The sequence below is a fragment of the Escherichia sp. MOD1-EC4550 genome (assembly GCF_963876935.1).
In the GTDB taxonomy this organism is placed as follows: Bacteria; Pseudomonadota; Gammaproteobacteria; order Enterobacterales; family Enterobacteriaceae; genus Escherichia; species Escherichia coli_F.
On record NZ_CAWNSE010000053.1, the window covers coordinates 57,672 to 115,342 of the forward strand.

The window sequence follows — 57,671 nt, forward strand, 5'->3', positions numbered from 1 at the left end:
TGGGTTAGCCGGGCCAAGGCCCTGAGTACGGATGCGGCTGGCGTCCACGCCCTGGGTGATCAACGCGCTGGCAACGGAATCCGCACGCTGCTGGGAGAGACGCATGTTCAGGTCGTGACCACCCGTGCTGTCGGTATAACCAATCACGTTAACCGCCGTTTTCGGATACTCTTTCAGCACCATTGCCACGCCGGTTAGGGTGTTAGCGCCTGCCGGTTTCAGGGTCGCGCTGCTGCTGTCGAAGGTTACATTGTTCGGCATATTGAGGATAATGTTATCCCCGCTGCGGGTTACGCTAACACCAGTGCCGCGCATTTTGTCACGTAGCTTCGCTTCCTGCACATCCATGTAATAACCAACGCCGCCGCCCAGAGCTGCACCCGCTGCTGCGCCAATCAGCGCGCCTTTACCGCGATCTTTCTTCGAAGAAGAGAGCGCACCAATACCCGCGCCAACGAGAGAGCCCAGACCTGCACCGATAGCAGATTTACCTGCTTCGCGTTCACCTGTGTAAGGGTTAGTGGTGCAGCCAGATACCGCCAGAGCGCCACTCACTACGGCGGCAATAAGATAAACACGTTTCTTCATTGTTAATCCTTAATAACCTTTTTATTCTTTGCCACGGGTTCCGTGGCGGGAGATTATGCCGCGTGAACATGAAGATTATTCCTGGGAATACTCGGAAATTTGTAAGTAATATTTAACTGCTCAATACATCTAATCTTTCAGGAGCCTTCGGTTTGGCCAACTCATCCTCACGTTATTCTGTTCTTACTGCCGCTCACTGGGGGCCCATGCTGGTTGAAACCGACGGCGAAACCGTGTTTAGCTCGCGTGGCGCGTTAGTCACAGAAATGAAAAACTCCTTGCAGAGTGCGGTTCGCGACCAGGTTCACAGCAAAACACGGGTACGATTTCCAATGGTGCGCAAGGGCTTTCTCGCGTCACCGGAAAACCCGCAAGGCATTCGTGGGCAGGATGAATTTGTTCGCGTGAGTTGGGATGAGGCGCTGGAGCTTATTCACCAACAACATAAACGTATTCGTGAGGCTTATGGTCCGGCGTCGATTTTTGCGGGTTCCTACGGCTGGCGTTCAAACGGCGTACTGCATAAGGCCTCGACATTATTGCAACGCTATATGGCACTGGCAGGCGGTTATACCGGGCATCTGGGGGATTATTCGACCGGCGCGGCACAGGCGATCATGCCGTATGTCGTGGGGGGCAGCGAAGTTTATCAACAGCAAACCAGTTGGCCGTTGGTATTGGAACATAGCGATGTCGTGGTGCTATGGAGTGCTAACCCACTCAATACGCTGAAAATTGCGTGGAATGCATCCGATGAGCAGGGGCTTTCTTACTTTTCCGCACTGCGTGACAGCGGGAAAAAGCTGATCTGCATTGATCCAATGCGATCGGAAACCGTCGATTTCTTTGGCGATAAAATGGAGTGGGTGGCACCGCACATGGGCACCGATGTTGCGCTGATGCTGGGGATCGCCCATACGCTGGTGGAAAATGGCTGGCACGACGAAGCGTTTCTGGCGCGTTGCACCACAGGTTATGACGTCTTCGCCTCTTATTTGCTGGGCGAGAGTGACGGAATAGCGAAAAATGCCGAATGGGCGGCAGAGATTTGTGGGATTAACGCAGAGAAAATCCGCGAACTGGCGGCTATTTTTCATCAAAATACCACCATGCTGATGGCTGGCTGGGGAATGCAGCGCCAGCAGTTTGGTGAGCAAAAACACTGGATGATCGTCACCCTGGCAGCAATGTTAGGGCAAATCGGCACGCCTGGCGGGGGCTTTGGTCTTTCTTACCATTTTGCCAATGGTGGTAACCCTACGCGCCGCGCTGCGGTGCTTTCATCTATGCAGGGTAGCTTGCCAGGTGGCACCGATGCGGTAGATAAAATCCCCGTAGCCCGTATTGTTGAAGCTCTGGAAAACCCTGGCGGTGCATACCAACACAATGGCATGAACCGTCACTTCCCGGATATTCGTTTTATCTGGTGGGCGGGCGGCGCCAACTTTACTCATCATCAGGATACCAATCGTCTGATTCGTGCCTGGCAAAAACCGGAGCTGGTGGTGATCTCCGAATGCTTCTGGACGGCAGCGGCGAAACACGCCGATATCGTCCTCCCTGCAACCACCTCGTTTGAGCGTAATGACCTCACCATGACCGGCGATTACAGTAATCAGCATCTGGTGCCGATGAAGCAAGTGGTGCCTCCACGTTATGAAGCGCGTAATGATTTTGATGTCTTTGCCGAGTTGAGTGAACGTTGGGAGAAGGGCTGCTGTGCGCGGTTTACGGAAGGAAAAAGTGAGCTGCAATGGCTGGAAACGTTTTATAACGTTGCACGGCAGCGCGGGGCAAGCCAGCAGGTTGAATTGCCGCCATTTGCTGAGTTCTGGGAAGCCAACCAGTTAATTGAGATGCCGGAAAACCCGGACAGCGAGCGGTTTATTCGCTTCGCCGATTTTCGCCGCGATCCGCAGGCGCATCCATTAAAAACCGCCAGCGGCAAGATTGAAATCTTCTCGCAGCGTATTGCCGATTACGCTTATCCGGATTGCCCTGGGCATCCAATGTGGCTGGAGCCGGACGAATGGCAGGGCAATGCCGAACCGGAACAGTTGCAGGTACTTTCTGCTCATCCGGCACATCGTCTGCACAGCCAGCTGAATTACAGTTCTCTGCGCGAATTGTACGCGGTGGCAAATCGTGAGCCTGTCACCATTCATCCTGACGATGCCCAGGCGCGCGGCATACAAGATGGCGATATTGTTCGGTTGTGGAACGCACGCGGGCAAATTCTTGCCGGAGCGGTCATTAGCGAGGGAATTAAACCTGGCGTGATTTGCATTCATGAAGGGGCATGGCCGGATCTGGATTTAACCGCTGACGGTATTTGTAAAAACGGCGCGGTGAACGTTCTGACCAAAGATCTCCCCAGCTCGCGGCTGGGGAATGGCTGTGCGGGTAATACGGCGCTGGCATGGCTGGAAAAATACAACGGTCCGGAACTGACACTTACAGCGTTTGAACCACCGGCCAGCTCATAATCCAGGTGGGTAGTTGGGTTTCATCCTGCCATGCGCAGTCGACAATGTGAAAACCCTGCGCATGGTAAAAATCTATCGCCGGTTGATTTTTTTGATAAACCTCCAGCATCAGATGGGGATGGCGCTGCTGCACATACTGCATTAGCGCCTTACCAATACCGCGTCTGACGGCCTTCGGTGCGACAAACATTGCAGCCAGAAATCGGTCTTCCATAATGCTGACAAAACCGAGAAGCTTACCGTCTTCTTCCCAGACCCAGTTTTGCGCGTTGGCAAGATAGGCATCCCGCACCAGCGGAATGCAATCACGCCAGTAATTCGCTTTTATAAAGGGATGCCCCCAGGTTGTACTTTCCAGCCACAGTTCGAGGATCGCGGGGAGTTCTGAACGTTGCGCTTCCCGAATCATGGTTTATTTCCCGGATAGCAACAGCAGCCAACCACATGATCATTCACCAGCCCACATGCCTGCATAAAGGAGTAACAGATTGTGGTACCAACAAACTTAAAGCCACGCTTTTTCAGGGCTTTAGATAGAGCGTCGGAGGCGGGCGTAGATGTAGGGATTTCGCTCAACGTTGTGGCTTGTGTCACCTGTGGTTGATGATTGACAAAGGACCAAACAAAGTCGGCAAACGGTTCGCCGTTCTGTTCCATTTGCAGGTACGCCCGCGCATTACCAATAATTGCCTGAATTTTCCCGCGATGGCGGATAATCCCGGCGTCCTGTACCAGTCTTTCGACATCCTCTTCCTGCATTGCAGCCACCTTCACCGGATCGAACTGATGAAAGCAGGCGCGATAGTTTTCGCGTTTTTTGAGGACGGTGATCCACGATAACCCTGCTTGTTGCCCTTCAAGGCAGATCATTTCGAACAGTTTTTTACTGTCAGTTTCAGGCACGCCCCACTCATTATCATGGTAGGCAATATAAAGCGGGTCCTGACTCACCCAGCCGCAACGTTCCATACTTTCCCTCGCTATGTACCCGATCGTAAAAATTTCAGCCGCTTTTCTTGACGCATCGGTGAAAAAGTCAATATTTAATACAGGGCTACTATGCCCGATATCCTTCATACAATGACAATAATATTGCCGAATTCGGCTCTTCTCTGGAGTCGTGTTAATGATCATAAAAAAAAGCGGTGGTCGCTGGCAGTTAAGCCTGCTGGCGAGCGTGGTAATCAGTGCCTTTTTTCTCAACACAGCTTACGCCTGGCAACAAGAATATATCGTTGATACGCAACCCGGACATTCTACAGAGCGCTACACCTGGGATAGCGATCATCAACCTGATTACAACGATATTCTGTCGCAACGTATTCAAAGTAGCCAAAGGGCGCTGGGACTGGAAGTCAATCTGGCGGAAGAAACCCCTGTGGATGTGACCAGCAGTATGAGTATGGGCTGGAATTTTCCTTTATATGAACAGGTTACAACCGGCCCGGTCGCGGCATTACATTACGATGGTACAACCACCTCGATGTATAACGAGTTTGGCGACAGTACTACTACACTGACTGATCCGTTATGGCATGCCAGCGTGAGTACCTTAGGCTGGCGTGTTGACTCCCGGCTTGGCGATCTCCGACCCTGGGCGCAAATCAGCTATAACCAGCAATTTGGCGAGAATATCTGGAAGGCGCAATCAGGCTTAAGCCGGATGACGGCGACAAACCAGAACGGCAACTGGCTGGATGTCACGGTAGGTGCTGATATGTTGCTCAATCAAAATATTGCCGCCTACGCTGCGTTATCTCAGGCAGAAAATACCACGAACAATAATGACTATCTGTATACGATGGGGGTTAGCGCCAGATTTTAACGTTATAGATACAATTGAAACCCATAAATAACAACTAATGTGGCGATAGTGGGGACTAACTTACTAAATAATAAATTTGGTGAATAATTGTCGAGTCATTCATTCCTGAACTAATGCATTTCATTCCGTTCTGATGGCATTTCATGCCGTTTTTCCCCAGGCATAAAGTGCACTTCGTTATGGTTGTCGGCAGAGATTTTTCCTTTTTATTACTGCAGGAATACTGCCATGACACCTTCAAATTATCAGCGTACTCGCTGGCTGACACTCATCGGTACTATCATTACCCAGTTTGCCCTGGGGTCGGTTTATACCTGGAGTCTGTTTAACGGCGCGCTTTCTGCCAAGCTGGGGGCTCCGGTAAGCCAGGTTGCTTTCTCTTTCGGCTTGTTAAGTCTGGGGCTGGCAATTTCGTCTTCTGTTGCGGGCAAATTGCAAGAACGTTTTGGTGTTAAACGCGTCACTATGGCTTCCGGCATTTTGCTGGGATTAGGTTTCTTCCTGACAGCACATTCCAACAACCTGATGATGCTGTGGTTAAGCGCCGGTGTGTTGGTTGGTCTGGCGGATGGTGCGGGTTACCTGTTGACGCTCTCTAACTGCGTGAAGTGGTTCCCGGAGCGTAAGGGACTCATCTCTGCTTTCGCTATTGGTTCTTATGGACTTGGTAGTCTGGGTTTCAAATTTATCGATACGCAACTGTTGGAAACGGTCGGTCTGGAAAAAACCTTTGTTATTTGGGGCGCGATTGTACTGGTGATGATTGTCTTTGGCGCAACGTTAATGAAAGATGCGCCGAAACAGGAAGTGAAAACCAGCAATGGTGTGGTGGAGAAGGATTACACGCTGGCAGAGTCGATGCGTAAACCGCAGTACTGGATGTTAGCAGTTATGTTCCTGACTGCCTGCATGAGTGGCCTGTATGTGATTGGCGTGGCGAAAGATATCGCTCAAAGTCTGGCGCATCTTGATGCAATTTCCGCAGCCAATGCTGTGACGGTTATTTCCATCGCCAACCTTTCTGGTCGTCTGGTGCTGGGCATTCTGTCTGACAAAATCGCCCGTATCCGTGTTATCACCATTGGTCAGGTCATTTCGCTGGTGGGCATGGCGGCCCTGCTGTTTGCCCCATTGAATGCAGTGACGTTCTTTGCAGCGATTGCCTGCGTGGCATTTAACTTCGGCGGCACTATCACGGTGTTCCCGTCACTGGTCAGTGAGTTCTTCGGCCTAAATAATCTGGCAAAAAACTACGGTGTGATTTACCTCGGTTTCGGTATCGGCAGCATTTGTGGTTCGATTATCGCTTCACTGTTTGGCGGATTCTATGTGACTTTCTACGTGATTTTCGCCCTGCTGATTCTGTCACTGGCGCTTTCTACGACGATTCGCCAGCCAGAGCAGAAAATGTTGCGTGAGGCGCATGGCTCCCTTTAATGACCTGCCGCGAGCTACTGGGCTTTAGCCTTAGTGTGAATCAAACGCTTCAACGCAATGTATAAACAATGACGCGTAAAATTTGGGCCAGTGAACTGGCCCTTTTTACTGCTTTTTGTAACGCTAAAGTCTCTTTTCAAACTTGCATTTTTGTAAATTTGTGCTTCATGCACACTCTTTCCCCACACTTTTTCCCTTTGCTGTGGTCTACTTATTCGCGCGTGTAGATTTTACTTATCTGACTACCTCCGCACTTTTCCCCTGCCGGGCCTGAAAAGCCACTAAGCAGGGTGTTATCACCTGTTTGTCCAGGGTTTGTTTGCATGAGATACATCAAATCGATTACACAGCAGAAGCTGAGCTTTTTGCTTGCAATCTATATTGGCCTTTTTATGAATGGCGCGGTTTTTTACCGCCGCTTCGGCAGCTATGCGCACGATTTTACCGTCTGGAAAGGCGTTTCTGCTGTTGTTGAACTGGTCGCTACCGTACTGGTGACCTTCTTTTTACTGCGTCTGCTTTCGCTGTTTGGCCGCCGCAGCTGGCGAATTCTGGCATCGCTGGTGGTGCTCTTTTCTGCAGGTGCCAGCTATTACATGACTTTCCTTAATGTGGTCATTGGTTATGGCATCATCGCATCCGTCATGACCACCGATATCGATCTGTCAAAAGAAGTTGTTGGTCTGAACTTTATTCTCTGGTTAATCGCCGTAAGCGCATTACCTCTTATCCTTATCTGGAATAACCGCTGTCGCTACACCTTGCTCCGACAACTGCGAACCCCAGGGCAACGTATTCGGAGTCTGGCGGTCGTCGTACTGGCAGGTATTATGGTTTGGGCACCGATTCGTTTGCTGGATATCCAGCAGAAGAAAGTGGAGAGGGCGACAGGTGTTGATTTGCCGAGTTATGGTGGCGTTGTCGCGAACTCTTATCTGCCATCAAACTGGCTTTCGGCGTTAGGTCTTTATGCCTGGGCGCGGGTCGATGAATCTTCCGATAACAATTCTCTCCTTAACCCTGCGAAGAAGTTTACGTACCAGGCTCCACAAAACGTTGATGATACATATGTCGTTTTCATTATTGGTGAAACCACGCGCTGGGATCATATGGGCATTTTCGGCTATGAACGCAATACCACACCGAAACTGGCTCAGGAGAAAAATCTGGCGGCGTTTCGTGGCTATTCTTGTGACACGGCGACCAAACTTTCTCTGCGTTGCATGTTTGTGCGTCAGGGTGGAGCAGAAGATAATCCGCAGCGCACATTAAAAGAACAGAACATTTTCGCGGTATTGAAGCAGTTAGGATTCAGTTCTGATCTCTACGCTATGCAAAGCGAAATGTGGTTCTACAGCAACACGATGGCAGACAACATTGCTTATCGTGAGCAGATTGGTGCGGAACCGCGTAACCGCGGCAAGCCGGTAGATGATATGTTGCTGGTAGACGAAATGCAGCAATCGCTGGGGCGCAACCCGGATGGTAAGCATCTGATCATTCTGCATACCAAGGGGTCGCACTTTAACTACACCCAGCGTTACCCGCGCAGCTTTGCGCAGTGGAAGCCAGAATGTATTGGTGTTGATAGCGGCTGTACCAAAGCGCAGATGATCAACTCCTACGACAACTCGGTGACCTATGTGGATCACTTTATTTCCAGCGTGATTGATCAGGTTCGCGATAAGAAAGCGATTGTGTTCTACGCAGCTGACCACGGTGAGTCAATTAACGAACGCGAGCACCTGCACGGCACACCGCGTGAACTGGCACCGCCGGAGCAGTTCCGCGTACCGATGATGGTCTGGATGTCGGATAAATATCTGGAAAATCCAGCCAACGCGCAGGCATTTGCGCAGTTGAAAAAAGAAGCTGATATGAAAGTGCCACGCCGTCACGTAGAGCTGTACGACACCATCATGGGTTGTCTTGGCTATACTTCACCGGACGGTGGTATTAACGAAAACAACAACTGGTGTCACATCCCGCAGGCGAAAGAGGTCGTGGCTAACTAAGAGGCCTGCTGACTTTCTCGCCGATCAAAAGGCATTTTGCTATTAAGGGATTGACGAGGGCGTATCTGCGCAGTAAGATGCGCCCCGCATTCGGTGATTGGCGCAGCCTGGTAGCGCACTTCGTTCGGGACGAAGGGGTCGGAGGTTCGAATCCTCTATCACCGACCAAATTCGAAAAGCCTGCTCAGCGAGCAGGCTTTTTTGCATTTGAAGCCCATGAGGATGAGAACCTCCGGGGGCGGGGAGGTTCGACTCGAGCGAAGCGAGAGAACGTTGCGCCAGCAACGGCCCGCAGGGCGAGCCACGAAGTGGCGAGTAATCCTCTATCACCGACCAATTTAGAAAAACCAGCCTACGGGCTGGTTTTTTGCTTTCTGCGGCCTGAAGAGGATGAGAACTTCCGGGGGCAGGGAGGTTCGACTCCAGCAAAGCGAGAGAACGTTGTGGCAGCAACGGCCCGCAGTGGCGAGTAATCCTCTGGCACCGACCAAAACGGCCCCGCATTCATTGTCGGATACAGCGTACCTGTCTTATCCGATCTAAACGGCAACACACCACATATTTCCCTGCCAAATTTGCGCCCCACATCTCACTATCCATTAACGGATTTGTGACAGAATCCATTGTCTTTTTTTATATTTGCTTAAATCTTTTTTTGCGTTACTTATGGCTGGCGCTGGCATTTTCCGCTGTGCGTTTTAGCGTTCATGGTATTAATCGCTCAGATATCCATCTTTTCCTCAGATTTTTTTCATTAAATGCATAAAACTTAATCACCAAATGTTGCTAAATATTAAGCTGATTGTTCTGGTTATGTTGGCGTAGCACAAATTTCTCTGCTGCAAATAGCTGTTTGAAGTTTTTTTAATCTTTGTTTGTGGATTCTCACCGTTGGTGTAAATCCCGGTTGGCTGTATTGACGTTTTCACATTCTGTTGACAGATTGTAGGTCACGAGGGGCATTTTATGGAGGATCCGCACTGTTACACTGATGTTAATTAGTACGGCATCCCCACCTCATAACGTTGACCCGACCGGGTAAAAAACAAAAAAGGTCAGGCAGCGACAACCCACTGCAAAGGGTTAAAACAACAAACATCACAATTGGAGCAGAATAATGCGTATTTCCTTGAAAAAGTCAGGGATGCTGAAGCTTGGTCTCAGCCTGGTGGCTATGACCGTCGCAGCAAGTGTTCAGGCTAAAACTCTGGTTTATTGCTCAGAAGGATCTCCGGAAGGGTTTAACCCGCAGCTGTTTACCTCCGGCACCACCTATGACGCCTCTTCCGTACCGCTTTATAACCGCCTGGTTGAATTTAAAATCGGCACCACTGAAGTGATTCCGGGCCTCGCTGAAAAGTGGGAAGTCAGCGAAGACGGTAAAACCTATACCTTCCATCTGCGTAAAGGTGTGAAGTGGCATAACAACAAAGAATTCAAACCGACGCGCGAACTGAATGCCGATGACGTGGTGTTCTCGTTCGATCGTCAGAAAAACGCGCAAAACCCGTACCATAAAGTTTCAGGCGGCAGCTACGAATACTTCGAAGGTATGGGCTTGCCGGAGCTGATCAGCGAAGTGAAAAAGGTGGACGACAACACCGTTCAGTTTGTGCTGACTCGCCCGGAAGCGCCGTTCCTTGCTGACCTTGCAATGGACTTCGCCTCTATTCTGTCAAAAGAATATGCTGACGCGATGATGAAAGCCGGTACGCCGGAAAAACTGGACCTCAACCCAATCGGCACCGGCCCGTTCCAGTTACAGCAATATCAAAAAGATTCCCGTATTCGCTACAAAGCGTTTGATGGCTACTGGGGCACCAAACCACAGATCGATACGCTGGTCTTCTCTATTACCCCTGACGCTTCCGTGCGTTACGCTAAATTGCAGAAAAATGAATGCCAGGTGATGCCGTACCCGAACCCGGCAGATATCGCCCGCATGAAGCAGGATAAATCCATCAACCTGATGGAAATGCCGGGGCTGAACGTCGGCTATCTCTCGTATAACGTGCAGAAAAAACCACTGGATGACGTGAAAGTTCGCCAGGCACTGACCTATGCGGTGAACAAAGACGCGATTATCAAAGCAGTGTATCAGGGCGCTGGCGTATCAGCGAAAAACCTGATCCCGCCAACCATGTGGGGCTATAACGATGATGTTCAGGACTACACCTACGATCCTGAAAAAGCGAAAGCCTTGCTGAAAGAAGCGGGTCTGGAAAAAGGCTTCTCTATCGACCTGTGGGCAATGCCGGTACAACGTCCGTATAACCCGAACGCTCGTCGCATGGCAGAGATGATTCAGGCAGACTGGGCGAAAGTCGGCGTACAAGCGAAAATCGTTACCTACGAATGGGGTGAGTACCTCAAGCGTGCAAAAGATGGCGAGCACCAGACGGTAATGATGGGCTGGACTGGCGATAACGGGGATCCGGATAACTTCTTCGCTACCCTGTTTAGCTGCGCTGCCTCTGAACAAGGCTCCAACTACTCAAAATGGTGCTACAAACCGTTTGAAGATCTGATTCAACCGGCGCGTGCTACCGACGACCACAACAAGCGTGTTGAATTGTACAAACAAGCACAGGTCGTGATGCACGATCAGGCTCCGGCACTGATCATCGCTCACTCCACCGTGTTTGAACCGGTACGCAAAGAAGTTAAAGGCTATGTGGTTGATCCATTAGGCAAACATCACTTCGAAAACGTCTCTATCGAATAATTAAAAGCCATACAAGGTTGATGGCAAACGCAAAACTGCCGGATGCGCTCCGCTTATCAGGCCTACGAGAGTTCTGCAATGTATTGAGTTTGCACGATTTTGTAGGTCGGATAAGGCGTTCACGCCGCATCCGGCATGACAAAAGCGTACTTTGTCAACAATCTGCATACCCGGTGGTGCTGTGCCTTTAAGTGCAGCGCCATCCGGCAGCAATACTTAATTCCTTGTCCTATAAGGGCGGGAATTGATTTGTGAGCAATACAGACTCGCAGTTCCAGGCTGCGGGTCACTACAGAGAATCCGGGTTATGTTGCAGTTTATTCTCCGACGTTTGGGACTCGTCATCCCCACGTTTATCGGTATTACCCTTCTCACATTTGCCTTTGTCCACATGATCCCGGGCGATCCGGTGATGATCATGGCGGGTGAACGTGGGATCTCCCCAGAGCGTCACGCACAATTGCTGGCAGAACTCGGCTTGGATAAACCGATGTGGCAGCAGTATCTCAATTACATTTGGGGTGTAATGCACGGTGATTTAGGCATTTCGATGAAAAGCCGCATCCCGGTTTGGGAAGAGTTCGTGCCGCGCTTCCAGGCCACGCTGGAACTTGGCGTCTGTGCGATGATTTTTGCTACCGCGGTCGGTATTCCGGTTGGTGTGCTGGCTGCGGTTAAACGTGGTTCTATTTTCGATCATACAGCCGTTGGCCTGGCGCTGACCGGCTACTCGATGCCGATCTTCTGGTGGGGCATGATGCTGATCATGCTGGTTTCGGTGCACTGGAACCTGACGCCTGTCTCCGGTCGCGTGAGCGACATGGTGTTCCTCGATGATTCCAATCCGTTAACCGGTTTTATGCTGATCGACACCGCCATCTGGGGTGAAGACGGCAACTTTATTGATGCTGTCGCCCATATGATTTTGCCCGCCATTGTGCTGGGTACTATCCCGCTGGCGGTCATTGTACGTATGACGCGCTCCTCGATGCTGGAAGTGCTGGGCGAGGATTACATCCGCACCGCGCGTGCCAAAGGGCTAACCCGCCTTAGGGTGATTATCGTCCATGCGCTGCGTAATGCCATGCTGCCGGTGGTGACCGTTATCGGCCTGCAGGTGGGAACATTGCTGGCAGGCGCGATTCTGACCGAAACCATCTTCTCGTGGCCAGGTCTGGGGCGCTGGTTGATTGACGCGCTGCAACGCCGCGATTATCCGGTAGTGCAGGGAGGCGTATTACTGGTGGCGACGATGATTATCCTCGTCAACCTGCTGGTCGATCTGCTGTACGGCGTGGTGAACCCGCGTATTCGTCATAAGAAGTAAGGGGACATCATGTCACAGGTTACTGAAAATAAAGTGATTAGCGCACCGGTGCCGATGACCCCGTTACAGGAGTTCTGGCACTATTTTAAACGCAATAAAGGCGCGGTTGTCGGGCTGGTTTACGTCGTCATCGTGCTGTTTATCGCGATCTTTGCCAACTGGATTGCACCCTATAACCCGGCGGAACAGTTCCGCGATGCACTGCTCGCCCCGCCAGCCTGGCAGGAAGGCGGCAGCATGGCGCACTTGCTGGGCACCGATGACGTAGGCCGTGATGTGCTGTCGCGGCTGATGTACGGCGCGCGCTTGTCGCTGCTGGTTGGTTGTCTGGTGGTGGTGTTGTCGCTGATTATGGGCGTTATTCTCGGCCTGATCGCCGGTTACTTTGGCGGTCTGGTTGATAACATCATCATGCGCGTGGTCGATATCATGCTGGCGCTGCCAAGTCTGCTGCTGGCGCTTGTGCTGGTGGCAATTTTCGGTCCGTCGATTGGTAACGCCGCGCTGGCGCTGACCTTTGTTGCGCTGCCGCACTATGTGCGCTTAACCCGCGCCGCCGTGCTGGTGGAGGTGAATCGCGATTACGTCACCGCGTCTCGCGTGGCGGGGGCCGGGGCGATGCGCCAGATGTTTATTAACATCTTCCCGAACTGCCTTGCGCCGCTGATTGTTCAGGCGTCGCTCGGTTTCTCTAACGCCATTCTCGATATGGCTGCTCTTGGTTTCCTCGGTATGGGGGCGCAGCCGCCAACACCGGAGTGGGGCACCATGCTCTCCGACGTATTGCAGTTCGCGCAAAGCGCCTGGTGGGTCGTAACCTTCCCCGGTCTGGCGATCCTGCTGACGGTGCTGGCATTTAACCTGATGGGTGACGGTCTGCGTGACGCGCTCGATCCCAAACTGAAGCAGTAAGAGGTTCGAGATGGCGTTATTAAATGTAGATAAATTATCGGTGCATTTCGGCGACGAAAGCGCACCGTTCCGCGCCGTAGACCGCATCAGCTACAGCGTAAAACAGGGCGAAGTGGTCGGGATTGTGGGTGAATCTGGCTCCGGTAAGTCGGTCAGTTCACTGGCGATTATGGGGCTGATTGATTATCCGGGCCGCGTGATGGCAGAAAAGCTGGAGTTTAACGGCCAGGATTTGCAGCGTATCTCGGAAAAAGAGCGCCGCAACCTGGTGGGTGCCGAAGTGGCGATGATCTTTCAGGACCCGATGACCAGCCTTAACCCGTGCTACACCGTTGGTTTCCAGATTATGGAAGCAATTAAGGTGCATCAGGGCGGTAATAAGAGCACTCGCCGTCAGCGGGCGATTGACCTGCTGAATCAGGTCGGTATTCCCGATCCGGCTTCGCGTCTGGATGTTTACCCGCATCAGCTTTCTGGCGGCATGAGCCAGCGTGTGATGATCGCCATGGCGATTGCCTGTCGACCAAAACTGCTGATTGCCGATGAGCCGACCACCGCGCTGGACGTGACAATTCAGGCACAAATCATCGAACTGCTGCTGGAGTTGCAGCAGAAAGAGAACATGGCGCTGGTGTTGATTACCCATGACCTGGCGCTGGTGGCGGAAGCGGCGCATAAAATCATCGTCATGTATGCAGGCCAGGTGGTGGAAACGGGCGATGCCCACGCCATCTTCCATGCACCGCGTCATCCGTATACTCAGGCATTGCTGCGCGCGCTGCCGGAATTTGCCCAGGACAAAGAACGTCTGGCGTCGTTGCCTGGCGTCGTTCCTGGCAAATACGACCGTCCGAATGGCTGCCTGCTTAACCCGCGTTGCCCCTATGCCACTGACAGATGCCGCGCTGAAGAACCGGCGCTGAATATGCTCGCTGACGGGCGTCAGTCCAAATGCCATTACCCACTTGATGATGCCGGGAGGCCCACACTATGAGTACGCAAGAGGCCACCCTGCAACAACCGCTGTTGCAGGCTATCGACCTGAAAAAACATTATCCGGTGAAGAAAGGCATGTTCGCGCCGGAACGTCTGGTGAAGGCGCTGGACGGCGTTTCGTTTAATCTTGAACGTGGCAAGACGCTGGCAGTAGTAGGTGAATCTGGCTGCGGTAAATCGACCCTCGGTCGGCTACTGACGATGATCGAAACACCTACCGGCGGCGAACTGTATTACCAGGGGCAGGATCTGCTCAAGCACGATCCGCAGGCGCAGAAGTTGCGTCGGCAGAAAATCCAGATCGTCTTCCAGAATCCCTATGGCTCGCTGAATCCGCGTAAAAAAGTCGGTCAAATTCTCGAAGAGCCGCTGCTGATCAACACCGGTTTAAGCAAAGAACAGCGTCGGGAAAAAGCGTTGTCGATGATGGCGAAAGTCGGCCTGAAAACCGAGCATTACGATCGCTATCCGCACATGTTCTCCGGCGGTCAGCGTCAGCGTATCGCCATCGCCCGTGGTCTGATGCTCGACCCGGATGTGGTGATTGCCGATGAACCGGTTTCCGCGCTGGACGTCTCGGTACGTGCGCAGGTGCTGAATCTGATGATGGATTTGCAGCAGGAACTGGGGCTGTCTTATGTCTTCATCTCTCACGACCTGTCGGTGGTGGAACACATTGCTGATGAAGTGATGGTGATGTACCTGGGCCGCTGCGTGGAGAAGGGGACGAAGGAGCAAATCTTCAATAATCCGCGACATCCGTACACACAGGCGCTACTCTCCGCGACGCCGCGCCTGAACCCGGACGATCGCCGCGAGCGCATCAAGCTCACCGGTGAACTGCCAAGCCCGCTCAATCCACCGCCGGGCTGCGCGTTTAACGCCCGCTGTCGTCGGCGCTTCGGCCCCTGCACCCAGTTGCAGCCGCAGCTAAAAGACTACGGCGGTCAACTGGTAGCTTGTTTTGCTGTTGATCAGGATGAAAATCCGCAGCGGTAACTCACAAAACCGGGGCCATGCGCTCCGGTTTACTCAATCAGCTTCAACAGTGGCGACAAGCATAACAAAATGCCGTACAGCAGAATCATCCAGGCTTTAAACCCGCGAAGTTTTTCCAGTTGTGCGACTTTATAGATCAGGAAAAATGGAATGAGGCACGACACAATGCCATATAACGGGCTTCCCAACTGAAAGAACACCAGCACCGATACACGAAACGAAACCCAAATCGTCAACGTAATGACGATAAAAGCGCAGATCGCCAGAGTCAGCATGCGTGAGTTAATTTTCTTGGTATCAATAATTCGGCTTAACAGATTGAGAATAATGCCTTTAATGGCCTCGTGGAAACCGAGATAAATGCCAAAGAATGCGGTCAGTACGGCAAAGATATTCAGCACCGTAGAGGTGATATGAATGATATGCCCAGGGATCACCTGCGCGGCCAGTGCCAGTGCCGAGATATTTTGTTCAAAGGCAGAAACGGCTTCTTCGTGGCTAATTGAGAAGGTAAACGAAAAGGCAAAAAACAGGATCACCGCGATGAGCGTGACATAACTAATTCGGTGGGTACGCAGCGCGAGCCGGGTTGCCAGTACTTTATCCGCTTCCCGTTTACGATAGGCAATATTCATTGGGTTAAGTACCTGAATAAATACCGCAGAAAAGAAGCAAAAGGGAATGGTAAGCAGGACATCGCGGAAAAAGACGGAGGCTTGCGGGAAGGCGGTTATATTGGCGAAATTCCAGTGCGGGATCATCGCAAAACCGAACACGACGATAATCCCTACTTTGACCACCACCATTGGCCCGGAAATCTTAAACAGTAATCGTTCACCACCAGACGCAATTGCCACCAGTACGGCGAAAATGGCGACTTTATAAAGTAGAGATTGTGAAAGATCGGCATTGGTTAAACCGAAGGTTTTCAGGTACGAGGCGCTGTCGAAAACCACGGAGAGAGAGTAGATAAAAATCCCGTGGATAATCATCAAAAAGTAGATAACCCCGAGGAAAATTCCCCAGTTCTTCCCCAGGTAATGACTGATAATATCGGTGTAGTCATTACAGGAATCGCTTTCAGAAAGGGTTTTTAAATAAATGTCCTGCACTACCCAGGTGGCAGGATAAGCAATGATCGCTGCGGTAATAAATACCCAAATTCCCTTCAAGCCAATTTGTACTGGCATCAGCACGGTTCCGGCACCAATCGCCATGCCTATGCATAATAAAACCCAGCCGAAGTCGTAGCGTGTAAACGGCATTTTCTGATCGTGTTTCGGTAGTGTGTTGTGCTGCATAAAGTCCTGTCCAGAAAGAAGTCGGCCTCGCAAAAATGAATAAACCCAGTTTCTCTTGCGCAACAGGTGGAGAAGTCGAATACGCAGTATGTAAAAAATGAGGCAACAGATTCACTGGGGAGGTCGCGAGGAGGCGCAATTCTACAAAATTGCGCATTTCACTACCAGTCTGGAGTCAGCCCGGATATGAACTGCAACTATTGCAAATAAAGAAATTAAGCTGGAAGGCATCACGCAATGAGGAAGATTGCCGGGTGCTGACGGTAAAAAGCAATCGTAAAAGCAGCGGCAAGCCGGAAAGGTTCCGGTGAGGCGCAATGTTGCGGGGGCTTAATCCCTAGTGGCATTGGTTGCTGGAGAGAGAAAACCCCCGCCCGTTGCAGATATTCACCTGACAACATCACGGGGGCTAATCTTGAACCTAGACCACTCAAGAATAGCCGCGAAACGTTGTCATTACAACACAGGCGGCTATATGACGCTCGCAGAACTGGGCATGGCCTTCTGGCATGATTTAGCGGCTCCGGTCATTGCTGGCATTCTTGCCAGTCTGATCGTGAACTGGCTGAACAAGCGGAAGTAACGTGTCAGACGGGCGTCAGGCTGCCGTAATGGCAATTTGCGCCCGGACCAGGCCGCAGGGATAAAACTCTGCGGCCTTTTTCGTAAGAAAAATGCAACGGTTGCAAGCGGATAATATTCTGCGGAATGCGCAGCACAGAGTGAAGAAGTGATGGATTTCGACGAACAAAAATGGCCGTAGAATCAGCGGCAAGCCGGAAGGGTTCCGGTGAGGCGCAATGTTGCGGGGGGCTTTATCCCTGGTGGCATTGGTTGCTGGAGAGAGAAAACCCCCGCACGTTGCAGGTATGCACCTGACAACACCACGGGGGCCATTCTTGCATCTAGACCATTCAAGAATAGCCGCGAAACGTTGTCATTACAACAGAGGCGGCTATATGACGCTCGCAGAGCTGGGCATGGCCTTCTGGCATGATTTAGCGGCTCCGGTCATTGCTGGCATTCTTGCCAGCATGATCGTGAACTGGCTGAACAAGCGGAAGTAACGTGTCAGACGGGCGTCAGGCTGCCGTAATGGCAATTTGCGCCCGGATCAGGCCGCAGGGATAAAACTCTGCGGCCTTTTTCGTAAGAAAAATGCAACGGTTGCAAGCGGATAATATTCTGCGGAATGCGCAGCACAGAGTGAAGAAGTGACGGATTCCGGAACAGAAAAACAGTCGTAGAATCAGCGGCAAGCCGGAAGGGTTCCGGTGAGGCGCAATGTTGCGGGGGCTTAATCCCTGGTGGCATTGGTTGCTGGAGAGAGAAAACCCCCGCACGTTGCAGGTATGCACCTGACAACACCACGGGGGCCATTCTTGAACCTACACAACTCAAGAGTAGCCGCGAAACGTTGTCATTACAACACTGGCGGCTATATGACGCTCGCAGAGCTGGGCATGGCCTTCTGGCACGATTTAGCGGCTCCGGTCATTGCTGGCATTCTTGCCAGTCTGATCGTGAACTGGCTGAACAAGCGGAAGTAACGTGTCGGACGAGCGTCAGGCTGCCGTAATGGCAATTTGCGCCCGGACCAGGCCGCAGGGATAAAACTCTGCGGCCTTTTTCGTAAGAAAAATGCAACGGTTGCAAGCGGATAATATTCTGCGGAATGCGCAGCACAGAGTGAAGAAGTGATGGATTCCGGAACAGAAAAACAGTCGTAGAATCAGCGGCAAGCCGGAAGGGTTCCGGTGAGGCGCAATGTTGCGGGGGCTTTATCCCTGGTGGCATTGGTTGCTGGAGAGAGAAAACCCCCGCACGTTGCAGGTATGCACCTGACAACATCACGGGGGCTAATCTTGAACCCAAACAACTCAAGAATAGCCGCGAAACGTTGTCATTACAACAGAGGCGGCTATATGACGCTCGCAGAGCTGGGCATGGCCTTCTGGCATGATTTAGCGGCTCCGGTCATTGCTGGCATTCTTGCCAGTCTGATCGTGAACTCGCTGAATAAGCGGAAGTAACGTGTCATGCGGGCGTCAGGCTGCCGTAATGGCAATTTGCGCCCGGATCAGGCCGCAGGGGTGAAACTCTGCGGCCTTTTTCGTTCTTATTGCGGGTAAGGCACCCAGTCGCCGCCGTTCAGGCGAACGTACGGTTTATCCTGGTATTGAATAACTACTGCATTTGAGTTCTCGGAGACCGGTGCTGTTTGTGGCAACCCACTGGTGAGTTTTTTCCAGTCAACATTGTCTTCGGTGAAAATCTTACCATCAAGAACGCGAACCACCAGATCGGAGATAGCCAGGAAGCTGCTCGGTTGGTCGATGACAATCGGTGCCCCCTGATGTGGTGCCTTCATGCCGAAGAATTTCACCCCAACGGGGACGTCTGTGATAGACGGGCTAGGGATATCACGTAGGCCAGATACCTGCATTCTGTCGCCCTTCAGCGCGCCACCGTGTTCCGGCACCACTACCACCATCACTTTACGACCCGATTTCTCCAGTTCAGTAAAGAAGGCGTCTAGCTCATCAAAGAATTTCTGCGCTCGCGCTTTGTAATCCGCTGTTTTGCTGACGCCCGGATAATGGTTGCCGTCATGCAGTGGAAGCGTGTTGTAGAACGTGGCACTACGGCTGTTTTTATCTTTTTCGGTAACGTCCAGCCAGCGGTTAAGCACGGCGGTATCGTCATAAACCGGCGAACCATCAAAGCCCAGCAAAATAACCGGCAGATTTGTTTGATCCATCAATTCGGTCTGCATGCCGCCATTTTCGCGAACTTCTTTCAAAAAACCGCCGAACTGGCCGTTATGTCCCATCATCAGGTGCTGGGTAAAGCCCAGTTTCGACAGGTTATCAAACAGATAGCAGTCGTTATTTGCCGGTTGATACAGATTAGTGTGCGAAGTCTGCCCGCAGCTGGCGCGCAGTAAACGGATCGCCGCCGGGCCACTGTAGGAGGTGGCGGAGTTAAAGTTCTTGAACTCAATATCGAAATGCGACCACAGCGGATGCGACATCAACCCGGCGGCTTCAATATCCGACCAGGAAAGCGAACAGATATTAATCACCAGTAGTTCAAATGGCTGAGCATCAGCGGGCAGCGAAGACGGGAAGGTCGATTTACGTTTCGCCTCCGCGTTATAGAAATTATTCAGCCAGGCGTTAAGGTTCGCCGTTGTTGGCGGTGCAGTTTGTGCGGGCATATCACCCACTACCGGTGCGCCACCCGTCGCCGCAACGGTTGCCGCTGCGTTACCACCCGTCGTTGTTACAGTGGTCGTCGGTTGACCGGCAGGCCACAAGGAGAAACTTGGTCCCGCTAGGGTAAGTACGTTCAGCCATAGCAGAATGGCAACCACAAAAACGGTAATGCGAATCCATTGTGACAGGAATAACCAAGCCACTAATAAAACAAAAATGGCCCCAATCATCTGCCAGTTAATAAAGCGTGTGACAAGGTCGATTAAATAATCGGTACTGAACCCCGCCACCTGCGAACCCTGGCTCATTATGCTTTCCGGGCCAGGCAACCAGGTGTCATGCCAGAACAAAGCAAAGCCGATCGGCAGGGCAATCCAGTGGCGTAAGCGATGCAGGCTGTAGCGCGGAATGGGCATCAGCAGAAACGCGGCAAACACCAGATTGAGGAGCGGATGGAAGTTAAGATATCCCGCCCACAACAGGCCGAACTTAACCAGAAAATAGAAGTTCCAGCCGGAAAGGCCGCGCCAGTATTGCCAGAGGGAAGAAGGCATGGCGGTATTTTGCGTAAATTGAGTCATTTTTTGGTTGCCCTGGCTTTTTCCGTGCGGCGTAACGTCCCGGCCGGTTTAACATAACGAGGTTTAGCAAAGAACAAACGTAAGGTGTCGCGAATGCGTCGCAAAGAGTGCCGCGCCAGATAGCCCAGCGGGAAAAATATCAGTGCGCAAACGACAATAATTTCAATGATATCGCTGATGGTCATCATGATGAGCGCTCCACAGCATCATCTAACAGTCGCATTGGTTCTGGTATTCTTCGCCAGTGGCGACCATCGTGCTCGGCATTGATGACCGGTTTAGAACTTTGCGTTAAAGGCAGCGGCATGCCCCATTGTTCTGGGGCAAGCAGGCGCATCTGCACCAGCTCTGCACTGATTTGATCATCTTCAAACCAGACCATACGGTTTGAGAAAATGTCGCCAGTCGGCAATGGGAAAATATGATTCAACGCGGTATCCAGATCGTTAATCCGACAGAATGAGAGAAACAGCACCAGCCGATTACCGCCAATGGTCATGATATCGCCGGTACGGTTAGGGCGACACAGCGTCAGGGCTTGCTCAACGCGGATACCCGGTACCGGACGTAGGGCAACCAGAACGCCTTTACCATGTGCAGGCAAGAGAGGGTTATTCATCATATTGTTAACGGCATTACAGAACACATCCCACTTCTGGAAACCACGTAGTTTGAGCGGCTGGGTCATTGACAGCAAGGTAGTGATATCTTCCGGCACATAGCGACTAAACTTCTGCCCTTGCACGCTTTCGATCATCGTCAGACAGCGGGAGAGTGGCGCATTCCACGGGATAACCATATTTGCACCGCAGGCCAATAACAAACGTTCATCGGTGGCGCGCAGGCTTGCGGTATTTTCCCGTACGAGGATTTTCATCGCACTACCGCGCTGGCGACGCAGAGTATGAATGCTGCGGGCCAGTGGCTCGATTTGCGCATTTTGCTGTAAAGAAAAGACCACCGTCGCCGCCTGAGCGGTACGGGCTTCATTGAACAGAACTTCGTTATTGTTGAACAGTTGCCAGTGTTCCGATAGCGGCGGCGCACCTTCCAGTACAGCAACATTACTCAGAATGCGTTTTTCGTCGCTGCGTGGTTGGATCTCCGCCTCTTCGCTTTGAACTAATGTCCAGATACCATTTTGTTGCTGAACGCTAAGCTGCTGACGGGCGCTGACCCCTTTTTCGTTGCACCAGAAGGCAATATCCAGCAAATGTTGGTCGCCCTGAAAACGCAAACTGGCAAGACCAAAAAGTGAACGGTATTCCTCAAGCAACAATGAAAATTGTTTATCGTTATTATTTCCGGGATTAATTACCAAAAGCGAACAATGGTTTAACCTGCTCCATTTATTCATTTTATCCAACCATGAGCGAAGCCGCTCGGCAGGAATGTTTTGCCATGCGTTATTTGCGCAAACAAGAATAAAAAGGTAATTATTGGGATCAATAGAACACTGCAAATCACGGGCCAAATAGTATAGACCTTTTTCATGATTTAGCATTGAAAATAATTTTATTTTTTCCGGCCCTTGAGAATCATCTAATTGAAAGATTTTCGCCGGATCGCTGTCCATGCTAATGACCGCGACGTGTGCGGTTTCAGCCTGGGATGCAATTGTTTGATTCGCCAGACTGATAGCATCTTCATGGCGATCGACGTTAAACCACCAGACGCCGCCTGCTGGCATATGTCGCAGCTCATCCCATAATGATGAGATACCGATAGAGAATACAGGGTCCACAATGTCCCTCATGTCACCATTTTGTCTGATTATCAGTTTACTAGCGAAAGCTAAGAAATAAACCTACCATTGAAATTAAAACTTATCAGATTTAGCATGTGAATCAATTTAGCAGGTCACAAGACGTGTGATTTTAGCCTTTTCGTTTTTAACTTTTTTTGTTGCGTAACGGAAAGTCAAAAAGTGAGCAAATTCCCGTCTCGCCGTAAACAATAAACCGGCGAAATGCTCACGGTTAGAATTGTCTCATGAACGGTACGGTTATTTCATAGGGATCAAGCAAATGAATAACAATGAACCAGATACTCTGCCTGATCCCGCGATAGGCTATATCTTCCAGAATGATATTTTGGCGTTAAAGCAGGCGTTTTCACTGCCTGATATTGATTATGCCGATATTTCCCAACGCGAACAGTTGGCCGCGGCATTAAAACGCTGGCCGTTGCTGGCAGAGTTTGCGCAACAAAAGTAGGGGATTGGTGAATGGCCGTACTGGGATTGCAGGGGGTGCGGGGAGGCGTGGGGACAACAACCATCACTGCCGCATTAGCCTGGTCATTACAAATGTTGGGAGAAAATGTCCTGGTGGTCGATGCCTGCCCGGACAATTTGTTGCGCCTGTCATTTAACGTTGATTTTACCCACCGTCAGGGCTGGGCCAGAGCCATGCTGGACGGTCAGGACTGGCGTGACGCCGGGTTGCGCTATACCTCGCAACTCGATTTGCTGCCTTTTGGTCAGTTATCCATTGAAGAACAAGAAAATCCACAGCACTGGCAAACCCGGCTGAGCGATATTTGCTCCGGCTTACAGCAACTAAAAGCCAGCGGGCGTTACCAGTGGATTTTAATCGACTTACCGCGTGATGCCTCGCAGATAACCCACCAGCTGCTGAGTTTGTGCGATCACTCGCTGGCAATCGTCAATGTGGATGCCAACTGCCATATCCGGCTGCATCAGCAGGCGCTGCCGGATGGCGCGCATATTTTGATTAATGACTTCCGTATCGGCAGTCAGGTTCAGGACGATATTTACCAGCTTTGGTTGCAAAGCCAGCGCCGATTACTGCCAATGCTCATTCATCGTGATGAAGCGATGGCTCAATGCCTGGCGGCTAAGCAACCAGTCGGTGAATACCGCAGTGATGCGCTGGCGGCTGAAGAGATACTGACGCTGGCTAACTGGTGCCTGTTGAACTATTCCGGGCTGAAAACGCCAGTCGGGAGTGCATCATGAGTATCCTGACCCGGTGGTTGCTTATCCCGCCGGTCAACGCGCGGCTTATCGGGCGTTATCGCGATTATCGTCGTCACGGCGCGTCGGCTTTCAGCGCGACGCTCGGCTGTTTTTGGTTGATCCTGGCCTGGATTTTTATTCCGCTGGAGCACCCGCGCTGGCAGCGTATTCGCGCAGAACATAAAAACCTGTATCCGCATATCAACGCCTCGCGTCCGCGTCCGCTGGACCCGGTCCGTTATCTCATTCAAACATGCTGGTTACTGATCGGTACATCGCGCAAAGAAACGCCGAAACCGCGCAGGCGGACATTTTCAGGTCTGCAGAATATTCGTGGACGTTACCATCAATGGATGAACGAGCTGCCTGAGCGCGTTAGCCATAAAACACAGCATCTCGATGAGAAAAAAGAACTCGGCCATTTGAGCGCCGGGGCGCGGCGGTTGATCCTCGGTATCATCGTCACCTTCTCGCTGATTTTGGCATTAATCTGCGTTACCCAGCCGTTTAACCCGCTGGCGCAGTTTATCTTCCTGATGCTGCTGTGGGGTGTAGCGCTGATCGTACGGCGGATGCCGGGGCGCTTCTCGGCGCTAATGTTGATTGTGCTGTCGCTGACCGTTTCTTGCCGTTATATCTGGTGGCGCTACACCTCTACGCTGAACTGGGACGATCCGGTCAGCCTGGTGTGCGGGCTTATTCTGCTGTTCGCCGAAACGTACGCGTGGATTGTGCTGGTGCTCGGCTACTTCCAGGTGGTATGGCCGCTGAATCGTCAGCCAGTACCGTTGCCGAAAGATATGTCGCTGTGGCCGTCGGTAGATATCTTTGTCCCGACTTACAACGAAGATCTCAACGTGGTGAAAAATACGATTTACGCCTCGCTGGGTATCGACTGGCCGAAAGACAAGCTGAACATCTGGATCCTCGATGACGGCGGCAGGGAAGAGTTTCGCCAGTTTGCACAAAACGTGGGGGTGAAATATATCGCCCGTACCACTCATGAACATGCGAAAGCAGGCAACATCAACAATGCGCTGAAATATGCCAAAGGCGAGTTCGTGTCGATTTTCGACTGCGACCACGTGCCGACGCGCTCATTCCTGCAAATGACCATGGGCTGGTTCCTGAAAGAAAAACAACTGGCGATGATGCAGACGCCGCACCACTTCTTCTCACCGGACCCGTTTGAACGCAACCTCGGGCGTTTTCGTAAAACGCCAAACGAAGGCACGCTGTTTTATGGTCTGGTGCAGGACGGCAATGATATGTGGGATGCCACTTTCTTCTGCGGTTCCTGTGCGGTGATTCGTCGTAAGCCGCTGGATGAGATTGGCGGTATTGCCGTCGAAACGGTAACCGAAGATGCGCATACTTCTCTGCGTCTGCACCGTCGTGGCTACACTTCAGCGTATATGCGTATTCCACAGGCGGCGGGGCTGGCGACCGAAAGTCTGTCGGCGCATATCGGCCAACGTATTCGCTGGGCGCGGGGGATGGTGCAAATCTTCCGTCTTGATAACCCGCTCACCGGTAAAGGGCTGAAGTTTGCTCAGCGGCTGTGCTACGTCAACGCCATGTTCCATTTCTTGTCGGGCATTCCAAGACTGATCTTCCTGACTGCGCCGCTGGCGTTCCTGCTGCTGCATGCCTACATCATCTATGCGCCAGCGTTGATGATCGCCCTGTTCGTGCTGCCGCATATGATTCATGCCAGCCTGACCAACTCGAAGATCCAGGGCAAATATCGCCACTCTTTCTGGAGTGAAATCTACGAAACGGTGCTGGCGTGGTATATCGCACCACCGACGCTGGTGGCGCTGATTAACCCGCACAAAGGCAAATTTAACGTCACCGCCAAAGGTGGACTGGTGGAAGAAGAGTACGTCGACTGGGTGATCTCACGGCCCTACATTTTCCTGGTATTGCTCAACCTGGTCGGTATTGCGGTCGGTATCTGGCGTTACTTCTACGGCCCGCCAACCGAGATGCTCACTGTCATCGTCAGTATGGTGTGGGTGTTCTACAACCTGATTATTCTCGGTGGTGCGGTAGCGGTATCGGTAGAAAGCAAACAGGTTCGCCGATCGCACCGCGTGGAGATGACGATGCCCGCGGCAATTGCCCGCGAAGATGGTCACCTCTTCTCGTGTACCGTTCAGGATTTCTCCGACGGTGGTTTGGGGATCAAGATCAACGGTCAGGCACAGATTCTGGAAGGGCAGAAAGTGAATCTGTTGCTTAAACGCGGTCAGCAAGAATACGTCTTCCCGGCCCAGGTGGCGCGCGTGATGGGTAATGAAGTTGGGTTGAAATTAATGCCGCTCACCACCCAGCAACATATCGATTTTGTGCAGTGTACGTTTGCCCGTGCGGATACATGGGCGCTCTGGCAGGACAGCTATCCGGAAGATAAGCCGCTGGAAAGTCTGCTGGATATTCTGAAGCTCGGCTTCCGTGGCTACCGCCATCTGGCGGAGTTTGCGCCTTCTTCGGTGAAGGGCATATTCCGTGTGCTGACTTCTCTGGTTTCCTGGGTTGTATCGTTTATTCCGCGCCGCCCGGCGCGGAGCGAAACGGCACAACCATCGGATCAGGCTTTGGCTCAACAATGATGATAACGCGATGAAAAGAAAACTATTCTGGATTTGTGCAGTGGCTATGGGGATGAGTGCGTTCCCCTCTTTCATGACGCAGGCGACGCCAGCAACGCAACCACTGATCAATGCTGAGCCAGCTGTAGCAGCCCAGACGGAACAAAATCCGCAGGTGGGGCAAGTGATGCCGGGCGTGCAGGGCGCTGATGCCCCCATCGTGGCGCAGAACGGTCCTTCGCGTGATGTGAAGCTGACCTTTGCGCAAATTGCGCCACCGCCGGGCAGCATGGTGCTACGTGGCATTAACCCGAACGGCAGCATTGAGTTTGGTATGCGCAGCGATGAAGTGGTGACGAAGGCGATGCTCAACCTCGAATACACGCCATCGCCATCGTTACTGCCTGTCCAGTCGCAGTTAAAGGTTTATCTCAATGATGAACTGATGGGCGTGCTGCCAGTGACCAAAGAACAGTTGGGTAAAAAAACGCTGGCACAAATGCCAATTAACCCACTGTTTATTACCGACTTCAACCGTGTGCGGCTGGAGTTTGTCGGTCATTATCAGGACGTGTGCGAAAACCCGGCCAGCACCACGCTTTGGCTGGATGTTGGGCGGAGCAGTGGACTGGATCTGACCTATCAGACCCTGAATGTGAAGAATGATCTGTCACACTTCCCGGTACCATTCTTTGACCCGCGTGATAACCGCACCAACACCTTGCCGATGGTCTTTGCGGGTGCGCCGGATGTTGGGCTGCAACAAGCATCTGCCATTGTCGCCTCGTGGTTTGGTTCGCGTTCTGGCTGGCGTGGGCAGAACTTCCCGGTGCTCTATAACCAACTGCCGGATCGCAATGCCATCGTTTTTGCCACTAATGACAAACGCCCGGACTTCCTGCGCGATCATCCGGCGGTAAAAGCCCCGGTGATTGAGATGATCAACCATCCACAGAATCCTTACGTCAAACTGCTGGTGGTCTTTGGTCGTGACGACAAAGACCTGTTGCAGGCAGCGAAAGGTATCGCTCAGGGTAACATTCTGTTCCGTGGTGAAAGCGTGGTAGTGAATGAAGTGAAACCGCTGCTACCGCGTAAGCCGTACGATGCGCCGAACTGGGTGCGTACCGATCGTCCGGTCACCTTTGGTGAACTGAAAACCTATGAAGAACAGTTACAATCCAGCGGTCTTGAGCCAGCAGCGATTAACGTTTCGCTAAACCTGCCGCCGGATCTCTACCTGATGCGCAGTACCGGCATTGATATGGATATCAACTATCGCTACACCATGCCGCCGGTGAAAGACAGTTCGCGGATGGATATCAGCCTGAATAACCAGTTCCTGCAATCCTTCAACCTGAGCAGTAAACAGGAGGCGAACCGCCTGCTGCTGCGTATTCCGGTATTACAAGGTCTGCTGGATGGCAAAACGGATGTCTCTATTCCGGCGCTGAAACTGGGCGCGACCAACCAGCTGCGCTTCGACTTTGAGTATATGAACCCGATGCCGGGCGGTTCGGTGGATAACTGCATTACCTTCCAGCCGGTGCAGAATCATGTGGTGATTGGTGACGACTCCACCATCGACTTCTCGAAGTATTACCACTTCATCCCGATGCCGGATCTACGCGCCTTTGCTAACGCGGGCTTCCCGTTCAGCCGGATGGCGGATCTGTCACAAACCATCACCGTGATGCCGAAAGCGCCTAACGAAGCACAGATGGAAACCTTGCTGAATACCGTTGGCTTTATCGGTGCGCAGACGGGCTTCCCGGCGATTAACCTGACGGTGACCGATGATGGCAGCACCATTCAGGGCAAAGATGCCGACATCATGATCATCGGTGGTATCCCGGACAAACTGAAAGACGACAAGCAGATCGACCTGTTGGTGCAGGCGACCGAAAGCTGGGTGAAAACGCCGATGCGCCAGACCCCGTTCCCCGGCATTGTGCCGGACGAGAGCGATCGCGCGGCAGAAACTCAATCAACGCTGACCTCTTCCGGTGCGATGGCAGCGGTGATTGGCTTCCAGTCGCCGTATAACGACCAGCGTAGCGTGATTGCGCTGCTGGCAGATAGCCCACGCGGTTATGAAATGCTTAACGATGCGGTGAACGATAGCGGCAAACGCGCCACCATGTTCGGCTCGGTCGCGGTGATCCGCGAGTCCGGTATCAATAGCCTGCGTGTTGGCGACGTCTATTACGTTGGCCATCTGCCGTGGTTCGAACGCTTATGGTATGCGCTGGCAAACCATCCGATTCTGCTGGCGGTGCTGGCGGCAATCAGCGTCGTGCTGCTGGCCTGGGTACTGTGGCGTTTGCTGCGTATTATCAGCCGTCGTCGTCTTAACCCGGATAACGAGTAATTGAAGATGAATGTGTTGCGTAGTGGACTCGTGACGATGCTGCTGCTGGCTGCCTTTAGTGTTCAGGCAGCCTGCAATTGGCCTGCCTGGGAGCAGTTCAAAAAGGATTACATCAGTCAGGAAGGGCGCGTCATCGACCCCAGCGACGCGCGCAAAATCACCACCTCCGAAGGGCAAAGTTACGGCATGTTCTTTGCCCTGGCGGCTAACGACCGTGCAGCTTTCGATAATATTCTCGACTGGACGCAGAACAATCTCGCTCAGGGTTCTTTAAAAGAACATTTGCCCGCCTGGCTGTGGGGCAAGAAAGAGAACAGTAAGTGGGAAGTGCTGGACAGCAATTCGGCCTCTGATGGTGATGTCTGGATGGCCTGGTCGTTGCTGGAGGCGGGGCGGTTGTGGAAAGAGCAGCGTTATACGGATATCGGCAGCGCGTTGTTAAAACGTATTGCGCGGGAGGAAGTGGTGACGGTGCCTGGGCTGGGTTCCATGTTGTTGCCGGGCAAAGTGGGATTTGCTGAGGATAACAGCTGGCGTTTTAACCCCAGCTACCTGCCGCCGACGCTGGCGCAGTATTTCACCCGCTTTGGCGCGCCGTGGACTACGCTGCGCGAAACCAATCAACGTTTATTGCTGGAAACCGCCCCGAAAGGCTTTTCGCCAGACTGGGTGCGCTATGAGAAAGACAAAGGCTGGCAGCTAAAAGCCGAAAAAACATTGATCAGCAGCTACGACGCTATCCGTGTTTACATGTGGGTAGGCATGATGCCTGACAGCGATCCGCAAAAAGCGCGGATGCTCAACCGGTTTAAACCGATGGCGACATTCACCGAGAAAAACGGCTATCCGCCGGAAAAAGTCGATGTGGCTACGGGGAAAGCGCAGGGTAAAGGACCGGTCGGTTTTTCTGCCGCCATGCTGCCCTTTTTACAAAACCGCGATGCACAGGCCGTTCAGCGCCAGCGCGTGGCCGATAACTTTCCCGGCAGCGATGCCTATTACAACTATGTGCTGACCCTGTTTGGACAAGGCTGGGATCAACACCGTTTCCGCTTCTCGACAAAAGGTGAGTTATTACCTGACTGGGGCCAGGAATGCGCAAATTCACACTAAACATATTCACGCTTTCCCTCGGTCTGGCCGTCATGCCGATGGTCGAGGCAGCACCAACCGCTCAGCAACAGTTGCTGGAGCAAGTTCGGTTAGGCGAAGCGACCCATCGTGAAGATCTGGTGCAACAGTCGTTGTATCGGCTGGAACTTATTGATCCGAATAACCCGGACGTCGTTGCCGCCCGTTTCCGTTCTCTGTTACGTCAGGGCGATATTGATGGTGCGCAAAAACAGCTCGATCGGCTGTCGCAGTTAGCGCCGAGTTCAAATGCGTATAAATCGTCGCGGACCACAATGTTACTTTCTACGCCGGAGGGTCGTCAGGCACTGCAACAGGCAAGATTGCAGGCGACTACCGGTCATGCAGAAGAAGCTGTGGCGAGTTACAACAAGCTGTTCAACGGTGCGCCGCCGGAAGGTGACATTGCCGTCGAGTACTGGAGTACGGTGGCGAAAATTCCGGCTCGCCGTGGCGAAGCGATTAATCAGCTAAAACGCATTAATGCGGATACGCCGGGCAATACGGGCCTGCAAAACAATCTGGCGCTATTGCTGTTTAGTAGCGATCGGCGTGATGAAGGTTTTGCTGTACTGGAGCAGATGGCGAAATCGAACGCCGGGCGCGAGGGAGCCTCTAAAATCTGGTACGGGCAGATTAAAGACATGCCTGTCAGCGATGCCAGCGTGCAGGCGCTGAAAAAATATCTCTCTATCTTTAGCGATGGCGACAGCGTAGCTGCTGCGCAATCGCAACTGGCAGAACAGCAAAAACAGCTGGCCGACCCTGCTTTCCGCGCTCGTGCGCAAGGTTTAGCGGCAGTGGACTCTGGCATGGCGGGTAAAGCCATTCCCGAACTACAACAGGCAGTGCGGGCGAACCCGAAAGACAGTGAGGCACTGGGGGCGCTGGGCCAGGCGTATTCTCAGAAAGGCGATCGCGCCAATGCGGTGGCGAATCTGGAAAAAGCCCTCGCACTGGACCCGCACAGCAGCAACAACGACAAATGGAACAGTCTGCTGAAAGTAAACCGCTACTGGCTGGCGATCCAGCAGGGTGATGCCGCGCTGAAAGCCAATAATCCTGACCGGGCAGAACGCCTGTTCCAGCAGGCGCGCAGTGTCGATAACACCGACAGCTATGCGGTGTTGGGGCTGGGCGATGTGGCGATGGCGCGCAAAGATTATTCCGCCGCCGAACGCTATTACCAGCAGACGCTGCGCATGGACAGCGGCAATACCAACGCCGTGCGCGGGCTGGCGAATATTTACCGCCAGCAATCGCCAGAAAAAGCAGAAGCGTTTATCGCCTCGCTCTCTGCCAGCCAGCGGCGCAGCATTGATGATATCGAACGTAGCCTGCAAAACGATCGTCTGGCACAGCAGGCAGAGGCACTGGAAAACCAGGGCAAATGGGCGCAGGCAGCAGCACTTCAGCGGCAACGACTGGCACTGGACCCCGGCAGTGTATGGATTACTTACCGACTTTCGCAGGATCTCTGGCAGGTCGGACAACGCAGCCAGGCCGATACGTTAATGCGCAATCTGGCGCAGCAGAAGCCGAACGACCCCGAGCAGGTTTACGCTTACGGGCTGTATCTCTCAGGTCACGACCAGGACAGAGCGGCACTGGCGCATATCAACAGCCTGCCGCGTGCCCAGTGGAACAGCAATATTCAGGAGCTGGTTAATCGGCTGCAAAGCGACCAGGTGCTGGAAACCGCTAATCGCCTGCGAGAAAACGGTAAAGAGGCAGAAGCAGAAGCGATGCTGCGCCAGCAACCGCCTTCCTCGCGTATTGATCTGACGCTGGCTGACTGGGCGCAACAACGACGTGATTACGCTGCTGCCCGTGCTGCATATCAGAATGTCCTGACGCGGGAGCCAACTAACGCTGATGCCATTCTTGGCCTGACGGAAGTGGATATCGCTGCCGGTGACAAAGCGGCGGCACGTAGCCAACTGGCGAAACTGCCTGCCACCGATAACGCCTCCCTGAACACACAGCGGCGCGTGGCGCTGGCGCAGGCGCAGCTTGGCGATACCGCAGCGGCGCAGCAGACATTTAACAAGCTGATCCCGCAGGCAAAATCTCAGCTACCGTCGATGGAAAGCGCGATGGTACTGCGCGACGGTGCGAAGTTTGAAGCGCAGGCGGGAGACCCAACGCAGGCGCTGGAAACCTACAAAGACGCGATGGTTGCATCCGGTGTGACCACGATGCGTCCGCAGGATAACGACACCTTTACCCGGCTGACCCGTAACGACGAGAAAGATGACTGGCTGAAACGCGGCGTGCGCAGCGACGCGGCAGATCTCTACCGTCAGCAGGATCTTAACGTCACTCTCGAGCACGATTACTGGGGTTCGAGCGGCACCGGTGGTTACTCCGATCTGAAAGCGCACACCACCATGTTGCAGGTGGACGCACCGTATTCTGACGGGCGGATGTTCTTTCGCAGTGATTTCGTCAATATGAACGTCGGCAGTTTCTCCACGAATGCCGATGGCAAATGGGATGACAACTGGGGCACTTGTACATTACAGGACTGTAGCGGCAACCGCAGCCAGTCGGATTCCGGTGCCAGCGTGGCGGTCGGCTGGCGAAATGACGTCTGGAGCTGGGATATCGGCACCACGCCGATGGGCTTCAACGTGGTGGATGTGGTCGGCGGCATCAGTTACAGCGATGATATCGGGCCGATGGGTTACACAGTTAACGCCCATCGTCGGCCCATCTCCAGTTCTTTGCTGGCCTTTGGCGGGCAAAAAGACTCCCCGAGCAATACCGGGAAAAAATGGGGCGGCGTGCGTGCCGACGGCGTGGGGCTAAGCCTGAGCTACGATAAAGGTGAAGCAAACGGCGTCTGGGCATCGCTTAGCGGCGACCAGTTAACCGGTAAAAATGTTGAAGATAACTGGCGCGTGCGCTGGATGACGGGCTATTACTATAAGGTCATCAACCAGAACAATCGCCGCGTGACAATCGGCCTGAACAACATGATCTGGCATTACGACAAAGATCTGAGTGGGTACTCACTCGGTCAGGGCGGTTACTACAGCCCGCAGGAATACCTGTCGTTTGCCATTCCGGTGATGTGGCGTGAGCGGACAGAAAACTGGTCGTGGGAGCTGGGGGCGTCTGGTTCGTGGTCGCATTCGCGCACCAAAACCATGCCGCGGTATCCGCTGATGAATCTGATCCCGACTGACTGGCAGGAAGAAGCTGCGCGGCAATCCAACGATGGCGGCAGCAGTCAGGGCTTTGGCTATACGGCGCGGGCATTACTTGAGCGTCGCGTCACATCCAACTGGTTTGTCGGTACAGCAATTGATATCCAGCAGGCGAAAGATTACGCGCCCAGCCATTTCCTGCTCTACGTACGTTATTCCGCCGCCGGATGGCAGGGTGACATGGATTTACCGCCGCAGCCGCTGATACCTTACGCCGACTGGTAAGTTTTCAGATAGCGCCTCTCTTAATGCCGCTGCGATCGGGTATACTCGGGCGGCAATCTGGGATTTCCGGGGGGAGACAATTTGCGCGTAAGTCGCTCGTTAACAATCAAGCAGATGGCAATGGTGGCAGCCGTTGTCCTGGTGTTCGTTTTTATTTTTTGCACCGTTTTGCTGTTCCATCTGGTCCAGCAGAATCGCTATAACACGGCTACGCAACTGGAAAGCATTGCTCGCTCTGTCCGCGAACCCTTATCTTCTGCCATTTTGAAAGGCGATATTCCCGAAGCGGAAGCTATTCTTGCCAGCATTAAACCGGCAGGCGTGGTCAGCCGTGCCGATGTGGTGCTGCCTAACCAGTTCCAGGCGCTGCGTAAAAGTTTTATTCCAGAGCGTCCGGTGCCGGTAATGGTTACTCGCATGTTTGAGCTACCGGTGCAAATCTCGCTGGGCGTTTACTCGCTGGAACGTCCGGCAAACCCGCAGCCAATTGCCTATCTGGTGCTACAGGCGGATTCCTTCCGCATGTATAAGTTCGTGATGAGCACCCTCTCAACGTTAGTGACCATTTACTTACTTTTGTCGTTAATATTGACGGTGGCGATTAGCTGGTGCATTAACCGCCTGATTTTGCATCCGTTACGCAATATTGCTCGTGAACTTAACGCCATCCCAGCCCAGGAGCTTGTTGGTCACCAACTGGCATTACCGCGTCTGCATCAGGATGATGAAATCGGTATGCTGGTGCGTAGTTACAACCTCAACCAGCAATTGCTGCAGCGCCATTATGAAGAACAGAACGAAAATGCGATGCGCTTCCCGGTGTCGGATTTGCCGAACAAAGCCTTGCTGATGGAGATGCTGGAGCAGGTTGTCGCGCGTAAACAAACCACCGCGCTGATGATCATCACCTGTGAAACCCTGCGTGATACTGCGGGCGTGCTGAAAGAGGCGCAACGAGAAATTCTGCTGCTGACGCTGGTGGAAAAACTCAAATCGGTACTGTCGCCACGTATGATCCTCGCGCAGATTAGTGGTTATGACTTTGCTGTCATTGCCAATGGTGTACAGGAACCGTGGCACGCAATCACTTTAGGTCAGCAAGTGCTCACTATCATGAGCGAGCGCCTGCCGATTGAACGTATTCAACTCCGTCCGCACTGTAGCATTGGCGTGGCGATGTTCTACGGCGATCTCACCGCCGAACAGCTTTACAGTCGCGCTATTTCTGCGGCATTTACCGCTCGCCATAAAGGTAAGAATCAGATTCAGTTCTTTGATCCGCAGCAGATGGAAGCCGCCCAACAGCGGTTGACGGAAGAGAGCGATATCCTTAATGCACTGGAAAATCATCAGTTTGCGATTTGGTTACAGCCACAGGTCGAGATGACCAGCGGTAAACTGGTCAGTGCGGAAGTGTTACTGCGTATCCAGCAACCGGATGGCAGTTGGGATCTGCCGGATGGCTTAATCGATCGCATTGAGTGCTGTGGGCTGATGGTTACCGTCGGTCACTGGGTGCTGGAAGAGTCCTGTCGACTGCTGGCTGCCTGGCAAGAGCGCGGCATTATGTTGCCCTTGTCGGTAAACCTCTCAGCGCTGCAACTGATGCACCCGAATATGGTAGCGGATATGCTGGAACTGTTAACCCGCTATCGCATTCAGCCGGGAACACTGATTCTGGAAGTGACAGAAAGCCGACGTATTGACGACCCTCATGCAGCGGTGGCAATCCTCCGCCCGTTGCGTAATGCCGGCGTTCGGGTGGCGCTGGATGATTTCGGCATGGGCTACGCAGGGCTGCGTCAGCTGCAGCATATGAAATCGTTGCCAATCGACGTGTTAAAAATCGACAAAATGTTTGTTGAAGGCTTGCCGGAAGATAGCAGCATGATTGCTGCAATTATCATGTTGGCGCAAAGCCTGAACTTACAAATGATTGCCGAAGGCGTGGAGACTGAAGCACAACGCGACTGGCTGGCAAAAGCGGGCGTTGGTATTGCCCAGGGCTTCCTTTTTGCTCGCCCACTCCCTATTGAAATCTTCGAAGAGAGTTACCTGGAAGAAAAGTAGCTACCCCAAACTGATTACAAAACTTTAAAAAGTGCTGGTTTGTGCGAGCCAGCTCAAACTTTTTAACCTTTTTGTTTCAATTATGATCCAGGTACATTTCTGTGATGTTGTCTGGGTGTTATTTTAAGGCCGCAGGTACCCCATAACCTTACAAGACCTGTGGTTTTACTAAAGGACACCCTATGAAAACCTCTCTGTTTAAAAGCCTTTACTTTCAGGTCCTGACAGCGATAGCCATTGGTATTCTCCTTGGCCATTTCTACCCTGAAATAGGCGAGCAAATGAAACCGCTTGGCGACGGGTTCGTTAAGCTCATTAAGATGATCATCGCTCCTGTCATCTTTTGTACCGTCGTAACGGGCATTGCGGGCATGGAAAGCATGAAGGCGGTCGGTCGTACCGGCGCAGTCGCACTGCTTTACTTTGAAATTGTCAGCACCATCGCACTGATTATTGGTCTTATCATCGTTAACGTCGTGCAGCCTGGTGCCGGAATGAACGTCGATCCGGCAACGCTTGATGCGAAAGCGGTAGCGGTTTACGCCGATCAGGCGAAAGACCAGGGCATTGTCGCCTTCATTATGGATGTCATCCCGGCGAGCGTCATTGGCGCATTTGCCAGCGGTAACATTCTGCAGGTGCTGCTGTTTGCCGTACTGTTTGGTTTTGCGCTCCACCGTCTGGGCAGCAAAGGCCAACTGATTTTTAATGTGATCGAAAGTTTCTCGCAGGTCATCTTCGGCATCATCAATATGATCATGCGTCTGGCACCTATTGGTGCGTTCGGGGCAATGGCGTTTACCATCGGTAAATACGGCGTCGGCACACTGGTGCAACTGGGGCAGCTGATTATCTGCTTCTACATCACCTGTATCCTGTTTGTGGTGCTGGTACTGGGTTCAATCGCTAAAGCGACTGGTTTCAGTATCTTCAAATTTATCCGCTACATCCGTGAAGAACTGCTGATTGTACTGGGGACTTCATCTTCCGAGTCGGCGCTGCCGCGTATGCTCGACAAGATGGAGAAACTCGGCTGCCGCAAATCGGTGGTGGGGCTGGTCATCCCGACAGGCTACTCGTTTAACCTTGATGGCACATCGATATACCTGACAATGGCGGCGGTGTTTATCGCCCAGGCCACTAACAGTCAGATGGATATCGTTCACCAAATCACGCTGTTAATCGTGTTGCTGCTTTCTTCTAAAGGGGCTGCAGGGGTAACGGGCAGTGGCTTTATCGTGCTGGCAGCGACGCTCTCTGCGGTGGGCCATTTGCCGGTAGCGGGTCTGGCCCTAATTCTTGGTATCGACCGCTTTATGTCAGAAGCTCGTGCGCTGACTAACCTGGTCGGTAACGGCGTAGCGACCATTGTTGTTGCTAAGTGGGTGAAAGAACTGGACCACAAAAAACTGGACGATGTGCTGAATAATCGTGCGCCGGATGGCAAAACGCACGAATTATCCTCTTAATCTCACCACTTATGCCCGCACTCCCTTCCCCGAGTGCGGGTGTTTGCGCATAATTGACCCCTGTGCCTGAACTTACCACCTGGGTGAGTTCAGGTTTATTTCACTTCTTCCGTGACATTTTCATGTTCTTGCGGTCTAACACGAAGTGTTTTTAACGTCATTTAGACTGACCGACAACGGGCAGTTTTTTATTACCAGGATAGTTGATCAGGGGTTCACATGCAGGGCACAAAAATTCGACTTTTAGCGGGCGGTTTGCTGATGATGGCCACTGCTGGCTATGTGCAGGCAGATGCGCTCCAGCCTGATCCAGCATGGCAACAGGGGACGCTTTCCAACGGTTTACAGTGGCAAGTGCTGACCACGCCCCAGCGTCCCAGCGATCGTGTTGAAATTCGCCTGCTGGTTAATACCGGTTCGCTCGCCGAAAGTACACAACAGAGCGGTTACAGTCACGCCATCCCTCGTATTGCGTTAACGCAAAGCGGTGGCCTTGAAGCAGCACAGGCGCGTTCATTGTGGCAGCAGGGGATCGACCCTAAACGCCCGATGCCGCCGGTAATTGTCTCTTATGACACCACGCTGTTTAATCTGAGTTTGCCCAATAACCGTAACGACTTGCTGAAAGAAGCGCTCTCTTATCTGGCAAATGCCACTGGCAAACTGACCATCACACCAGAAACCATCAACCACGCGCTGCAAAGTCAGGACATGGTGGCAACCTGGCCTGCCGATACTAAAGAGGGCTGGTGGCGCTATCGTCTGAAAGGATCAACCTTGTTAGGTCACGATCCTGCCGATCCGCTGAAACAACCCGTTGAAGCGGAAAAGATTAAAGATTTCTATCATAAATGGTACACCCCGGATGCAATGACGCTGCTGGTGGTGGGAAACGTGGATGCGCGCTCGGTTGTCGACCAAATCAACAAAACGTTTGGCGAACTGAAAGGCAAACGTGAAACACCGGCTCCGGTGCCGACGCTTTCTCCGCTGCGTCCTGAAGCGGTGAGTATTATGACCGATGCGGTACGTCAGGACCGGTTATCTATCATGTGGGATACGCCGTGGCAGCCAATTCGTGAATCAGCCGCACTGCTGCGCTACTGGCGTGCGGACCTGGCCCGTGAGGCGCTGTTCTGGCACGTTCAGCAAGCGTTAAGCACCAGTAACAGCAAAGACATCGGTCTTGGATTTGACTGCCGTGTGCTGTATCTGCGTGCGCAGTGTGCCATCAACATCGAGTCACCAAACGACAAGCTGAACAGCAACCTTAATTTGGTAGCGCGTGAGCTGGCAAAGGTTCGCGATAAAGGTCTGCCGGAAGAAGAGTTCAATGCGTTAGTGGCGCAAAAGAAACTGGAGCTGCAGAAACTGTTTGCCGCCTATGCGCGAGCTGATACCGATATTTTGATGGGGCAGCGGATGCGTTCGTTGCAAAATCAGGTCGTTGATATCGCGCCGGAGCAATATCAGAAACTGCGCCAGGATTTCCTTAATAGTCTGACGGTAGAGATGTTAAATCAGGATCTGCGCCAGCAGTTGTCGAACGATATGGCATTAATTCTTCTGCAGCCGAAAGGCGAGCCAGAATTTAACATGAAAGCGTTGCAGGCGGCCTGGGATCAAATCATGGCCCCATCTACTACTGCTGCCACAACCTCAGTTGCCACGGATGACGTACATCCTGAAGTGACGGATATTCCACCCGCACAGTAATAAATAACCCGGCAGCGTTTCTTCTGCGCTGCCGGGATTAACGGTAATAAATTAGTTACCGTGATATAACCGCAGATATTTTTCCGGGCACGGCGGTAGCGCGCAGATAACCATTCATTATTAAAATAAACTTACCGTAGAGTGGGTTTAATTATTTATTAGCTGAATAAATTATACCGGTGCCTCTAGGAAGGAGTGAGTTTATGCTTGTGTTAAAATCACAATCGATTGGATTCAGGATTTCCACAACTTATTTATCTTTAACATATACAGAGTCTGATGGCGTCAACATTAAAGTAGATGCTCTGGAGTTAATATCAACAGAGAGAGATTATGTTCAAATTGAACTGGTCTTCACTACAGTTGCTGAAGTTAAGTGTGCTACCGTCAATTTTTATGAAGCCAACTATAACAATATTGTTATTAAGAAGGTTGATGGTGAAAATCTGGACTCCGGTGTATATCAAGTAATGAATTCTGTACCGCTTGAAGAAAAAGAGAAATTATATGATCCTAAAAAACGGTTGAAGTTAAAACATTTTATTATAGCAGGTTATGATAGTTATGTTGAGATTTTAGCTACTGGTTTTAGCTGTATACGATGCCAGGCAATAGATGGTGTTAAATAATGGCCTATCATATAGAAATATTGAAAATTAAAGAAGCTGATAAAGTAGTAAAATATGAATTTGGACCTACATCTTCTGACTATTGTAGATCTGATTACGGCGAATTCGTGATAGATAAAAGAACGGGTGAGATGACATTAGTCAGAATGGTTAAAAAAGATTCGGCTAATAAATTTTATTTGCGAGCGAGTTTTAAGATTCTGACCTGTTGGCTAAAGGGCTATTTGCCAAAAAATGAGGAGTGGGCTTCTTAATAAGTAACTTTGCAGAATAAGTGAATTTTCCCATTTTTGGGGGGCAGTCGTTGATTCTTATACAGTTTATGTTATGGGTGCCAAATTTAGGATAGGCTATGGATTTTCACTTGGATATTTTGCTCCCTACACGATTCGCTCCAGAGGAACTAGATCTACAAGAGGTTATGGTTCACTGGGGTGGGGAAACCTTTCATCGCGACCCTCCGGTATACGCCTGGTGTAATCATCATCTTTTGCAGAGATGCAATCTACCGATTACTTATGGCCCACCTTTAGATGAGCACATAGACTTTAATGAATATCATGTTTACAACTTCAATGGTTCTTTAGTCGATGACCTGGAAATGGCTGTGAATAAAGGAAAGGATATTTCAACCAATCCTATAATTAAATTTATTAACAACCTGGTTAGCAAAAATTACGGGGGGTGGGTAATCTTGTCATTAGATGATGAAAAAATAGAAGTGATTAAAAATATAAGCTTCCAGTATTCTTTTCTATCATTATTAGTTGATGGACTAAAATGGGAAAGACCGCATGGGGTGGCAATATTATATAATTCACACTTAATTTAATTAATTAATGAATGGAAACATATGTATCGTGTAAAGGTTGTTTGGCTTACAGAAAATGAAGGTGGCAGAAGGAGCGCACCTCCTATCGGTAGATATTATTCCCGTCTCCAGGTTTCCAGAGGAGAAAACTGACTGGCAAAATAATGCATGGGGTGTTGTTTTTGAATTGGAAAAACCTAATGTAACCGATGGACGTATCGTTTCAATGAGGTGCGTTCAGTTCCTTTTCGATACCGCCCCTGAACAATGGATGACTAAGTACGAGGCATTTGAGATCTACGAAGGACCAAGAAAAGTCGCAGATGTATTATTGATAGGGAATTAATTTTATTTATGTCAGACTATTTAATTATATTTGCGACCTCAACGCATTTTCAGGAGTATAAATGCGTAACAAAAAACGCATACTATTCTTGCTAACAGTCATTTTTTGCTTAACAGGTCTTTATTCCTGCAACAAAAATTTTCTCTTACTCTGGGATGCCAATAATATGTATGTCAGCACAAGAAATAATATCGATAAAGAGAAGGTAAAAATAGAATTCGGTATCAGCGTCAACACGATCAACCGAGAAACGGATGCCGAATTATTTGCTGATAGAGATAAGTATGCAGTGCTCTTCGATGGTAGCCTGAGAAATAAGATGATAAACGAATACGGAGAAAATGATTTTTTAATTACCTACGATAACCGCTGCTATTTATCATTTCGTCAATTTAAAACAAATCGTCGTCATCAACATGACTATTATTTTGACTTCTTTAACAAGGATGGGAATGTCTTCGTCACGGTCGAAATTAAAGGTGAGAACCCGCTTAAATTTACGCGTAGTTTGAATGATATGCGTCAGCAGTTTATTTCAAATCATCAGCACCGCTCGGTTCGTCCCTGCAAGATGATTAACGGAGAACGAATATCTACCCGTTCTCCGTCAAAAACCATTATTCCGGCATCGCCTCACGCGGGATAATCGCGCCGCGATACTGAATAACGGTACTTGCAGTCAAATGCCCGCGTTTCGCCGCGTCTTCCGCACTGGCGCCCGTCAAACGTACCGCCAGATAACCAGCACTGAAAGAGTCGCCAGCTGCGGTGGTATCGATCACTTTTTCTTTCGGCAGTTTCACCGCCGGAACATCCACTAACCCCTCGCCAGCAATGGACACCAGGCAAGAATCCGCCCCGCGTTTCACCACCACTTCTTTCACGCCCGCGTTATGGGTGCGCGCAATGACGTCTTCCACCGGTTGTTGACCCCACAGCGCGTCTTCGTCGTCCAGCGTCAGGAAGGCGATATCCGTGCATTCCAGCATTTGCTGGTACATCTGCTGTGTCTCTTCTTTGCTGGCCCACAAGCGCGGACGGTAGTTATTGTCGAAAATCACTTTTCCACCGTTAGTGCGGCATTCGCGCAGCAGGGAAAGCAGCTTTTCGCGGCTGGTCGGGCTTAAGATTGCCAGGCTAATCCCGCTCAGGTAGAGATAATCAAAATTCGCCAGCTCTGCACAAATCGCTGCGGATTGCTCACTCTCCAGCCAAAATTTGGCGGCGGCTTCGTTACGCCAGTAGTAGAACGTACGTTCGCCAGTGCTGTCGGTTTCAATGTAGTAAAGACCCGGCAGACGATTTTCCATCCGTTGGGTCAGGGAAGTATCAACGTTCTCGCCGTGCCAGGCGTCCAGCATTTGCTGGCTAAAACTGTCCGTTCCCAGCGCCGTTACGTAATGAACGGTTAATGCCGCAGGATCGACCTGACGGGCGATATAGACGGAAGTGTTCAGGGTATCGCCGCCGAAACCGCGCTTAACGTCCGCGCCTTTCTCGGAAAGCTCAATCATGCATTCGCCAATCACGGCAATCTTTTTGGACATAGTCGTGAACCTGATCTGTAAAAAATTAGCGTTAGTTTGCGCTGTGGTGGTTTGCTGGTCAACCATATTAAAACAGTGTTCCATTATTTTTTTGAGCCAGAACGTATTCCTGAAAGATTCCGTAGTGGAGTGGGGAAATTTAACTCGGTCAGGCGGTAAAGTTCTGCTCTTGCGCGCCGATAATCTTTGTCGAGTCCGGGCAGCATCACTTTTAAACACAGGACATCTTTGATGATAAGGCAGGTTATCCAGCGAATAAGCAACCCTGAAGCAAGCATCGAGAGCTTGCAGGAACGGCGTTTTTGGTTGCAGTGTGAGCGTGCTTACACCTGGCAGCCGATCTATCAAACCTGCGGACGGTTAATGGCCGTGGAGCTATTAACGGTGGTCACGCATCCCTTGAACCCTTCGCAACGTCTGCCGCCGGATCGCTATTTTACTGAAATCACCGTCAGCCATCGGATGGAGGTTGTGAAAGAGCAGATTGATTTGCTGGCGCAAAATGCCGACTTCTTTGTCGAGCACGGCCTGCTGGCATCGGTCAATATTGATGGTCCTACGCTCATCGCCCTGCGTCAGCAACCAAAAATCCTGCGCCAAATTGAGCGTCTTCCCTGGCTGCGTTTCGAACTGGTGGAGCATATCCGTCTGCCGAAAGATTCAACCTTTGCCTCGATGTGTGAATTTGGTCCGCTGTGGCTGGATGATTTCGGCACTGGGATGGCAAATTTCTCTGCGCTCAGTGAAGTCCGTTACGACTACATCAAAATCGCCCGTGAGCTGTTTGTGATGCTGCGTCAGTCGCCGGAAGGACGTACGCTCTTTTCTCAGCTTTTACATCTAATGAATCGCTATTGTCGCGGGGTGATTGTCGAAGGTGTGGAAACGCAGGAAGAGTGGCGCGATGTACAAAATTCGCCTGCATTTGCCGCACAAGGCTGGTTTCTTTCACGCCCGGCACCGATAGAAACGCTGAATTCGGCAGTTCTGGCGCTATAAGCTGCCTCATTTTCTGCCTGGCTGGACTATCTTTAGGACTGGCACAGGAAGAAATATGAGGAAGCGAATGATGAGCAAGGCAGGCAAAATAACCGCTGCGATTTCAGGGACTTTCTTGTTGTTGATTGTCGTGGCGATCATTTTGATTGCAACATTTGACTGGAATCGACTCAAACCGACCATCAACCAGAAAGTCTCTGCGGAGTTGAATCGTCCATTCGCTATCCGTGGCGATCTGGGCGTGGTGTGGGAGCGGCAAAAACAAGAAACCGGCTGGCGCAGCTGGGTGCCGTGGCCTCATGTGCATGCAGAAGACATCATTCTTGGCAATCCGCCAGATATTCCCGAAGTAACAATGGTGCATTTGCCGCGGGTAGAAGCGACGCTGGCCCCGCTGGCGTTGCTGACCAAAACGGTCTGGCTGCCGTGGATAAAACTGGAGAAGCCCGACGCGCGTCTGATTCGTCTCTCTGAAAAGAACAATAACTGGACCTTTAATCTCACCAATGATGACAACAAAGACATGAATGCAAAGCCGTCTGCGTGGTCGTTTCGACTGGATAATATTTTGTTCGATCAAGGGCGGATCGCTATTGATGACAAAGTAAGCAAAGCGGATCTGGAAATTTTTGTCGATCCGTTAGGCAAGCCGCTGCCGTTCAGTGAAGTTACCGGATCGAAAGGTAAAGCGGACAAAGAAAAGGTGGGCGATTACGTTTTTGGTCTGAAGGCGCAGGGACGTTATAACGGTGAACCGCTCACGGGCAAAGGTAAAATCGGCGGTATGTTGGCACTACGCGGCGAAGGTACACCGTTTCCGGTACAGGCTGATTTCCGCTCCGGGAATACTCGCGTCGCTTTTGATGGCGTCGTGAATGACCCAATGAAGATGGGCGGTGTCGATTTACGGCTTAAATTTTCTGGCGATTCGCTGGGTGATCTCTATGAACTGACGGGCGTTCTGCTGCCCGATACCCCGCCGTTTGAAACCGATGGTCGGCTGGTCGCGAAAATCGACACTGAAAAATCGTCGGTATTTGATTATCGAGGCTTTAATGGGCGCATTGGCGATAGTGATATCCACGGTTCTCTGATCTACACCACCGGCAAGCCACGGCCAAAACTGGAAGGTGATGTCGAATCGCGGCAATTGCGGCTGGCAGATTTAGGGCCATTGATTGGCGTTGATTCTGGAAAAGGTGCAGAAAAGTCGAAACGGTCTGAGCAGAAGAAAGGCGAAAAAAGCGTTCAGCCTGCGGGCAAAGTGCTGCCTTATGACCGCTTCGAAACCGATAAATGGGACGTCATGGATGCCGATGTCCGCTTCAAAGGTCGGCGCATTGAACATGGTAGTAGCTTGCCGATTAGCGATCTCTCTACCCATATCATTCTCAAAAATGCTGACCTGCGCCTGCAACCGCTGAAATTTGGCATGGCGGGAGGCAGCATTGCGGCGAATATTCATCTGGAAGGCGATAAAAAGCCGATGCAAGGGCGGGCTGATATTCAGGCGCGTCGGCTGAAACTGAAAGAACTGATGCCCGATGTAGAACTGATGCAGAAGACGCTGGGGGAAATGAACGGTGACGCGGAACTACGCGGTAGCGGTAACTCGGTGGCGGCGCTTTTAGGCAATAGTAACGGCAACCTGAAACTGTTGATGAATGACGGGCTGGTGAGTCGCAACCTGATGGAGATTGTCGGCCTGAATGTCGGCAACTACATTGTCGGTGCGATATTTGGTGATGATGAGGTGCGGGTGAACTGCGCGGCGGCGAATCTGGATATTGCCAACGGTGTGGCGCGTCCGCAGATTTTCGCTTTTGATACCGAGAATGCGTTGATCAATGTTACCGGCACGGCAAGTTTTGCTTCGGAACAGCTGGATTTAACTATCGATCCAGAAAGTAAAGGGATTCGGATTATCACACTGCGTTCGCCGCTGTATGTGCGTGGGACATTTAAAAATCCGCAGGCTGGGGTGAAAGCCGGGCCGTTGATTGCCCGTGGTGCTGTTGCGGCGGCACTGGCAACGCTGGTAACACCGGCGGCGGCGTTACTGGCGCTGATCTCACCTTCCGAAGGGGAGGCTAATCAGTGTCGGACGATTTTGTCGCAGATGAAGAAGTGATGGAAACTGCCGGATGCGGCGTGAACGCCTTATCCGGCCTACAAATCCTTGCGAATTCAATATATTTTATGGAAATTCAGGCCTGATAAGCGTAGCGCATCAGGCTTTTCACTCTTATTACAACGATTGATGTCGCGTCTCATGGGTCAGCAGCAGGGCGATTAAGGTCAAGCCAGCCATCGCCGCCAGATATAACCCCACCGCACCTAACCCGTAGTTAGTCTGCAACCAGGCTGCGATATATGGTGCAACGGAAGCCCCGAGAATCGACGCTACGTTGTAAGAGAACGATGCTCCGGTGTAACGCACTTCTGTCGGGAACAGCTCTGGTAACAGCGCGCCCATCGGCCCGAAGGTCAGTCCCATCAGACTTAACCCCAGCAGCAGGAAGGCAAAAACCAGAATCGGGTTGCCAGAACCGAGCAGCGGGTTAAAGGCGAACAGCGCGAACAGGATGATCAGCGTGGTGATGATTACCATGCTTTTACGGCGACCAAAGGCATCAGCCAGCAGTCCGGCGACTGGCACCATCACGCCAAAACCAATCACTGCCATCATCAGCATCCACAACACTTCGTTACGCGGCAGGCCAAGCCCAACTGGCGCGGCGGCGGTACTAAAGGTCATTGAGTAGACCGTCATGATGTAAAACAGCGTATAGGTTGCCAGCATAATGAACGTACCCAGTACGGTTACGCGAACATGTTTGGTCAGCAGCGTACCCAGCGGGATCTTCACCTGTTTTTTCGCTTTAGCGACTTTCTCAAACACCGGTGACTCATGCAGCGACACGCGAACATACAGGCCGATAATGACCAGCACCGCCGAGAAGATAAACGGCACGCGCCAGCCCCAGCTCATAAACTGCTCATCTGTCAGTAGCCAGGAAAGCAGCAGGAAAGTGCCGTTGGCAAAGAAGAAGCCGATCGGTGCGCCCAGTTGCGGGAAGGAGCCGTACAGCGCGCGTTTACGCGGTGGGGCGTTTTCTGTCGCCAGTAGCGCCGCACCGCCCCATTCACCGCCTAATCCCAGACCCTGACCAAATCGAGCCAGCGCCAGCAACAGCGGGGCGAAAATACCAATCGTGGCGTAACCTGGCAGCAGACCAATCACCACGGTCGAAATCCCCATCGTTAGCAACGAGGCGACCAGCGTCGCTTTACGCCCAACGCGATCGCCAAAATGACCAAAGACGGCAGAGCCAATAGGGCGCGCGACGAAGGCGATGGCGAAGGTGGCAAGCGACTGTAGCGTTGCTGCCGTGGGATCACCCTGCGGGAAGAAGATATGCGGGAACACAATAACGGCTGCCGTTGCGTAAATATAGAAGTCGAAGAACTCAATGGCTGTACCGATGAGTGAGGCAACCAGAACTTTATTACGTGAGTTTACCGGCGTAAATTCCTGGTTATTTTCGAGTGTTGTGGCTGTTGCTTGCATAATCTTTTCTTATTTTTTGGCTAACGAATAGCCATATTACGCACAGCAAAAGTGATATTTCAATGTGTAACAAATCGCGGAAATGGTCAAAAACCAGGCAAAAAGGGGATAATGTTTAGGCCAGTGATTTTTCTTCCATGAAATGCTTCACATATTTTTATAAATGGTGGATAAAACTGGTTTCAGGTTAAATAAAAGTTACCAACTGGATTTATATGCTGGGGTTATGAGTTGGAATGAAATTGTTTGCTCCCGAATAGATGGCTGAAGAGGCTCTGGGGAAGAGTTTCAAGAGGTTATGTGCGCATGATAGCCGGATGCGATGCTGGCGCATTTTATCCGGCCTACGGGGAGCCAGGCCGAATAAATTCGTAGGCCGGATAAGGCGTTACGCTGCATCCGGCATATTTTAAGACTGCGTTTTCCCCGGCATTCTCGGGTCGTCTTTGTATTCGGCGGTGGCAATCCACGCCGCGCAAAACAGCGTCAGACGAGCGAAGAAGTAGAAAAACGCCATCAGTCCCAGCACGGAGCCAAATGCTGCGCCAGACGGAGATTTCATCAGCGATGGCAGTGTGTAGGTCATCACGATTTTAATCACTTCAAAACCTATAGCAGCCAGAAATGTTCCGCGAATTAGCGCTTTTTTGCGCGGACGGTGGCGCGGCAATCGCCAAAAGATCCAGAAGAAAAGCAGATAGTTGGCGAAGATGGAAATCGCCAGGCCAATCAACCGCCACGTTGGTTTCAGCCACTCAATGCTGTTCAGGTGCAGGGCGCTAATAATCATTTGCTGCGCCGAACCGGCAACCGAGGTGATCGAAAGCGTCACAATGAGCGCAATCAACAAACCAATCAGCGAAATAAAATCACGCAGATATTTAACCCAAAATTTTTCCTGATCCTGTGGCGAACGTTCCCAGACATCGCGCGATTGAGCGCGAATCGCTTCACGCAGGTTACCCATCCAGTTGATGCCGGAATAAAGCGCCACCGCCAGGCCGACAAGCCCTACCGTCGTACGCTGTTGAACGGCGGTATTGATGGTGTTTTTCAATGTAGCTGCCAGCGTCGGATCGCTAATATTTTGCAGAATTTTGTCGAAGATATCCTGCAGCAGCATCGGATGGGAGGCCAGAACGAAACCAGCGGCGGCAAACGACACCATCAAAATCGGAATCATCGACAAAAATGAGAAATAGGTGATAGCCGCACCAAACTGATTCCCCAGCCGATCGTTAAAGCGTTCAGTCGCGCGAATCAGGTGCGCAATAATCGGTTGGCGTTGGACTTTTTCGGCAGTAGTGGTGACGGTTTCCAGCGCCTGGCTAACTTTGCCGCCTTTCTCGCTATTATCCAGCGGTTTAATCGGCTCGAGCTCCAGAGCCTGGGTGGGACGTTTAATCTCGTTTTCCTGCGTCATCCGCTCTTTTATCCTTCTGTCTTGATCATTCTTAAAAAGTATAGTCGGTCAGTCCAGGTACTCTTTCATTACGCCAGCCAGCCACTGCATAAACAGGTTTACACGCCGGGAAAGCTCCCGACGCTGCGGATAAACCAGCGAAAGGGAGAGCGGCTCGGCACGGTAGCCAGGTAATACTTCAATAAGCCGCCCGGCACGCAGGGCTTCGCGCACGGCAATGCGCGGGATCTGAATAATCCCCAGACCGGCAAGACCGGCGGCGAGATAGTTTTCGCCACTGTTTACCGTCAACATGCCGCCAGACTTAAACCACTGGACGCCATTAACGCTGGCAACCTCAAAACCTAACGGATGTACACCCAGGTGCGGTGTGTAACGCACTATTGCGTGCGAAGTCAGATCGTTGGGGCTTTGCGGATAACCAAAGCGCGTCAGATAGTGCGGACTGGCACAGTTGACCATGGTCAGTTTGCCGAGGGGACGGGCGATAACGCCATCTTCCGGTAACGCGCCAGTGCGTATCACGCAATCAAAACCATCGTGAAGAATATCTACCGGACGGTCATGGCTACTCAGTTCCAGCTCAATTCCCGGATGCTGATAGAGAAATTCCGACAGGCGCGGCAGTAACAGGCTTTTCGCGATTCCTGGTGGGATGTCGATGCGTAATTTACCGCTGATACTGGTGGCATCCTGTTGAAACAGACCGTCCAGTTCGTTGAGATTACTCAACACATCTTTTGCCCGTTGATAATAGGTCATGCCTTCTGGCGTGAGTTTGACCCGTCGCGTGGTGCGCTGGAGAAGCTGGGTGCCAAGTTGATGTTCCAGTGCCTGTATCTGGCGCGAAACACTTCCCTTTGGCAAAGCAAAGAAATCCGCTGCGCGGGAAAAACTTTCCAGCTCCGCGACTTTGATGAACAACTGCATTGCGTGAATTTTATCCATTTCTTTGACCGATTGTTGTTCACAGCGAAACAGTAACGCGCATATCGCATTGTTTATTGTTTTTCTAACATCTAATGCCGGGTTTCACAATGTTGTCATGACGAATGTGGCGATTTCTCAGTAGGAAAAGGGCGGAATAGCTTTATGAGAAAGGTGAATCCCCTTAAACAGAGCGTATTTTTCAGCGATTCCCTTTAAAGTGAACAGAGGCCGTGTTGGCTATTTGTGCTTATTTTTGTCTCATTGGCGTTTGTTATTTTTGTTTGTAGTCGCGGAATTTCATTTTTAATTGCATGCGTACTAACCACCAATATAAGGAAATCCTCAAAATTGTTTTAAATAGTGCCCTCGACATGTAATTTCAGGCGTTTAGCTGTAACTATTTATATCGGTAACTATTTTCTACGCGTCATCTCTGTAGAATGGCCACCGCCAAATGGCGAATTCTTATTTTTTCTCGCGGGTAATACCCTTCCACTACTTAAGTCTTTTTAACGTATTCAGGTGGAGATTCAGTTATGCAAATAGTCATGTTTGACAGGCAGTCAATATTTATTCATGGAATGAAAATCAGTTTACAGCATCGTATTCCAGGAGTGAGTATTCAGGGGGCCAGTCAGGCAGACGAGTTATGGCAAAAGCTGGAAAGTTACCCTGAAGCCTTAGTGATGCTCGATGGCGATCAGGATGGTGAGTTTTGCTACTGGTTGCTGCAAAAAACCGTGGTGCAATTTCCTGAGGTTAAGGTGTTAATTACGGCGACGGATTGCAACAAACGGTGGTTACAGGAAGTTATTCATTTTAATGTACTGGCCATTGTGCCTCGTGATTCAACCGTCGAGACATTTGCGTTGGCGGTCAATAGTGCGGCGATGGGGATGATGTTTCTGCCTGGAGACTGGCGAACGACGCCGGAAAAGGACATTAAAGATCTCAAATCGTTAAGCGCCCGCCAGCGGGAGATTTTAACCATGTTAGCGGCGGGCGAATCAAATAAAGAGATCGGCAGGGCGCTGAATATCAGTACCGGAACGGTAAAAGCGCATCTGGAATCACTGTATCGCCGTCTGGAAGTGAAAAATCGCACCCAGGCGGCAATGATGTTAAATATCTCCTCCTGAAGAGGATAATTTTACAGCCAGCAGGAAGTTAGCGGCTGGCTGTAAAAATATTATGGTTCGCCGTACAAACCAATTAAACGGCGTACCACACCGTTAGTCCAGCCAAACCCATCCTGCAACGGATACTCGCCACCGCCGCCTTCGCGGGGAACACCATCGGCAATATGGTATTTCTCAATCAGTTTGTGCTGTTCCAGATAGAACTGATTCACCGTCTTCAGCCAGCTGCGCGCGATTTCATCACCCAGAAGGTCATCGCCGTACATTTTAAACCCCTGAATCGCCATCCATTGTAATGGTGCCCAGCCGTTAGGTTTATCCCACTGTTCACCGGTTTCGTACTCGCTTGCCAGAATCCCGCCAGGCGTAAGTAACCGACTGCGCACGGCGTTTGCCAGGCGATCGGCCTGTTCATGGTTCGCCATATCGACATAGAGCGGCACAATGGCGGCAGCGGAAAAGAGCGCCAGTTGTTCGCGTCGCCAGTCGTAATCGCGGTAGATACCGTTTTCATCATCCCAGAGGTAACGGTTTACCGCATCGCGACGGGCACTGGCCTTCTGGCGGAACAGTGCTTCTGTCTCTTTCTCGCCTTTCAGTGCCGAGATGTTGGCGATGGCGCTCTCCAGTTTAAACAGGAAGGCATTCAGATCGATGGGGATGAACTGGGTGGTACGAATGCTCGCCAGACGACCGGTATCACGCAGCCAACGGGAAGAGTAATCCCAACCGGAGGCCGCCCCCGCGCGTAAATCGCGGTACACCTCGTTGGGCGGGCGACCAGAATGTTTCGCGGTTTCAACGTCCTCAAGCCAGGATTCGTCACGCGGTGTGTCGCGATCGTCCCAGTAACGGTTGAGCAGCGATCCGTCCGGCATCCGCACAACATGGCGATAGGCCTGATTAGGGATCAACGATTCTGCACCGTCCATCCAGAAGGCATATTCCATTTTCAGGTGGTCGAGATAGCGGCGCGCACCGCGTACGCCATCTTCTTCAAACAACTCCACCATCAGCGCAAAAACCGGTGGTTGCGAGCGGCTCAAATAATAGGTGCGGTTGCCGTTGGGGATGTGACCATAGTTTTCGATCATCCAGGCGAAGTTATCGGCCATGCATTTCAGCAAATCTTCCCGACCACTTTCCGCCAGCCCCAGCATGGTGAAATAGGAATCCCAGTAGTAGGTTTCGCTAAAACGGCCCCCTGGAACAATGTAAGACTGTGGCAGCGCCAGCAGAGAAGACCACGGAATGTGATCCTGCGGTTCGCGGGTTAGCACCGGCCACAGCTGGTCGATATGCTCTTTCAGGGAATTTTGCGGGTCCGATACATACTCGCTGGAGTAGACCTCCGGTAGCCAGAAGTGATTTTCAACAAACTTGCGCAAGTCAAAATCACGATGACGGCGCACTTTACGGTAGCGGATTAAAATATCCAGCGGGTCCATTTTGGGTGCGCAGTCGGGAAAGGTTTTACTGTCGGGGAAAATTTTCGCCGACTGAACATGCTCGAACAGTTCGAGATAGCGATCGGCAGGCGTCAGCGCATCAGAGGCGGGCAGCCCTTCAATCATCTCGGGTTCTGGTTCTGCCTCGATCATCTCATCCAGTTTTAATTCATACGGGTCCAGTTCATAGCAGAGATCAACCTCGATCATCAGTTCGTCTGGATTAGAGTTTTGAATTTTCTGATTGAGCATAAGGATCCGACCTCCGAAATTCGTCGCTAATTATCGGGCTTTTCTTTAAGGGTAGTCATTCGCTCCGCCTGGTGGGCGACAAAGCGTGCGGTGGATCACGTTTATTAACTTGTCAAAAAATATAACGCACTAATATCAATAGAATTTATAAAAATACGGATTCCGTGTTGTTTTTCATTTTCAGAACATTCAATCCTGCTCTCGTCGCAATCATGATATGCCATCCCTGCTCTTTATAATAGGCACAGGCTATCTTATTGATAGTTTATATTCATGTAATTGATTGATTCCTATCAAAAAGCGTATTTCCCTGTTTTTTATGATGGCTTTGTCTCGCAGAGACGTTTGCAGCATTCTGGAAAATTTTCTGGGTCACAATAACTCACCACCGTGAGGGAAGAATAATGAAAATGGTCTCACGTATTACCGCGATCGGCCTGGCTGGCGTCGCGATTTGCTATTTAGGGTTATCTGGTTATGTGTGGTACCACGATAATAAACGCAGTAAACAGGCCGATGTTCAGGCATCTGCTGTCAGTGAAAATAATCAGGTTTTAGGTTTTCTTCGCGAAAAAGGATGCGACTATTGTCATACGCCTTCGGCAGAATTACCCGCCTATTATTATATTCCTGGCGCGAAACAGTTGATGGATTACGACATTAAGCTTGGATATAAATCTTTTAACCTCGAGGCCGTGCGTGCGGCTCTGTTGGCAGATAAACCCGTTTCGCAAAGCGATCTGAATAAGATTGAATGGGTGATGCAGTATGAAACTATGCCGCCAACGCGTTACACCGCGCTACACTGGGCGGGTAAGGTGAGTGATGAAGAGCGGGCGGAAATACTTGCCTGGATTGCAAAACAGCGCGCGGAATATTACGCCAGTAATGATACTGCTCCGGAGCATCGCAATGAACCGGTGCAGCCTATTCCGCAAAAACTGCCTACCGATGCGCAAAAAGTGGCGTTGGGTTTTACGCTGTATCATGATCCCCGTTTATCGGCTGATAGCACCATTTCATGTGCACATTGCCATGCGTTAAATGCGGGTGGCGTTGATGGCAGAAAAACGTCGATTGGTGTTGGTGGTGCCGTTGGACCGATTAACGCACCGACGGTATTTAACTCAGTATTTAACGTTGAGCAGTTCTGGGATGGTCGTGCGGCAACATTGCAGGATCAGGCGGGTGGACCGCCGTTGAACCCGATTGAAATGGCGTCGAAATCCTGGGACGAAATTATTGCTAAGCTGGAAAAAGATCCGCAGCTTAAAGCGCAGTTCCTCGAAGTCTATCCGCAAGGTTTCAGTGGCGAAAATATTACTGATGCTATTGCTGAATTTGAGAAAACATTAATTACGCCGGATTCCCCATTTGATAAATGGTTGCGTGGAGATGAGAATGCGCTGACGGTGCAACAGAAAAAAGGCTATCAATTATTTAAAGATAATAAATGTGCAACTTGTCATGGTGGTATTATTCTCGGCGGACGTTCTTTCGAGCCGTTGGGGCTGAAAAAAGACTTTAACTTTGGGGAAATTACGGCGGCGGATATTGGTCGTATGAATGTTACTAAAGAAGAGCGTGATAAATTGCGTCAGAAAGTACCCGGTTTACGTAACGTTGCTTTAACGGCACCGTACTTCCATCGCGGTGACGTGCCGACGCTGGACGGGGCGGTAAAACTGATGCTGCGCTATCAGGTAGGCAAAGAGCTGCCGCAGGAGGATGTGGATGATATCGTAGCTTTCCTGCACAGTCTGAACGGGGTATATACGCCGTATATGCAGGATAAACAATAATTAATTTGATCGCCCGAACAGGAATGTTTGGGCGATTTTTATTACGACAATAAAGTCTGTTTTTAATATTATCATGTTAAATGTTTATATTATAAAAAGTCGTTTTTCTGCTTAGGATTTTGTTATTTAAATTAAGCCTGTAATGCCTTGCTTCCATTGCGGATAAATCCTACTTTTTTATTGCCTTCAAATAAATTTAAGGAGTTCGAAATGGACCAGAAGCTGTTAACGGATTTCCGCTCAGAACTACTCGATTCACGTTTTGGCGCAAAGGCCATTTCTACTATCGCGGAGTCAAAACGATTTCCGCTGCACGAAATGCGCGATGATGTCGCATTCCAGATTATCAATGATGAATTATATCTTGATGGCAACGCTCGTCAGAACCTGGCCACTTTCTGCCAGACCTGGGACGACGAAAACGTCCATAAATTGATGGATTTGTCGATCAACAAAAACTGGATCGACAAAGAAGAATATCCGCAATCTGCAGCTATCGACCTGCGTTGCGTAAACATGGTTGCTGACCTGTGGCATGCGCCTGCGCCAAAAAACGGTCAGGCCGTTGGCACCAACACCATTGGCTCTTCCGAGGCCTGTATGCTCGGCGGGATGGCGATGAAATGGCGTTGGCGCAAGCGTATGGAAGCCGCAGGCAAGCCAACGGATAAACCTAATCTGGTGTGCGGCCCGGTACAAATCTGCTGGCATAAATTCGCCCGTTACTGGGATGTGGAGCTGCGTGAAATCCCTATGCGCCCCGGTCAGTTGTTTATGGACCCGAAACGCATGATTGAAGCCTGCGACGAAAACACTATCGGCGTGGTGCCGACTTTCGGCGTGACCTACACCGGTAACTATGAGTTCCCGCAACCGCTGCACGATGCACTGGATAAATTCCAGGCCGACACCGGTATCGACATCGACATGCACATCGACGCCGCCAGCGGTGGCTTCCTGGCACCGTTCGTCGCCCCGGATATCGTCTGGGACTTCCGCCTGCCTCGTGTGAAATCGATCAGTGCTTCAGGCCACAAATTCGGTCTGGCTCCGCTGGGCTGCGGCTGGGTTATCTGGCGTGACGAAGAAGCGCTGCCGCAGGAACTGGTATTCAACGTTGACTACCTCGGTGGTCAGATTGGCACTTTCGCCATCAACTTCTCCCGTCCGGCGGGCCAGGTAATTGCACAGTACTACGAGTTCTTGCGCCTCGGTCGTGAAGGCTATACCAAAGTACAGAACGCTTCCTACCAGGTAGCTGCCTATCTGGCAGATGAAATCGCCAAACTGGGGCCGTATGAGTTCATCTGTACCGGTCGCCCGGATGAAGGCATCCCGGCGGTTTGCTTCAAACTGAAAGATGGTGAAGATCCGGGTTACACCCTGTATGACCTCTCTGAACGTCTGCGTCTGCGCGGCTGGCAGGTTCCGGCCTTCACCCTCGGCGGTGAAGCCACCGACATCGTGGTGATGCGCATTATGTGCCGTCGTGGCTTCGAAATGGACTTTGCTGAACTGTTACTGGAAGACTACAAAGCCTCCCTGAAATACCTCAGCGATCACCCGAAACTGCAGGGTATAGCCCAGCAGAACAGCTTTAAACACACCTAATAACATAATGTTGTAAAAACCGAATGCCCCGACCTTCAAAAACAGGTGGGGCATTCGGTTACTTATTAATGCAATAATATATTGGCTGTTTATTCATCGTGTTGATAAGATATATGTTATATGAATGTTATTAAGGGTGGCAGGACCGTTTAATATCACAATAAGGGATTATTTGCTTACTAATAATTCCTCTGCGTTTTTAACGCCTTTTTTTGTATTATAAATCCAGTTATCCAGCCCGACTATCATCACACATCATCATCCTGTTTTCCCGCTTCGTTTAAATTTATTTATCAATCAATTTGACTTAAGAGGGCGGCGTGCTACATTAATAAACAGTAATATGTTTATGTAATATTAAGCCGACTATGCAATCACTACATGGTAATTGTCTAATTGCGTACGCAAGACATAAATATATTCTCACCATGGTTAATGGTGAATATCGCTATTTTAATGGCGGTGAACTGGTTTTTGCGGATGCAAGTCAAATTCAAGTGGATAAGTGTGTCGAGAATTTTGTATTAGTTTCAAGGGACACGCTTTCATTATTTCTCCCGATGCTCAAGGAGGAGGCATTAAATCTTCATGCACATAAAAAAGTTCCTTCGTTACTCGTTCATCACTGTACCAGAGATATTCCTGTTTTTCAGGAGGTTGCGCAACTATCGCAGAATAAGAATCTGCGCTATGCAGAAATGCTCCGTAAAAGAGCATTAATCTTTGCGTTGTTATCTGTTTTCCTGGAGGACGAGCAGTTTATACCGCTGCTTCTGAACGTTTTGCAACCGAACATGCGAACACGAGTTTGTACGGTCATCAATAATAATATCGCCCATGAGTGGACATTAGCCCAAATCGCCAGCGAGCTGTTGATGAGTTCAAGCCTGTTAAAGAAAAAATTGCGCGAAGAAGGTACGTCATATTCACAGTTGCTTACTGAGTGTAGAATGCAACGTGCTTTACAACTTATTGTTATACATGGGTTTTCAATTAAAAGAGTCGCAGTGTCCTGTGGTTATCACAGCGTGTCGTATTTCATTTACGTTTTTCGAAATTATTATGGGATGACGCCCACAGAGTATCAGGAGCGATCGGCGCAGGGATTGCCGAACCGTGACTCGGCGGCAAGTATTGTTGCGCAAGGGAATTTTTACGGTACTAACTATTCTGCGGAAGAAATAAGATTATAGTTTTTACCCAGACATAAAAAAAACCCGGCATAGGGGACCGGGAAGAGGATAGTCTGCCGTCTCCAGACTAATAAACCGTTATAACACTCCCTGTTGGCACGGGAAACTTTGTGCTCTCAGTAAGTTAAATATAACTTTTACTGGAGATAAGATCAGCCATTTTTTTATAAACATAAGCTATGCGCTGTGTGAAAATATATTCTTCTTGCATTTTCTTATTATCAATTAACTGTTATGCCAAACTACTTTTTGGATAACTTTTGGTCCTACCAAATATGGCAGTTTATGCACGAAGAAGCGGTCTGGCATCATTTCATTAGTATACTGAAATTGAAATAATCGCAGTAATGAAATATAAGGGATAGTCATGACTCATGTCTGCTCGGTGATCCTCGTTCGTCGTTCATTGGATATTCATCATGAACAGCAAAAAATATCGTTGCACAACGAAAGTATTCTACTGCTGGATAAAAATTTGGCAGACGATTTTGCGTTTTGTTCACCGGATACACGACGACTGGATATCGATGAGCTGACAGTTTGCCATTACTTACAAAATATTCGTCAGTTACCGCGCAATTTAGGGTTACATAGCAAAGACCGTTTGTTAATTAACCAGTCCCCGCCCATGCCTCTGGTGACGGCGATTTTTGATAGTTTCAATGAATCCGGAGTAAATTCGCCGATACTGAGCAATATGCTTTACCTTTCCTGTTTATCTATGTTTTCTCATAAGAAAGAACTAATCCCCTTACTTTTCAATAGTATCAGCACTGTTTCAGGAAAAGTTGAACGCCTTATTAGCTTTGATATCGCTAAACGTTGGTATCTGCGCGATATCGCGGAAAGAATGTATACCAGCGAGAGTCTAATCAAAAAAAAGTTGCAGGACGAAAATACCTGTTTCAGTAAAATATTACTCGCTTCCAGGATGTCGATGGCCAGACGATTACTCGAGTTACGTCAAATTCCTCTACATACTATTGCAGAAAAATGTGGGTATAGCAGTACGTCGTACTTTATAAACACATTTCGACAATATTATGGTGTAACGCCACATCAGTTTGCGCAACATTCGCCAGGTACCTTTTCCTGACATATTTCGCATTTGAATATTGGTCAGGATCTCACACGTGCTTCATGTGAAACTCTTCCCTGATGATTTCTGCCGGGCTACCGGCTAGTTCTCTTTCGCAGTATGCCAGGCGGTATAGGTATTTTCAGGAGGAAAAGACTCGGCATGTTTGGGATTATTAAGCTGACAATTCATACGATTACGGGAATGTGGGTCAGTATTGTGCTGTTCAAATTGATGACGAATGGCTGGAGTGGCTTCTACTTTCAGTGCTGTGTACTAAGCCTGGTATTCCTGACGGTCAGCTGGTTGTTGAGTGGTGAATGGTTAGCAGGAAAGAGTAAGGCTGAACCCTCACGTTCAACCTTACTCTCATTTACACGTTACGCTTTTTTAAAGCGGGCAAAGAGATGTTCCACTACAACGAAAAAGACTGGAACGAAGTAAATGGCCAGCACTGTTGCGGCAAACATCCCGCCCATCACGCCGGTACCTACCGCGTTTTGCGCGCCGGAACCGGCACCATGACTGATTACCAGCGGCAGCACGCCGAGAATAAAGGCCAGAGAGGTCATCAGGATTGGGCGTAAACGCATTCGCGCCGCTTCGATGATCGCCTCTATCGGCGTTTTCCCTTCTTTCTGCATCATCTCAACGGCAAATTCGACGATCAGGATGGCGTTCTTGGCGGAAAGCCCGATGGTAGTCAGCAAACCA

The 57,671-nt window shown here is 50.9% G+C and carries 47 protein-coding genes, 1 tRNA gene and 2 other RNA genes (2 of these 50 cut by a window edge); 37 read left to right on the forward strand and 13 right to left on the reverse strand.

The genetic code is table 11. The features are described from left to right. Positions 1-588, reverse strand: the 5' portion of a protein-coding gene (locus AACU19_RS22315) for an OmpA family lipoprotein (RefSeq protein ID WP_000747625.1). It extends 72 nt beyond the left edge of the window; 588 of the gene's 660 nt are visible here — the first part of the coding sequence; its start codon is at positions 586-588; its stop codon lies beyond the left edge, outside the window. A gap of 152 nt (positions 589-740) precedes the next feature. Here AACU19_RS22315 and bisC point away from each other — a divergent pair, with 152 nt between their 5' ends. Further along, the gene (gene bisC / locus AACU19_RS22320) at positions 741-3,074 is read left to right on the forward strand and encodes a biotin sulfoxide reductase (RefSeq protein WP_105278556.1); all 2,334 of its coding nucleotides are present in this window, start codon (positions 741-743) and stop codon (positions 3,072-3,074) included. On the opposite strand, the gene AACU19_RS22325 is transcribed toward bisC, so the two are convergent. Further along, on the reverse strand, positions 3,043-3,483 hold the full coding sequence (locus AACU19_RS22325; RefSeq protein WP_032185397.1) for an N-acetyltransferase: 441 nt from the start codon (positions 3,481-3,483) through the stop codon (positions 3,043-3,045). The two genes, bisC and AACU19_RS22325, sit on opposite strands and share 32 nt — an antisense overlap. Beyond that, positions 3,480-4,043: a DNA-3-methyladenine glycosylase I gene (tag, locus tag AACU19_RS22330; RefSeq protein WP_000438948.1), complete on the reverse strand. Its 564-nt coding sequence runs from the start codon at positions 4,041-4,043 to the stop codon at positions 3,480-3,482. The genes AACU19_RS22325 and tag overlap by 4 nt, the downstream gene beginning before the upstream one ends. Positions 4,044-4,200: 157 nt before the next feature. On the opposite strand from tag, the gene AACU19_RS22335 reads away from it, so the two are divergent. The 11 genes from AACU19_RS22335 to dppF all read left to right on the forward strand — a co-directional run bounded on the left by AACU19_RS22335 (position 4,201) and on the right by dppF (position 15,310). Then, the gene (locus AACU19_RS22335; RefSeq protein ID WP_000584470.1) at positions 4,201-4,899 is read left to right on the forward strand and encodes an autotransporter outer membrane beta-barrel domain-containing protein; all 699 of its coding nucleotides are present in this window, start codon (positions 4,201-4,203) and stop codon (positions 4,897-4,899) included. Positions 4,900-5,127: 228 nt separating this feature from the next. Beyond that, positions 5,128-6,336 carry an L-lactate MFS transporter gene (locus AACU19_RS22340; protein ID WP_000189051.1) on the forward strand — a complete coding sequence of 403 codons (1,209 nt, stop codon included), beginning with the start codon at positions 5,128-5,130 and terminating at the stop codon, positions 6,334-6,336. A 323-nt stretch (positions 6,337-6,659) separates the two neighbouring features. Next, the gene (gene eptB / locus AACU19_RS22345; protein ID WP_001269242.1) at positions 6,660-8,351 is read left to right on the forward strand and encodes a kdo(2)-lipid A phosphoethanolamine 7''-transferase; all 1,692 of its coding nucleotides are present in this window, start codon (positions 6,660-6,662) and stop codon (positions 8,349-8,351) included. A 91-nt stretch (positions 8,352-8,442) separates the two neighbouring features. Next, a tRNA-Pro gene (locus AACU19_RS22350) sits at positions 8,443-8,519 on the forward strand. A 34-nt stretch (positions 8,520-8,553) separates the two neighbouring features. Next, positions 8,554-8,687: non-coding RNA, RtT sRNA (locus tag AACU19_RS22355), on the forward strand. Positions 8,688-8,720: 33 nt separating this feature from the next. Next, positions 8,721-8,841: non-coding RNA, RtT sRNA (locus AACU19_RS22360), on the forward strand. Positions 8,842-9,468: 627 nt separating this feature from the next. Next, positions 9,469-11,076 carry a dipeptide ABC transporter substrate-binding protein DppA gene (dppA, locus tag AACU19_RS22365; RefSeq protein WP_001222892.1) on the forward strand — a complete coding sequence of 536 codons (1,608 nt, stop codon included), beginning with the start codon at positions 9,469-9,471 and terminating at the stop codon, positions 11,074-11,076. A gap of 307 nt (positions 11,077-11,383) precedes the next feature. Continuing rightward, on the forward strand, positions 11,384-12,403 hold the full coding sequence (dppB, locus tag AACU19_RS22370; protein ID WP_105278557.1) for a dipeptide ABC transporter permease DppB: 1,020 nt from the start codon (positions 11,384-11,386) through the stop codon (positions 12,401-12,403). A gap of 9 nt (positions 12,404-12,412) precedes the next feature. After that, the gene (gene dppC / locus AACU19_RS22375; protein ID WP_000084677.1) at positions 12,413-13,315 is read left to right on the forward strand and encodes a dipeptide ABC transporter permease DppC; all 903 of its coding nucleotides are present in this window, start codon (positions 12,413-12,415) and stop codon (positions 13,313-13,315) included. Positions 13,316-13,325: 10 nt separating this feature from the next. Continuing rightward, complete coding sequence (gene dppD, locus AACU19_RS22380) at positions 13,326-14,309, forward strand: dipeptide ABC transporter ATP-binding protein (RefSeq protein WP_001196486.1); 984 nt, start codon at positions 13,326-13,328, stop codon at positions 14,307-14,309. After that, complete coding sequence (gene dppF / locus AACU19_RS22385; RefSeq protein WP_105278558.1) at positions 14,306-15,310, forward strand: dipeptide ABC transporter ATP-binding subunit DppF; 1,005 nt, start codon at positions 14,306-14,308, stop codon at positions 15,308-15,310. Before dppD ends, dppF begins: the two co-directional genes overlap by 4 nt. A gap of 29 nt (positions 15,311-15,339) precedes the next feature. On the opposite strand, the gene AACU19_RS22390 is transcribed toward dppF, so the two are convergent. After that, complete coding sequence (locus AACU19_RS22390; RefSeq protein WP_105278559.1) at positions 15,340-16,611, reverse strand: aromatic amino acid transport family protein; 1,272 nt, start codon at positions 16,609-16,611, stop codon at positions 15,340-15,342. Positions 16,612-17,086: 475 nt separating this feature from the next. Here AACU19_RS22390 and AACU19_RS22395 point away from each other — a divergent pair, with 475 nt between their 5' ends. The 4 genes from AACU19_RS22395 (at position 17,087) to AACU19_RS22410 (ending at position 18,644) form a co-directional block, all read left to right on the forward strand. Beyond that, complete coding sequence (locus tag AACU19_RS22395) at positions 17,087-17,194, forward strand: type I toxin-antitoxin system toxin Ldr family protein (protein ID WP_000170738.1); 108 nt, start codon at positions 17,087-17,089, stop codon at positions 17,192-17,194. 376 nt (positions 17,195-17,570) lie between these two features. Then, the gene (locus AACU19_RS22400; protein WP_001295224.1) at positions 17,571-17,678 is read left to right on the forward strand and encodes a type I toxin-antitoxin system toxin Ldr family protein; all 108 of its coding nucleotides are present in this window, start codon (positions 17,571-17,573) and stop codon (positions 17,676-17,678) included. Positions 17,679-18,053: 375 nt separating this feature from the next. Next, positions 18,054-18,161: a type I toxin-antitoxin system toxin Ldr family protein gene (locus AACU19_RS22405; RefSeq protein WP_000170738.1), complete on the forward strand. Its 108-nt coding sequence runs from the start codon at positions 18,054-18,056 to the stop codon at positions 18,159-18,161. Between the two features lie 375 nt (positions 18,162-18,536). Next, positions 18,537-18,644: a type I toxin-antitoxin system toxin Ldr family protein gene (locus AACU19_RS22410; protein WP_000170736.1), complete on the forward strand. Its 108-nt coding sequence runs from the start codon at positions 18,537-18,539 to the stop codon at positions 18,642-18,644. An 86-nt stretch (positions 18,645-18,730) separates the two neighbouring features. Here AACU19_RS22410 and bcsG read toward each other — a convergent pair whose 3' ends face one another. Genes bcsG through bcsE form a run of 3 tightly spaced genes read right to left on the reverse strand, consistent with a single transcriptional unit; the run spans position 18,731 to position 22,166 of the window. Next, positions 18,731-20,410: a cellulose biosynthesis protein BcsG gene (gene bcsG, locus AACU19_RS22415; protein WP_000191596.1), complete on the reverse strand. Its 1,680-nt coding sequence runs from the start codon at positions 20,408-20,410 to the stop codon at positions 18,731-18,733. Then, the gene (gene bcsF, locus AACU19_RS22420) at positions 20,407-20,598 is read right to left on the reverse strand and encodes a cellulose biosynthesis protein BcsF (RefSeq protein WP_000988308.1); all 192 of its coding nucleotides are present in this window, start codon (positions 20,596-20,598) and stop codon (positions 20,407-20,409) included. Before bcsF ends, bcsG begins: the two co-directional genes overlap by 4 nt. Beyond that, a complete protein-coding gene (gene bcsE, locus AACU19_RS22425; RefSeq protein ID WP_001204923.1) occupies positions 20,595-22,166 on the reverse strand; it encodes a cellulose biosynthesis c-di-GMP-binding protein BcsE in 1,572 nt (523 codons plus the stop codon). Before bcsE ends, bcsF begins: the two co-directional genes overlap by 4 nt. Before the next feature lie 271 nt (positions 22,167-22,437). Here bcsE and bcsR point away from each other — a divergent pair, with 271 nt between their 5' ends. From bcsR to AACU19_RS22495, 14 genes are all read left to right on the forward strand, one after another. After that, entirely contained in the window at positions 22,438-22,626 is a 189-nt protein-coding gene (bcsR, locus tag AACU19_RS22430; protein ID WP_001063314.1) for a cellulose biosynthesis protein BcsR, read from the forward strand. Between the two features lie 11 nt (positions 22,627-22,637). After that, the gene (bcsQ, locus tag AACU19_RS22435) at positions 22,638-23,390 is read left to right on the forward strand and encodes a cellulose biosynthesis protein BcsQ (RefSeq protein ID WP_000279529.1); all 753 of its coding nucleotides are present in this window, start codon (positions 22,638-22,640) and stop codon (positions 23,388-23,390) included. Further along, the gene (bcsA, locus tag AACU19_RS22440; RefSeq protein WP_032185390.1) at positions 23,387-26,005 is read left to right on the forward strand and encodes a UDP-forming cellulose synthase catalytic subunit; all 2,619 of its coding nucleotides are present in this window, start codon (positions 23,387-23,389) and stop codon (positions 26,003-26,005) included. The genes bcsQ and bcsA overlap by 4 nt, the downstream gene beginning before the upstream one ends. 10 nt (positions 26,006-26,015) lie before the next feature. Beyond that, on the forward strand, positions 26,016-28,355 hold the full coding sequence (gene bcsB / locus AACU19_RS22445; protein ID WP_001355017.1) for a cellulose biosynthesis cyclic di-GMP-binding regulatory protein BcsB: 2,340 nt from the start codon (positions 26,016-26,018) through the stop codon (positions 28,353-28,355). Positions 28,356-28,361: 6 nt separating this feature from the next. Next, complete coding sequence (bcsZ, locus tag AACU19_RS22450) at positions 28,362-29,468, forward strand: cellulose synthase complex periplasmic endoglucanase BcsZ (protein WP_001353587.1); 1,107 nt, start codon at positions 28,362-28,364, stop codon at positions 29,466-29,468. Continuing rightward, entirely contained in the window at positions 29,450-32,923 is a 3,474-nt protein-coding gene (bcsC, locus tag AACU19_RS22455; protein WP_105278560.1) for a cellulose synthase complex outer membrane protein BcsC, read from the forward strand. Before bcsZ ends, bcsC begins: the two co-directional genes overlap by 19 nt. Positions 32,924-33,004: 81 nt before the next feature. Continuing rightward, positions 33,005-34,993 carry a biofilm formation regulator HmsP gene (gene hmsP, locus AACU19_RS22460; RefSeq protein ID WP_001266333.1) on the forward strand — a complete coding sequence of 663 codons (1,989 nt, stop codon included), beginning with the start codon at positions 33,005-33,007 and terminating at the stop codon, positions 34,991-34,993. A 182-nt stretch (positions 34,994-35,175) separates the two neighbouring features. Continuing rightward, the gene (gene dctA, locus AACU19_RS22465; RefSeq protein ID WP_000858214.1) at positions 35,176-36,462 is read left to right on the forward strand and encodes a C4-dicarboxylate transporter DctC; all 1,287 of its coding nucleotides are present in this window, start codon (positions 35,176-35,178) and stop codon (positions 36,460-36,462) included. Positions 36,463-36,681: 219 nt separating this feature from the next. Beyond that, positions 36,682-38,178, forward strand: coding sequence for a M16 family metallopeptidase (locus AACU19_RS22470; RefSeq protein ID WP_105278561.1), 1,497 nt, complete (start codon positions 36,682-36,684; stop codon positions 38,176-38,178). Positions 38,179-38,381: 203 nt separating this feature from the next. Continuing rightward, positions 38,382-38,807 (forward strand): hypothetical protein, encoded by a 426-nt coding sequence (locus AACU19_RS22475; protein ID WP_123057643.1) that lies wholly within the window; start codon positions 38,382-38,384, stop codon positions 38,805-38,807. Beyond that, the gene (locus tag AACU19_RS22480) at positions 38,807-39,061 is read left to right on the forward strand and encodes a hypothetical protein (protein ID WP_105278563.1); all 255 of its coding nucleotides are present in this window, start codon (positions 38,807-38,809) and stop codon (positions 39,059-39,061) included. The genes AACU19_RS22475 and AACU19_RS22480 overlap by 1 nt, the downstream gene beginning before the upstream one ends. A gap of 98 nt (positions 39,062-39,159) precedes the next feature. Further along, positions 39,160-39,639, forward strand: coding sequence for a hypothetical protein (locus AACU19_RS22485; protein ID WP_096931206.1), 480 nt, complete (start codon positions 39,160-39,162; stop codon positions 39,637-39,639). A gap of 61 nt (positions 39,640-39,700) precedes the next feature. Further along, positions 39,701-39,964: a hypothetical protein gene (locus tag AACU19_RS22490; protein WP_241957770.1), complete on the forward strand. Its 264-nt coding sequence runs from the start codon at positions 39,701-39,703 to the stop codon at positions 39,962-39,964. Positions 39,965-40,025: 61 nt separating this feature from the next. After that, entirely contained in the window at positions 40,026-40,610 is a 585-nt protein-coding gene (locus tag AACU19_RS22495; protein ID WP_105278564.1) for a hypothetical protein, read from the forward strand. On the opposite strand, the gene kdgK is transcribed toward AACU19_RS22495, so the two are convergent. After that, positions 40,582-41,511 carry a 2-dehydro-3-deoxygluconokinase gene (gene kdgK / locus AACU19_RS22500; protein WP_105278565.1) on the reverse strand — a complete coding sequence of 310 codons (930 nt, stop codon included), beginning with the start codon at positions 41,509-41,511 and terminating at the stop codon, positions 40,582-40,584. The two genes, AACU19_RS22495 and kdgK, sit on opposite strands and share 29 nt — an antisense overlap. A gap of 231 nt (positions 41,512-41,742) precedes the next feature. Between kdgK and pdeH the strand changes: the two genes are divergently transcribed. Both pdeH and AACU19_RS22510 read left to right on the forward strand, forming a co-directional pair. Then, positions 41,743-42,510 (forward strand): cyclic-guanylate-specific phosphodiesterase, encoded by a 768-nt coding sequence (gene pdeH, locus AACU19_RS22505; protein ID WP_105278566.1) that lies wholly within the window; start codon positions 41,743-41,745, stop codon positions 42,508-42,510. A 70-nt stretch (positions 42,511-42,580) separates the two neighbouring features. Continuing rightward, complete coding sequence (locus AACU19_RS22510) at positions 42,581-44,641, forward strand: AsmA family protein (protein WP_105278567.1); 2,061 nt, start codon at positions 42,581-42,583, stop codon at positions 44,639-44,641. 117 nt (positions 44,642-44,758) lie between these two features. Here AACU19_RS22510 and AACU19_RS22515 read toward each other — a convergent pair whose 3' ends face one another. From AACU19_RS22515 to AACU19_RS22525, 3 genes are all read right to left on the reverse strand, one after another. Next, entirely contained in the window at positions 44,759-46,081 is a 1,323-nt protein-coding gene (locus AACU19_RS22515; protein ID WP_001149025.1) for an MFS transporter, read from the reverse strand. Between the two features lie 409 nt (positions 46,082-46,490). Further along, positions 46,491-47,504 (reverse strand): inner membrane protein YhjD, encoded by a 1,014-nt coding sequence (yhjD, locus tag AACU19_RS22520; RefSeq protein ID WP_105278568.1) that lies wholly within the window; start codon positions 47,502-47,504, stop codon positions 46,491-46,493. A 48-nt stretch (positions 47,505-47,552) separates the two neighbouring features. Then, positions 47,553-48,452: a LysR family transcriptional regulator gene (locus AACU19_RS22525; protein ID WP_105278569.1), complete on the reverse strand. Its 900-nt coding sequence runs from the start codon at positions 48,450-48,452 to the stop codon at positions 47,553-47,555. A gap of 518 nt (positions 48,453-48,970) precedes the next feature. Between AACU19_RS22525 and AACU19_RS22530 the strand changes: the two genes are divergently transcribed. Continuing rightward, on the forward strand, positions 48,971-49,573 hold the full coding sequence (locus tag AACU19_RS22530; protein ID WP_001167663.1) for a helix-turn-helix transcriptional regulator: 603 nt from the start codon (positions 48,971-48,973) through the stop codon (positions 49,571-49,573). A gap of 50 nt (positions 49,574-49,623) precedes the next feature. Here the strand turns inward: AACU19_RS22530 and AACU19_RS22535 are convergent, their stop codons facing one another. Continuing rightward, on the reverse strand, positions 49,624-51,273 hold the full coding sequence (locus AACU19_RS22535; RefSeq protein WP_105278570.1) for an alpha,alpha-trehalase: 1,650 nt from the start codon (positions 51,271-51,273) through the stop codon (positions 49,624-49,626). A 404-nt stretch (positions 51,274-51,677) separates the two neighbouring features. Between AACU19_RS22535 and ccp the strand changes: the two genes are divergently transcribed. The 4 genes from ccp (at position 51,678) to gadW (ending at position 56,975) form a co-directional block, all read left to right on the forward strand. After that, the gene (gene ccp / locus AACU19_RS22540) at positions 51,678-53,075 is read left to right on the forward strand and encodes a cytochrome c peroxidase (RefSeq protein ID WP_032185385.1); all 1,398 of its coding nucleotides are present in this window, start codon (positions 51,678-51,680) and stop codon (positions 53,073-53,075) included. Between the two features lie 210 nt (positions 53,076-53,285). Beyond that, entirely contained in the window at positions 53,286-54,686 is a 1,401-nt protein-coding gene (locus AACU19_RS22545) for a glutamate decarboxylase (protein ID WP_000372240.1), read from the forward strand. A 368-nt stretch (positions 54,687-55,054) separates the two neighbouring features. Beyond that, complete coding sequence (gene gadX, locus AACU19_RS22550) at positions 55,055-55,879, forward strand: acid resistance transcriptional activator GadX (protein ID WP_001191078.1); 825 nt, start codon at positions 55,055-55,057, stop codon at positions 55,877-55,879. Between the two features lie 367 nt (positions 55,880-56,246). After that, positions 56,247-56,975, forward strand: a complete 729-nt coding sequence (gadW, locus tag AACU19_RS22555) for an acid resistance transcriptional activator GadW (protein ID WP_000150009.1) — start codon at positions 56,247-56,249, stop codon at positions 56,973-56,975. 362 nt (positions 56,976-57,337) lie between these two features. On the opposite strand, the gene mdtF is transcribed toward gadW, so the two are convergent. Next, positions 57,338-57,671 carry the 3' portion of a multidrug efflux pump RND permease MdtF gene (gene mdtF / locus AACU19_RS22560; RefSeq protein WP_105278571.1) on the reverse strand. Its footprint extends 2,780 nt past the window's final position, so only the last 334 of its 3,114 coding nucleotides appear in the window; its start codon lies beyond the right edge, outside the window — the gene reads right to left on this strand; it ends in the stop codon at positions 57,338-57,340.

Coding starts and splice junctions, on each gene's coding strand:
- AACU19_RS22545 (WP_000372240.1), top strand. CDS start 53,286: ATGGACCAGAAGCTGTTAACGGATTTCCGCTCAGAACTACTCGATTCA.
- AACU19_RS22390 (WP_105278559.1), bottom strand. CDS start 16,611: ATGCAGCACAACACACTACCGAAACACGATCAGAAAATGCCGTTTACA.
- AACU19_RS22400 (WP_001295224.1), top strand. CDS start 17,571: ATGACGCTCGCAGAGCTGGGCATGGCCTTCTGGCATGATTTAGCGGCT.
- bcsF (WP_000988308.1), bottom strand. CDS start 20,598: ATGATGACCATCAGCGATATCATTGAAATTATTGTCGTTTGCGCACTG.
- AACU19_RS22530 (WP_001167663.1), top strand. CDS start 48,971: ATGCAAATAGTCATGTTTGACAGGCAGTCAATATTTATTCATGGAATG.
- gadX (WP_001191078.1), top strand. CDS start 55,055: ATGCAATCACTACATGGTAATTGTCTAATTGCGTACGCAAGACATAAA.
- AACU19_RS22410 (WP_000170736.1), top strand. CDS start 18,537: ATGACGCTCGCAGAGCTGGGCATGGCCTTCTGGCATGATTTAGCGGCT.
- AACU19_RS22485 (WP_096931206.1), top strand. CDS start 39,160: ATGGATTTTCACTTGGATATTTTGCTCCCTACACGATTCGCTCCAGAG.
- AACU19_RS22525 (WP_105278569.1), bottom strand. CDS start 48,452: ATGGATAAAATTCACGCAATGCAGTTGTTCATCAAAGTCGCGGAGCTG.
- bcsE (WP_001204923.1), bottom strand. CDS start 22,166: ATGAGGGACATTGTGGACCCTGTATTCTCTATCGGTATCTCATCATTA.
- AACU19_RS22535 (WP_105278570.1), bottom strand. CDS start 51,273: ATGCTCAATCAGAAAATTCAAAACTCTAATCCAGACGAACTGATGATC.
- eptB (WP_001269242.1), top strand. CDS start 6,660: ATGAGATACATCAAATCGATTACACAGCAGAAGCTGAGCTTTTTGCTT.
- bcsC (WP_105278560.1), top strand. CDS start 29,450: ATGCGCAAATTCACACTAAACATATTCACGCTTTCCCTCGGTCTGGCC.
- dppD (WP_001196486.1), top strand. CDS start 13,326: ATGGCGTTATTAAATGTAGATAAATTATCGGTGCATTTCGGCGACGAA.
- pdeH (WP_105278566.1), top strand. CDS start 41,743: ATGATAAGGCAGGTTATCCAGCGAATAAGCAACCCTGAAGCAAGCATC.
- bcsQ (WP_000279529.1), top strand. CDS start 22,638: ATGGCCGTACTGGGATTGCAGGGGGTGCGGGGAGGCGTGGGGACAACA.
- bcsB (WP_001355017.1), top strand. CDS start 26,016: ATGAAAAGAAAACTATTCTGGATTTGTGCAGTGGCTATGGGGATGAGT.
- ccp (WP_032185385.1), top strand. CDS start 51,678: ATGAAAATGGTCTCACGTATTACCGCGATCGGCCTGGCTGGCGTCGCG.
- AACU19_RS22510 (WP_105278567.1), top strand. CDS start 42,581: ATGAGCAAGGCAGGCAAAATAACCGCTGCGATTTCAGGGACTTTCTTG.
- yhjD (WP_105278568.1), bottom strand. CDS start 47,504: ATGACGCAGGAAAACGAGATTAAACGTCCCACCCAGGCTCTGGAGCTC.
- dctA (WP_000858214.1), top strand. CDS start 35,176: ATGAAAACCTCTCTGTTTAAAAGCCTTTACTTTCAGGTCCTGACAGCG.
- AACU19_RS22475 (WP_123057643.1), top strand. CDS start 38,382: ATGCTTGTGTTAAAATCACAATCGATTGGATTCAGGATTTCCACAACT.
- AACU19_RS22335 (WP_000584470.1), top strand. CDS start 4,201: ATGATCATAAAAAAAAGCGGTGGTCGCTGGCAGTTAAGCCTGCTGGCG.
- AACU19_RS22395 (WP_000170738.1), top strand. CDS start 17,087: ATGACGCTCGCAGAACTGGGCATGGCCTTCTGGCATGATTTAGCGGCT.
- kdgK (WP_105278565.1), bottom strand. CDS start 41,511: ATGTCCAAAAAGATTGCCGTGATTGGCGAATGCATGATTGAGCTTTCC.
- bcsR (WP_001063314.1), top strand. CDS start 22,438: ATGAATAACAATGAACCAGATACTCTGCCTGATCCCGCGATAGGCTAT.
- AACU19_RS22515 (WP_001149025.1), bottom strand. CDS start 46,081: ATGCAAGCAACAGCCACAACACTCGAAAATAACCAGGAATTTACGCCG.
- AACU19_RS22325 (WP_032185397.1), bottom strand. CDS start 3,483: ATGATTCGGGAAGCGCAACGTTCAGAACTCCCCGCGATCCTCGAACTG.
- dppF (WP_105278558.1), top strand. CDS start 14,306: ATGAGTACGCAAGAGGCCACCCTGCAACAACCGCTGTTGCAGGCTATC.
- gadW (WP_000150009.1), top strand. CDS start 56,247: ATGACTCATGTCTGCTCGGTGATCCTCGTTCGTCGTTCATTGGATATT.
- AACU19_RS22340 (WP_000189051.1), top strand. CDS start 5,128: ATGACACCTTCAAATTATCAGCGTACTCGCTGGCTGACACTCATCGGT.
- bcsG (WP_000191596.1), bottom strand. CDS start 20,410: ATGACTCAATTTACGCAAAATACCGCCATGCCTTCTTCCCTCTGGCAA.
- dppB (WP_105278557.1), top strand. CDS start 11,384: ATGTTGCAGTTTATTCTCCGACGTTTGGGACTCGTCATCCCCACGTTT.
- bcsZ (WP_001353587.1), top strand. CDS start 28,362: ATGAATGTGTTGCGTAGTGGACTCGTGACGATGCTGCTGCTGGCTGCC.
- AACU19_RS22480 (WP_105278563.1), top strand. CDS start 38,807: ATGGCCTATCATATAGAAATATTGAAAATTAAAGAAGCTGATAAAGTA.
- AACU19_RS22405 (WP_000170738.1), top strand. CDS start 18,054: ATGACGCTCGCAGAGCTGGGCATGGCCTTCTGGCACGATTTAGCGGCT.
- bcsA (WP_032185390.1), top strand. CDS start 23,387: ATGAGTATCCTGACCCGGTGGTTGCTTATCCCGCCGGTCAACGCGCGG.
- dppA (WP_001222892.1), top strand. CDS start 9,469: ATGCGTATTTCCTTGAAAAAGTCAGGGATGCTGAAGCTTGGTCTCAGC.
- dppC (WP_000084677.1), top strand. CDS start 12,413: ATGTCACAGGTTACTGAAAATAAAGTGATTAGCGCACCGGTGCCGATG.
- AACU19_RS22470 (WP_105278561.1), top strand. CDS start 36,682: ATGCAGGGCACAAAAATTCGACTTTTAGCGGGCGGTTTGCTGATGATG.
- tag (WP_000438948.1), bottom strand. CDS start 4,043: ATGGAACGTTGCGGCTGGGTGAGTCAGGACCCGCTTTATATTGCCTAC.
- AACU19_RS22495 (WP_105278564.1), top strand. CDS start 40,026: ATGCGTAACAAAAAACGCATACTATTCTTGCTAACAGTCATTTTTTGC.